Origin of the sequence: Pusillimonas sp. T2, assembly GCF_002236805.1 — a bacterium.
Lineage (GTDB): Bacteria > Pseudomonadota > Gammaproteobacteria > Burkholderiales > Burkholderiaceae_B > Neopusillimonas.
The window spans coordinates 287,804-331,269 of sequence record NZ_NIQA01000004.1; the positions used below are offsets into that span (position 1 = coordinate 287,804).

39 protein-coding genes (1 of these 39 cut by a window edge) are annotated in these 43,466 nt (G+C 56.7%); 26 read left to right on the top strand and 13 right to left on the bottom strand.

All coding sequences use genetic code 11. The features are described from left to right. The 3 genes in view from PuT2_RS09485 to PuT2_RS09495 are tightly spaced (at most 60 nt apart) and all read right to left on the bottom strand, a layout consistent with a single transcriptional unit that may run on beyond the window. Positions 1-543: the 5' portion of a PhoH family protein gene (locus tag PuT2_RS09485; RefSeq protein WP_093970788.1), read on the bottom strand. It extends 1,167 nt beyond the left edge of the window; the window shows 543 of its 1,710 coding nt (coding positions 1-543); the start codon lies at positions 541-543; its stop codon lies beyond the left edge, outside the window. A 60-nt stretch (positions 544-603) separates the two neighbouring features. Next, entirely contained in the window at positions 604-1,074 is a 471-nt protein-coding gene (locus PuT2_RS09490) for a peroxiredoxin (protein WP_093970789.1), read from the bottom strand. Further along, positions 1,071-1,520: an Mth938-like domain-containing protein gene (locus PuT2_RS09495; RefSeq protein WP_093970790.1), complete on the bottom strand. Its 450-nt coding sequence runs from the start codon at positions 1,518-1,520 to the stop codon at positions 1,071-1,073. Before PuT2_RS09495 ends, PuT2_RS09490 begins: the two co-directional genes overlap by 4 nt. Positions 1,521-1,706: 186 nt before the next feature. On the opposite strand from PuT2_RS09495, the gene alaC reads away from it, so the two are divergent. From alaC to crcB, 4 genes are read left to right on the top strand one after another with little or no spacing between them, the layout of a single operon-like run. Beyond that, on the top strand, positions 1,707-2,894 hold the full coding sequence (gene alaC / locus PuT2_RS09500) for an alanine transaminase (protein WP_093970791.1): 1,188 nt from the start codon (positions 1,707-1,709) through the stop codon (positions 2,892-2,894). Beyond that, positions 2,891-4,195: a homoserine dehydrogenase gene (locus tag PuT2_RS09505; protein ID WP_093970792.1), complete on the top strand. Its 1,305-nt coding sequence runs from the start codon at positions 2,891-2,893 to the stop codon at positions 4,193-4,195. The genes alaC and PuT2_RS09505 overlap by 4 nt, the downstream gene beginning before the upstream one ends. After that, on the top strand, positions 4,192-5,601 hold the full coding sequence (gene thrC / locus PuT2_RS09510) for a threonine synthase (protein WP_093970793.1): 1,410 nt from the start codon (positions 4,192-4,194) through the stop codon (positions 5,599-5,601). The genes PuT2_RS09505 and thrC overlap by 4 nt, the downstream gene beginning before the upstream one ends. A gap of 51 nt (positions 5,602-5,652) precedes the next feature. Then, positions 5,653-6,036, top strand: coding sequence for a fluoride efflux transporter CrcB (crcB, locus tag PuT2_RS09515; RefSeq protein ID WP_093970794.1), 384 nt, complete (start codon positions 5,653-5,655; stop codon positions 6,034-6,036). Between the two features lie 28 nt (positions 6,037-6,064). Here crcB and hpnE read toward each other — a convergent pair whose 3' ends face one another. The 3 genes from hpnE to hpnC are packed head-to-tail and all read right to left on the bottom strand — an operon-like array spanning position 6,065 to position 9,121. Next, the gene (gene hpnE, locus PuT2_RS09520; RefSeq protein WP_093970795.1) at positions 6,065-7,369 is read right to left on the bottom strand and encodes a hydroxysqualene dehydroxylase HpnE; all 1,305 of its coding nucleotides are present in this window, start codon (positions 7,367-7,369) and stop codon (positions 6,065-6,067) included. Next, positions 7,366-8,229, bottom strand: a complete 864-nt coding sequence (gene hpnD, locus PuT2_RS09525) for a presqualene diphosphate synthase HpnD (RefSeq protein WP_093970796.1) — start codon at positions 8,227-8,229, stop codon at positions 7,366-7,368. Before hpnD ends, hpnE begins: the two co-directional genes overlap by 4 nt. A 7-nt stretch (positions 8,230-8,236) precedes the next feature. Then, positions 8,237-9,121, bottom strand: coding sequence for a squalene synthase HpnC (hpnC, locus tag PuT2_RS09530; RefSeq protein WP_093970797.1), 885 nt, complete (start codon positions 9,119-9,121; stop codon positions 8,237-8,239). 79 nt (positions 9,122-9,200) lie between these two features. Between hpnC and alr the strand changes: the two genes are divergently transcribed. From alr to phoU, 12 genes are all read left to right on the top strand, one after another. Beyond that, on the top strand, positions 9,201-10,331 hold the full coding sequence (gene alr, locus PuT2_RS09535; protein WP_093970798.1) for an alanine racemase: 1,131 nt from the start codon (positions 9,201-9,203) through the stop codon (positions 10,329-10,331). A 25-nt stretch (positions 10,332-10,356) separates the two neighbouring features. Then, positions 10,357-11,079, top strand: coding sequence for an SDR family oxidoreductase (locus tag PuT2_RS09540; RefSeq protein WP_093970799.1), 723 nt, complete (start codon positions 10,357-10,359; stop codon positions 11,077-11,079). 14 nt (positions 11,080-11,093) lie between these two features. Further along, positions 11,094-12,461: a DNA repair protein RadA gene (gene radA, locus PuT2_RS09545; RefSeq protein ID WP_093970800.1), complete on the top strand. Its 1,368-nt coding sequence runs from the start codon at positions 11,094-11,096 to the stop codon at positions 12,459-12,461. 19 nt (positions 12,462-12,480) lie between these two features. Further along, on the top strand, positions 12,481-14,988 hold the full coding sequence (locus tag PuT2_RS09550) for an ABC transporter permease (RefSeq protein ID WP_093970845.1): 2,508 nt from the start codon (positions 12,481-12,483) through the stop codon (positions 14,986-14,988). A 32-nt stretch (positions 14,989-15,020) separates the two neighbouring features. Beyond that, positions 15,021-15,809 carry a 3-deoxy-D-manno-octulosonic acid kinase gene (locus PuT2_RS09555; RefSeq protein ID WP_254046987.1) on the top strand — a complete coding sequence of 263 codons (789 nt, stop codon included), beginning with the start codon at positions 15,021-15,023 and terminating at the stop codon, positions 15,807-15,809. A 75-nt stretch (positions 15,810-15,884) separates the two neighbouring features. Further along, on the top strand, positions 15,885-16,979 hold the full coding sequence (locus PuT2_RS09560; protein ID WP_093970847.1) for a polyamine ABC transporter substrate-binding protein: 1,095 nt from the start codon (positions 15,885-15,887) through the stop codon (positions 16,977-16,979). A 2-nt stretch (positions 16,980-16,981) separates the two neighbouring features. Further along, positions 16,982-18,148: an ABC transporter ATP-binding protein gene (locus PuT2_RS09565; RefSeq protein ID WP_093970801.1), complete on the top strand. Its 1,167-nt coding sequence runs from the start codon at positions 16,982-16,984 to the stop codon at positions 18,146-18,148. Further along, positions 18,145-19,071, top strand: a complete 927-nt coding sequence (locus PuT2_RS09570; RefSeq protein WP_093970802.1) for an ABC transporter permease subunit — start codon at positions 18,145-18,147, stop codon at positions 19,069-19,071. The genes PuT2_RS09565 and PuT2_RS09570 overlap by 4 nt, the downstream gene beginning before the upstream one ends. Continuing rightward, entirely contained in the window at positions 19,061-19,861 is an 801-nt protein-coding gene (locus tag PuT2_RS09575; protein ID WP_093970803.1) for an ABC transporter permease subunit, read from the top strand. The genes PuT2_RS09570 and PuT2_RS09575 overlap by 11 nt, the downstream gene beginning before the upstream one ends. Beyond that, the gene (locus PuT2_RS09580) at positions 19,858-20,217 is read left to right on the top strand and encodes a Spx/MgsR family RNA polymerase-binding regulatory protein (protein ID WP_093970804.1); all 360 of its coding nucleotides are present in this window, start codon (positions 19,858-19,860) and stop codon (positions 20,215-20,217) included. Before PuT2_RS09575 ends, PuT2_RS09580 begins: the two co-directional genes overlap by 4 nt. Before the next feature lie 3 nt (positions 20,218-20,220). Continuing rightward, the gene (rpiA, locus tag PuT2_RS09585) at positions 20,221-20,904 is read left to right on the top strand and encodes a ribose-5-phosphate isomerase RpiA (protein ID WP_093970805.1); all 684 of its coding nucleotides are present in this window, start codon (positions 20,221-20,223) and stop codon (positions 20,902-20,904) included. A 118-nt stretch (positions 20,905-21,022) separates the two neighbouring features. Then, entirely contained in the window at positions 21,023-21,745 is a 723-nt protein-coding gene (gene phoU, locus PuT2_RS09590) for a phosphate signaling complex protein PhoU (RefSeq protein ID WP_093970806.1), read from the top strand. 100 nt (positions 21,746-21,845) lie between these two features. Here phoU and PuT2_RS09595 read toward each other — a convergent pair whose 3' ends face one another. Then, complete coding sequence (locus tag PuT2_RS09595; RefSeq protein WP_093970807.1) at positions 21,846-22,118, bottom strand: oxidative damage protection protein; 273 nt, start codon at positions 22,116-22,118, stop codon at positions 21,846-21,848. Positions 22,119-22,188: 70 nt separating this feature from the next. Next, positions 22,189-23,544: an amino-acid N-acetyltransferase gene (gene argA, locus PuT2_RS09600; protein ID WP_093970808.1), complete on the bottom strand. Its 1,356-nt coding sequence runs from the start codon at positions 23,542-23,544 to the stop codon at positions 22,189-22,191. Between the two features lie 78 nt (positions 23,545-23,622). Between argA and hrpA the strand changes: the two genes are divergently transcribed. Genes hrpA through PuT2_RS09640 form a run of 8 tightly spaced genes read left to right on the top strand, consistent with a single transcriptional unit; the run spans position 23,623 to position 36,711 of the window. Beyond that, positions 23,623-27,438, top strand: coding sequence for an ATP-dependent RNA helicase HrpA (gene hrpA, locus PuT2_RS09605; RefSeq protein WP_093970809.1), 3,816 nt, complete (start codon positions 23,623-23,625; stop codon positions 27,436-27,438). Between the two features lie 48 nt (positions 27,439-27,486). After that, positions 27,487-30,978 (top strand): DNA polymerase III subunit alpha, encoded by a 3,492-nt coding sequence (gene dnaE, locus PuT2_RS09610; protein ID WP_093970810.1) that lies wholly within the window; start codon positions 27,487-27,489, stop codon positions 30,976-30,978. Continuing rightward, positions 30,975-32,072: a glycosyltransferase family 4 protein gene (locus PuT2_RS09615; protein ID WP_093970811.1), complete on the top strand. Its 1,098-nt coding sequence runs from the start codon at positions 30,975-30,977 to the stop codon at positions 32,070-32,072. Before dnaE ends, PuT2_RS09615 begins: the two co-directional genes overlap by 4 nt. Further along, on the top strand, positions 32,069-32,911 hold the full coding sequence (locus PuT2_RS09620) for a polysaccharide deacetylase family protein (protein ID WP_093970812.1): 843 nt from the start codon (positions 32,069-32,071) through the stop codon (positions 32,909-32,911). Before PuT2_RS09615 ends, PuT2_RS09620 begins: the two co-directional genes overlap by 4 nt. Next, positions 32,908-33,693, top strand: a complete 786-nt coding sequence (locus tag PuT2_RS09625; RefSeq protein WP_093970848.1) for a glycosyltransferase family 2 protein — start codon at positions 32,908-32,910, stop codon at positions 33,691-33,693. The genes PuT2_RS09620 and PuT2_RS09625 overlap by 4 nt, the downstream gene beginning before the upstream one ends. Further along, positions 33,690-34,814, top strand: coding sequence for a glycosyltransferase (locus tag PuT2_RS09630; protein ID WP_093970813.1), 1,125 nt, complete (start codon positions 33,690-33,692; stop codon positions 34,812-34,814). Before PuT2_RS09625 ends, PuT2_RS09630 begins: the two co-directional genes overlap by 4 nt. Positions 34,815-34,832: 18 nt before the next feature. Beyond that, the gene (locus PuT2_RS09635) at positions 34,833-35,555 is read left to right on the top strand and encodes a polysaccharide deacetylase family protein (protein WP_254046988.1); all 723 of its coding nucleotides are present in this window, start codon (positions 34,833-34,835) and stop codon (positions 35,553-35,555) included. 7 nt (positions 35,556-35,562) lie between these two features. After that, complete coding sequence (locus PuT2_RS09640; RefSeq protein ID WP_093970849.1) at positions 35,563-36,711, top strand: glycosyltransferase family 4 protein; 1,149 nt, start codon at positions 35,563-35,565, stop codon at positions 36,709-36,711. Here the strand turns inward: PuT2_RS09640 and PuT2_RS09645 are convergent. From PuT2_RS09645 to PuT2_RS09655, 3 genes are read right to left on the bottom strand one after another with little or no spacing between them, the layout of a single operon-like run. Next, a complete protein-coding gene (locus tag PuT2_RS09645; protein ID WP_093970850.1) occupies positions 36,660-36,938 on the bottom strand; it encodes a YkgJ family cysteine cluster protein in 279 nt (92 codons plus the stop codon). The genes PuT2_RS09640 and PuT2_RS09645 overlap by 52 nt on opposite strands. Positions 36,939-36,943: 5 nt before the next feature. Further along, the gene (locus tag PuT2_RS09650) at positions 36,944-37,708 is read right to left on the bottom strand and encodes a YdcF family protein (RefSeq protein ID WP_093970815.1); all 765 of its coding nucleotides are present in this window, start codon (positions 37,706-37,708) and stop codon (positions 36,944-36,946) included. After that, positions 37,705-38,667 (bottom strand): glycosyltransferase family 9 protein, encoded by a 963-nt coding sequence (locus PuT2_RS09655; RefSeq protein WP_093970816.1) that lies wholly within the window; start codon positions 38,665-38,667, stop codon positions 37,705-37,707. Before PuT2_RS09655 ends, PuT2_RS09650 begins: the two co-directional genes overlap by 4 nt. A 96-nt stretch (positions 38,668-38,763) precedes the next feature. Between PuT2_RS09655 and msbA the strand changes: the two genes are divergently transcribed. Then, positions 38,764-40,542 carry a lipid A export permease/ATP-binding protein MsbA gene (gene msbA, locus PuT2_RS09660; protein ID WP_093970817.1) on the top strand — a complete coding sequence of 593 codons (1,779 nt, stop codon included), beginning with the start codon at positions 38,764-38,766 and terminating at the stop codon, positions 40,540-40,542. An 84-nt stretch (positions 40,543-40,626) separates the two neighbouring features. After that, entirely contained in the window at positions 40,627-41,082 is a 456-nt protein-coding gene (locus PuT2_RS09665) for a hypothetical protein (protein WP_093970818.1), read from the top strand. Between the two features lie 77 nt (positions 41,083-41,159). Here PuT2_RS09665 and PuT2_RS09670 read toward each other — a convergent pair whose 3' ends face one another. Together PuT2_RS09670 and rng are read right to left on the bottom strand one after the other, a co-directional pair. Then, complete coding sequence (locus PuT2_RS09670; protein ID WP_093970819.1) at positions 41,160-41,639, bottom strand: hypothetical protein; 480 nt, start codon at positions 41,637-41,639, stop codon at positions 41,160-41,162. 1 nt (position 41,640) lies between these two features. Then, complete coding sequence (gene rng / locus PuT2_RS09675) at positions 41,641-43,104, bottom strand: ribonuclease G (protein ID WP_093970820.1); 1,464 nt, start codon at positions 43,102-43,104, stop codon at positions 41,641-41,643. Positions 43,105-43,466: the final 362 nt, after the last annotated feature.

The following is a 43,466-nucleotide window of genomic DNA, read 5'->3' on the forward strand; positions in this document are numbered from 1 at the left end:
CAGTGTGTCAAGGACAAGCCCGTTGGCCAGGCTTTTGTTTTCGGCCACCAGTCCGTCAAGGTAGCGGCTTACCTGGCGGGCATTCCGGGCGACTTCAGACATCCCTTTTTTCTGGTGGTCTAGCTCTTCAAGCACCAGCATGGGCAGAAAGATGTCGTGTTCTTCAAACTTGAATAAGGAGTTCGGGTCGTGCAGCAACACGTTGGTGTCAAGCACAAACAGTTTGCGCTTGTCGACCGCCAAACGAGGTTTCTTTTTGCCACGCGCGGGCGCCGTGACGGTGGTGTTGATGTCTGCACCATTGCCGGTGCTACGCACCGCCGCGTCGGGGGCCTTGGGCTTTGCCGGGGTAGGTGTAGCTTCTGGCGCAAGCCCGTGATTGTTGGAACTGCTGGCTTTAACGGCAGGTTTCGTGGCTTGCTTGCGCGCTTTGGGCGTCGCCGGCGTGGCTACGGGGGCTGACTCGGCCGTTTCGAAGGCGTCGAGGTCGTTGGTTATCTTTACCAGGGTGCCCGGACGGGTCGGCAACTTGGGTAGCGGCATAAATTAAGAGCTCCTGGGCAATGGACTAGCGCATAGAAAAAAAGGCGGGGTTGTGTCGCGTCAGCGAGTCGCTTCGGTGACCGCCTGCAGTACCTGGTCGACATGCCCTGGTACGCGCAGGCCGCGCCATTCTTTGACCAACACCCCTTTTGGGTCGATCAGAAACGTGCTTCGCTCAACGCCGCGTACCTGTTTACCGTACATGTTTTTCATTTTCATGACGTCGAACATGGTGCATAGCGTTTCGTCGGGGTCGGAAATAAGAGCGAAGGGCAGTGATTGCTTGCCGGTAAAGTTGTCGTGCGACTTAAGGGAGTCGCGCGATACGCCAATGATCTGGCAGTTGACGGCCTTGAAGTTATCGAGCTGGTCGCGAAAGTTTTGCGCCTGGGTCGTGCAACCCGGCGTGCTGTCTTTGGGATAAAAATACAAAACCGTCCATTGATCCAACAAACTGTTTTCGGTGATTTCGCCTTGGGTGCTTTGTGCGACAAAGGCAGGGACGGGTTGTCCGATGGTGACAGAACTCATTGTGACTCCAGTGGCAAAAGGGCTGCGACAACGCGGCGGCCTTCGGCCATTAAAATGTTGTAGGTGCGGGCGGCGGCTTGCGTGCTCATGGCTTCAACGCCGATACCCAGCTCAAGTAAGGTGCGGGTGACGGCCACAGGCAAAAAGTGCTGGTGTTGGCCCGTGCCCACCAATAAAACCTCGGGGGCGTTGTCGGGGCGCCGTTGCCGGTCTTCGGGTTCGTCGAGAAAATCGAGCGGGTTGGTTGCCGCCGGGGTTAGCCCGGCGATCGCCATAAGCTGGGCGCCGGTAATGTCTTTGACGCCTTGGGCGTCCCAGCGCTTGACCTCGCCTTCCGGCCAGAAAAACACCGCATGGTTGTAGGTCACGGCATTGATTTCGATGTGGTCGTCGCCGTAGGCCGTGATGGTATTTAGCGCCGGATTCGATTCTGCTTGTAGTTGCACAGTAAAAAACTCCCGAATTCAGGCTTGATCATAGCGCAATCGCGCCAGCGTGCAGCAGGGCCACCGGGACATCGTTTTTGTGGTGTCAGGATTACTTCGATGGTTGCTTTTATTGGGGCAGGCTATCGTTTAAACTAGTAGGTTATTCGCTTTTGTCCCCCCTCTTGTAGACCCCAAGGAATTACCATGACGAATTTTCCTCGCATTGAGCGTTTGCCGCCTTATGTTTTCAATATTACGGGCGAGCTCAAGATGGCGGCGCGCCGTCGTGGCGAGGACATCATCGATATGTCGATGGGCAACCCCGACGGTTCAACCCCCAAGCATATCGTCGACAAACTCGTCGAGGTCGTGTCGCGCCCAGATACCCACGGTTATTCCGTGTCCAAAGGCATTCCGCGGCTGCGCAAGGCTATTTCGGGTTGGTACGGGCGCCGATACGGCGTTGATATCAACCCCGACACCGAAGCCATCGTTACGATTGGCTCGAAAGAAGGGCTGGCTCACCTGATGCTGGCCACCCTAGACAGGGGCGATACCGTGCTGGTGCCTAACCCCAGCTACCCCATCCACATTTACGGTGCGGTTATTGCCGGCGCAAATATTCGGTCTGTACCCATGACGCCGGGCCTCGACTTTTTCGAAGAAATCGAGCGCGCTGTCAAAGAGGCGATTCCCAAGCCCAAAATGATGATTCTGGGTTTCCCCAGCAATCCCACTGCGCAGTGTGTCGAACTCTCTTTCTTCGAGCGCATTGTGGCGCTGGCCAAAGAGCACGACATTCTGGTCGTGCACGATCTGGCGTATGCCGACATCTGTTTCGACGGCTATGTGGCGCCCTCCATCATGCAAGTGCCTGGTGCGCGCGATGTGGCTGTCGAGTTCTTCACCATGAGCAAAAGCTACAATATGGCAGGCTGGCGTGTTGGGTTTATGGTGGGCAATTCCGAGTTGGTCAATGCCCTGGCGCGCATTAAAAGCTATCACGACTATGGCACGTTCACGCCTATTCAGGTAGCTGCCATCACAGCCCTCGAAGGGCCGCAAGATTGTGTTGACGAAGTCGTCGAGCAGTATCGCGTGCGTCGCGATGTCCTGGCCAAGGGTCTGCACGAAGCGGGTTGGCCGGTCGATATCCCCAAAGCCTCCATGTATATCTGGGCGCGTATCCCCGAAGCCTACCGCTCCCTGGGTTCACTCGAGTTCTCCAAGAAACTCCTCGAACAAGCCAAGGTAGCCGTGTCGCCGGGCGTCGGGTTCGGCGAGTATGGCGACGATTATGTGCGGTTTGCACTAATCGAAAACGAGCAGCGTATCCGCCAGGCGGTGCGCGGCATCAAAGAAATGTTTCGCAAAGACGGGTTAATTAAATGAGTCCTGTAAAAGTAGGTTTGTTGGGTTTTGGCGTTGTGGGCGGCGGTACGTTTAAGGTACTGACGCAAAATGCCGAAGAGATCGCGCGTCGTGCGGGTCGTAAAATAGAGGTTGTCGCCGTTGGCGCCCTGAATGTCGATACCGTGCGCGAGCTGGTGGGCGACAATGTTATGGTAACCAGCGACGCCTACGAAGTCGTGCGTCACCCAGAGGTCGATATTGTTGTCGAACTCATCGGGGGCGACAAAATCGCGCGTGAACTCGTCAACGAAGCCATCGCCCGTGGCAAGCATGTGGTCACCGCCAATAAAGCGTTGTTGGCCAAACACGGCAACGAAATTTTTGCCGCGGCACACGACAAAGGCCTGATGGTCGCTTTCGAAGCTGCTGTCGCAGGGGGCATCCCTATCGTCAAGGCTATTCGCGAAGGCCTGACCGCCAACCGCATCCAGTGGCTGGCCGGCATCATTAACGGTACAACCAACTACATCCTGTCCGAAATGCGTTTCAAGGGGCTGTCGTTCAACGAAGCCCTGGCCGATGCACAGCGTCTGGGTTACGCCGAAGCCGACCCCACGTTCGATATCGAAGGCGTCGACGCCGCACACAAGCTTAGCTTGCTGGCGTCTTTGGCTTTTGGTATTCCGGTGCAGTTCAGTAAAGTGCACATCGAAGGTATCACCGGCCTGGCCAGAGAAGACATCGCCCATGCCGAACGTCTGGGCTACCGCATCAAATTGCTGGGTATTACCCGTCGTTGCGATCAAGGCATCGAACTGCGTGTTCACCCCACACTGATTCCCGTCGAGCGTCTGCTCTCCAGCGTTGAAGGCGCCATGAACGCCGTTCAGGTTAACGGCGATATGGTTGGCCCAACACTGTATTACGGGCAGGGCGCAGGCGAATTGCCTACGGCTTCGGCCGTGGTGGCCGATCTGGTCGACGTCACGCGCTTGCTGCTGGCCGATCCGGGGCATCGTGTACCTCACCTGGCGTTCCAGCCAGGCGCCATGGCCGACACCCCCATTTTGCCCATGGATGACGTTATTTCGTCGTATTACCTGCGTTTGCGTGTCGATGACCGCCCCGGCGTGCTGGCCGACCTGGCTCGTGTGTTGGCCAATCATCAGATCTCTATCGGGTCTATGTTCCAAGAGCCTCATGGCCCGGCCGATGCCGACATTATTTTCTTGTCGCACGAGGCCCGCGAAGGTAACGTTAACCGCGCGCTCGAAGAAATTCAGGCGTTGCCCTTTGTTAAATCCCACGTTACGCGTCTTCGCGTCGAGTCGCTGCTATGAAATACCGCTCCACTCGTGGCGGCATGGCGCCGCTCGAATTTTCCGATATCCTGCTCGAAGGCTTGGCCCCCGACGGGGGTCTGGCCTTGCCCGAGTCGCTACCCAAAATTTCGCCCGAAACGCTCGAGGCCTGGCGCGGCCTCGATTACGCACAGTTGGCCACCGAAGTCCTGGGCTTGTTCATTACCGACATCCCGCGCGCCGATCTGGCAAAGCTTACTGCCGCCGCCTATAACGGTCAGGTGTTCGACACCCCCAATATCGTGCCGGTCAAGCCGCTCGATAAGGGCTTAAGTCTGCTGGGGCTCTCGCAAGGGCCAACGCTGGCCTTTAAAGATATGGCCATGCAGTTTTTGGGCCAGGTCTTCGAATACGTGCTGACAAAACGCAACAGCACGCTGAATATCCTGGGCGCTACTTCCGGCGATACCGGTTCGGCGGCCGAGTACGCGTTGCGCGGAAAAAAAGGCGTGTCGGTGTTCATGCTGTCGCCGCATGGCCGCATGAGCGACTTCCAGCGTGCGCAAATGTATTCCTTGCAAGATGACAATATTCACAATATTGCTGTCAAAGGGGTATTCGACGAATGTCAGGACATCGTCAAGTCGCTGGCCGGCGATCTCGATTTCAAATCGCGCTATCACCTGGGGGCAGTCAACTCCATTAACTGGGCGCGCATTGCCGCTCAGGTGGTGTATTACTTCTGGGGCTGGCTGCGTGCCACCACCGGCCCGGGCCAACAGGTTTCGTTTGCGGTGCCGTCGGGTAATTTTGGCAATATTCTTTCGGGCCACCTTGCGCGCGAAATGGGCTTGCCGATTCGCCGTCTCGTGCTGGCCACCAACGAAAACAACGTACTCGAAGAGTTTTTCCGCACTGGCCTGTATCGTCCGCGTTCGGCTGCGCAAACGCACGCTACGTCCAGTCCGTCCATGGATATTTCCCGTGCCTCCAACTTCGAGCGCTTTGTTTTCGATCTGGTCGGTCAAGACGCTGCGCGTGTGGCTCAGTTGTGGCAGCAATTATCGCAATCGGGCGAGTTCGACTTGTCCGACCTGAAGCCGCTGTTCGAGGCGCGTTATGGTTTCGTTGCGGGTGTCAGCACCCACGCCGACCGTTTGGCCACCATTCGCAGTGTTTACGAAGCGACGGGTGTCATTATCGACCCGCATACGGCCGACGGCGTCAAGGTGGCGCGTCCCTTCGTCGAGCCCGGCATCCCGATGCTGGTACTCGAAACGGCTTTGCCAGCCAAGTTCAACGACACAATCGTCGAGGCGATTGGCCAACCCGCGCAGCCGCCTGCGCATCTGGGCCATTTGGGTTCGTTGCCGCAAAAAGTCGAGGTCATGGACTGCGACACCGCCCTGGTTCGGCGCTACATCGAGCAGCACGCGAAGGTGTAAGGTCATGCCAAGCCAGCATTGTTGCCTAAGTTCGTTTCCTGTGCTCTGGCAATGATCACCGTTACCCATCTTCTTGCGGTGGGTATCGGTGCCGCGCTGGGTGCGGTTTGCCGTTGGTTACTGGGTTTATGGCTTAACCACGCTGGTGCCTTTGTGCCCTGGGGCACATTGGCTGCCAATTACATTGGCGCTTACGTTATTGGCGTGGCTATTGCCCTTGTCTTGCAAATGCCGTCCGTGCCCGAATGGTTACGGCTGTTTTTGGTCACCGGTTTTCTGGGCGGGCTCACGACGTTCTCCACGTTCTCGGCAGAAACCTTTGGCCTGTTGCAGCGGGGTGATCTCTGGCAGGCGTTTTCGTATATTTTTATCAGTGTGTTGGGCGCGTTGGCCCTGACGGCGTTAGGGGTGTACACCGGCCAGCGGCTGTTTTAGCCTCCGGTCGTTGTCGCGTGTGCACACTTTATCCAATACAGCGGGCTGCCGCTTGCCCGCTCATTACTGCCCCTTCCAACACCGCCGGGTAGCCGGTGTTGGTCCAGTCGCCGGCTAATACCAGGCCCGGCCAGGGGGTGTTGTTATCGGGTCGCGTCAGCCCAGGGGTAGCGGCAAAAGTCGCCCGCTTTTCAATAATCAACAACTGCTGTGCAATGTCTGGCATAGGACCAAACTGACTCGTCTGACGACGAACCTGTTCGATAATCAAACGGCTAGCGGCGTCGCGATCTGTCAGTGCCGACGACAGGCAGTTACTTAACACGATACTGATCAACGGATGACGCTCGCGTGCATTCGAAATCACAGCGTGATTAAAAAGCCATTGTCCCAATTGTCCGGGAGCCGCCTGGTCATCCAGCATCAGCATGGGTTCGGAAAGCGTGGTCCACGGTTCATCGAGCATCAGGTTCAGCGTGGCGATGGCTACAGGGCTGAAGGCTTCCAGGTGCTGCATCAGGCGTTCAGTGCCTGGTCGTGCGGGTAAGTCGGCCAGCAAGCGTCTTGCATTGGGTGGCGGTACGGCAACGACAAGTGCATCGTGCCAATGTTTTTCATTCAGGGTATAGCCGTTGGATGCTGCGTCAATACGCTGGATCGGGCTGTGCCGATGCAATGTGATACCGGCGGGCAAGTGATCGGGCCAAAGGTCAGACAAATCGGTGCGCGGAATCAGGACATCACTGGCGTTACGGCCGGCATCCAGGCTGTCTTTTAATACCCGCGCCATCATCAGGGTGCTGGCTTGCACAAGTGGTGTGTTCAGTGCAGCCAGGCATAGCGGCTCCCAGAAACGTTTGACTACGCCGGCAGGTTGATGCTGTTCGTCCAGCCATTGGGCTAACGGACGGTCAGGCGTAACCTTCCAGCCGCGTAGTCGTAGACGCGCCATGGCCTTGATTAGCGCCGCTTTTTCTGAGGTATGCCACCCCTTGGCCAGGGCGACTGCGGCCACTGCGTGCCATGGCGACGGCAACGCGCGGCAGCGTAGTTCGAAGTCGCCCGACGCTGCTTGCAGCTTCAGGCCAAAGCGCAAAAGCAGGCGATCCGGTTCGCGATGCAGGCGTTGCATCAGTTGCAGGGTATGTTGGTAAGCACCCAGCATAATATGCTGCCCGTTGTCCAGTGCGGCATTGCCAGAGCCTGGCACGCGGCGCGCCCGTCCACCGGCTAAGGGTCCTGCTTCATAGAGGCTGACGTCATGTCCTGCGTCGTGCAGGGCAATGGCGGCGCTCAGACCGGCCCAACCTGCGCCGATGACGCCAACGTTCATTGGGCGAACTGGCGACTCAGGCGTTTTCCGCCGCTGACCCACGTTTTCCAGGCCAGCCAGAATTTGCGTATGGGCGTGAGCGAAATGCGTTGATCCAGCACATGCCACTGATCACGTTCAATTTCGAGCAGAAGTGCATGGTAGATGGCGGCCATGGCCAGGCCCGGCCGTTGATTGCGTCGATCGACCTCGGGCAGGGTAGCCAAAGCTTCGCGATAATAGTTTTTTGCGCGCTCGGTTTGAAAGCGCATGAGCGCAACAAAGCGATCGGAATACTGGCTGTTGAGAATTTCAGAGGCTTTGACGTCGAATTGCTGCAGTTCGTTGACCGGGAGGTAAATACGGCCGCGTCGGGCGTCGTCGCCCACGTCGCGAATGATGTTGGTCAGTTGGAAGGCTAGCCCGAGCTTGTCGGCATATTCGAGCGTGGCGTCGTTCTGGTAACCAAAAATGCCGACGGAAAGCTCGCCCACGACGCCGGCGGCATGCCAGCAGTACTTTTGCAGCCCCGGCCAGTCGAGGTACCGGCTTTGGTCCAGATCCATTTCCATGCCTTCGATAACTGCGTGCATGCGGGCTGCGGTCAGCTTGCATGGCCCAATATGGGGCAGTAAGGCTTTCATTACCGGGTGTTCGGCTTGCCCGCTGAACAGTAGGTCAACCTGCTGGTGCCACCATGCCAGGGTGCGGCGTGCCACTGACGGGTCGTTGCACTCGTCGACCACATCGTCGACCTCGCGGCAAAATGCATATAGCGCGGTGATTGCCAGGCGGCGTTCGGGAGGCAGGAACAAAAAGGCGTAATAAAAGCTCGAACCACTTTTTGTGGCTTTGTTCTGGCAGTATTCGTCGGGGCTCATGCGTGACTTAGTAATTTGGCGCCTTTCGGCGCGCAAGGGCCCGTGCCGAAATGACGAGCCAGTCGCGCATTTTCAGGGTGGGCCGATGATTGAATATGTCGTAGTTTAAATCGTCTAGTCGCTCAAGGATACGTAAACCGCCCTCGATGATCATGCGTAACTCGAGCGCGAGCCGGCCGGGCAGTCGCTCGGGCAGTTTGCGCCCTTGGTTCAACAGGCTGCGCGCCTGGGCGACCTGCTGGCGCATGAGCGCCCGCCAGGCGGCATCGCATTGTCCCTCGGCAATCTGTGTTTCGGTGACACCGAAGGCTTGCAAGTGTGCCTGCGGCAAGTACACCCGGCTTTTTTGCCAGTCGATAGCAACGTCTTGCCAAAAATTGGTCAGCTGCAGGCCGGTGCAGATCGCATCGGAGGCGGACAGGTTCTCGCTTGTTGCCGCATCATACAGGTGCAACATGAGCCGTCCCACTGGGTTGGCCGAGCGCCGGCAGTAGTCGAATAGCGCCTCGTCGTCGGGGTAGCGGGTTACTTGTACGTCTTGTGAAAAGGCGGAAAGCAGGTCGTAGAAGGGTTGCAGCGGCAGGCGATGCCGACGGATGGTGGATCGCAGGGGCACGAACACCGCGTCCAGCCCGCCAGAAAAGCCATGAGCGCCGCCGTTGAGCGTTGGGGTATCGACGGCATGACTTATGGCTATATCTTGCGCGATTCGGTCTAGCGCCGCCCGGTAGTCATCAAGAGCCTGCAAGCGTGTTTGTGGCGTGGCATCGCCTTCATCGGCAATGTCGTCGGCCGATCGGGCGAACCGGTAGATATCGACGACGGCGCCACGCAGATGGCGCGGCATCAGTATTGAAGCTACCGGGAAGTTTTCGTAGTGATCGACCGCCATGAAAATTGTTTTGAATTTTTACAGGACGCCAAGCGAACGCCCGTCAGTTGGATTAGACTTTCGGTATTAGGGGGAAGTTATGCCACGTCCAATTTCGGCAACGATTTCGTTGCCGTTTTTAACTCATAACCTGGCTGTTATACACGACCAGCTCAATCGTATCAGCATCGACCACAATCGTAGTCGCCCAAAAATCTGGGCCGTGATCAAGGCCAACGCGTATGGGCATGGCATCGAAAACGCAGTCAGTGCATTTGCCCAGGCCGATGGCCTGGCCATGCTCGATGTTGACGAAGCTATTGTTTGTCGCGAAAAAGGCTGGACCAAGCCAATCTTGATGCTGGAGGGGTTTTTTAACGCCTCCGATATTAACCTGTTCAGCCAGTACTCGCTCGACGCCACGGTGCATTGCCTTGATCAAATTGACATGCTGGCGGGTGCATCGGTAAAAAACCCTGTTAATGTGTTTCTTAAGTTAAACACCGGTATGAATCGTCTTGGGTTTGCACCGGACGCCTTCACGGCGGCATGGCAGCGTGTGGTCGCCTTGCACAAGCAAGGTGTCGTAGGCACTATGGGCAAAATGACGCACTTCGCACGTGCCGACGAACGTGACAGCCTGACGCAAAAGCAAATCAGTGTGCTGCGGCATGTCACCGATGCGTTGCCGGGTCCGGTCAGTATGTGCAATTCTGCTGCAACGCTCACGCCCGACTACTGGATGTCGTTGCCCGACGCACCCACACAGTGGGTGCGTCCCGGTATTTGTCTTTATGGTTCATCGCCGTTTGCGCATCAGTCCAGCCATAGCCTGGGTTTGCGACCTGGCATGACGCTGCGCTCGCAACTCATCAGCGTACGCAACATACAGGCAGGCGAGGGCGTTGGTTACGGCCATATATTTGTGGCCGATCAGCCCATGCGTGTAGGGGTGGTTGCTTGCGGCTATGCCGATGGCTATCCACGGCACGCCACTACTGGTACGCCGGTCGTTGTCAAAGGGACTCGAACTCGGCTTCTGGGGCGGGTTTCCATGGATATGCTGGCCGTCGACTTAGGTCCGGTGTCTGAACCTTCTGTGGGTGACGAGGTCGTATTGTGGGGAGAAGGCGGCCCCGGTGTTGATGAAGTGGCGGCGGCCGCCGGCACGATCGGCTATGAACTATTATGCGCGGTGGCGCCGCGCGTGCCTAAAGTGGTGATTTCCTGAAACCCAACCCCGACAAGGACAGACCGTGAAAAACAAGTGCGTACTGGTAACTGGTGCAACGCGTGGCATAGGCTGGGCCATCAGCCAACGTCTGGCCGATATGGGCTGTCATGTGGTGGGTTTGGCGCGCAATACTCAAGACATCGATTTTCCGGGGTATTTGTACTCTTGCGACCTAAGCAACGCCGGTGAAACCGAAGACATTTTGCGCATGATCCGCGAAAAGTATCCCGTCGATGCCATCGTCAACAATGTCGGGGTTATTCGGGCCGAGCCCCTTGGCGAGGTTGACCTGGCGTCGCTCTATACCGTGTTTGACCTGAACGTACGGGTTGCGGTGCAGGTTGTTCAGGCGTTCGTAGCGTCAATGAAAACGCGCCACGATGGTCGTATCATCAATATATGTGGGTCTGGCGCTCATGGCGCGGCCAATCAAACCAGTTTTTCGGCGGCTAAAAACGCCTTGATCGGTTGCACCAAAACCTGGGCGCTCGAGCTTGCCGAGTACGGGATCACAGTGAATGCCGTATCACCTGGGCCCATCGAAACTCAAACCTTTCGCGAGCAAAACCCGGTAGGCAGCGACGCCGAAAAGAAAGCTATCGCCTCGGTGCCGCTAAAGCGCCTGGGGCAGCCTGCCGACGTCGCGGCTGCCGTGCTGTTCCTGCTTTCTGCCGAATCTTCTTTCATTACCGGGCAGGTTCTGGGGGTTGACGGGGGAAGTAGCCTGGCCGGGCGGCAGAGCTAGGGTCCGGCATCACTATGGCAAAAGTCAAAACAACATTTGTTTGCAACGAGTGCGGGGGATCCAGTCTCAAATGGGAGGGCAAGTGCCCGCATTGCGGGTCATGGAATTCGCTGGTCGAATCCATCGAAGCGCCGGCTGGTACGAATCGGTTTGCTTCTTTGGCAGGCGCCAGCCCCGTGCAAAACCTCGCCGACATCGAGGCGCGTGAGCTGCCTCGTCAACCATCGGGTATTGCCGAGTTCGATCGTGTTCTGGGGGGTGGGTTGGTGCCTGGGGCTGTCGTGCTCATTGGCGGCGACCCGGGCATCGGTAAATCGACGCTGTTATTGCAGGCGTTGGTGTCGTTGTCACATGCGGTGCCGGTGCTGTATGTCACTGGTGAAGAATCCGCCGAACAAGTGGCTTTGCGTGCCCGCCGCCTGGAGCTGGAAACGGATAAGGTGAGCTTGCTGGCCGAAATTCGTCTTGACGCCATTATGGCGACGCTGACCGATAAAAAGCCGGCCGTGGCCGTCATAGACTCTATCCAGACCCTGTATTCTCCTGATCTGTCGGCGGCGCCTGGGTCGGTATCTCAGGTGCGCGAATGTGCCGCCCAACTGACGCGGTTGGCCAAGCAAACAGGCATCACGATTGTCTTTATCGGGCATGTCACCAAAGAGGGCGCGTTGGCGGGGCCGCGGGTTCTCGAGCACATCGTTGATTCGGTACTTTATTTCGAAGGCGATTCGCACTCCTCGTTTCGGCTGGTACGCGCCATTAAAAATCGCTTCGGCGCAGTCAACGAGCTGGGCGTGTTTGCCATGACCGATCGTGGTCTCAAAGGGGTCAGCAATCCGTCGGCATTGTTTTTATCTCAGCACGATCAAAGTGTTGCCGGTTCTTGTGTCATGGCCACTCAAGAGGGCACCCGCCCGTTACTGGTCGAAATTCAGGCGTTGGTCGATACGGCCCATGCGCCCAATCCCAGACGCTTGAGCGTGGGCCTTGAAGGGACGCGTTTGGCTATGTTGCTCGCGGTGCTGCATCGTCATGCCGGTGTGGTTACTCATGACCAGGATGTCTTCGTCAACGCGGTGGGCGGTGTAAAAATTACCGAGCCTGCTGCCGATTTGCCCGTCTTGCTGGCGATTTTGTCATCGTTACATAACCGTCCCTTGCCTAAGGGCCTGGTGGCCTTTGGCGAAGTAGGTTTGGCCGGAGAGATCCGGCCGGCGCCTCGTGGACAAGAGCGCCTCAAAGAGGCGGCCAAGCTGGGGTTCAGCGTAGCCCTGATTCCTAAAGCCAACGCGCCCAGACAACCGATCGAAGGTCTCGAGGTCTGGCCGGTCGATCGTATCGATGCGGCTATCACGCGTTTACGCGATGCGGCTTTTTCTTGATGTCCAGGGTTTAACAGACATGTCTCAGCGTTCCGGTAAAGCCTCCGCATTCACTCTTGGCCTCTCGGCACTCAAACGCGACTGGCGAGCCGGTGAATTACATGTCTTGCTTATTGCGCTGGTCATTGCGGTTGTCGCAGTCACCAGCGTTGGCTTTCTGGCCGATCGCGTTGGGCAGGCATTAGGCCAAAATTCGGTGCAAATGCTGGGGGGCGACCTGGCCCTCGAAGCCGATGCGCCGATCAATGCCGAAGTCATCCAGCGTGCGCAAGCCGCGGGCCTCGAAACAGCGCAAACGGTTTCTTTCCCATCAATGGTCGGCAACGCGCAGGGCGTTCGCCTGGCTTCAGTTAGGGCTGTGTCCAATACGTACCCGCTTTATCCAGGGTTGCGGGTCGACATCGGCGATCAAAAAAATATACCTGCGCAAAGCGGTCCGGCACCCGGTTCGGTTTGGGTCGACCCTCAGCTTCTCAGTTTGCTTTCCCTTCATCCAGGCGATCGCCTGGATGTCGGCGACTTATCCCTGACGGTTTCGGGGGTTATCGCGTACGAGCCCGATCGCGGCGTGCAGTTTGTCAACGTCGCGCCGCGCGTCATGATCCACCTCGACGATCTCGACGCTACGGGGTTACTGGGGTTGGGCAGTCGCGCCCGCTACGGGCTGCTGGTGGCGGGGCAGGGCAGTGCGCTGGCCGATTACAAGCGTTGGCTCGAGCCCTCACTGGCGCGCGGGCAGCGCCTCAAGACAATAGACGATGCCAGCCCCGAAGTCAGGGGGTCATTGCAGCGCGCCCACCAGTTTCTGATGCTTGTGGCATTGCTTACGGTAATGATTGCGGCCGTGGCTATTGCGTTGGCCACGCGGCGCTACCAACTGCGCCACCACGATGGCGTCGCCATTATGCGGTGTCTGGGGGCGTCACGCCGCCAATTGCAGGGGGCGTTATTGACCGAGTTTCTGGTGTTTGGCGTCTTGGCATCCGGGCTGGGCGTGGTTTTGGGCTATGGCGTCCACCAGGTGTTGGTGACTTTGGTGGGGGTGCTTTTCGACACCCCGCTGCCAGCCGCCTCGCTCAAGCCGGCGGGGCAGGGGTTTATGACCGGCTTGTTGCTGCTGCTTGGTTTTGCGCTGGCCCCTCTGGCCGAGTTAGGGCGTGTCGCGCCTGCGCGCGTATTGCGCCAAGCGTCTGCGGCGCAGCTGCGTTATCGGGCGGCACCCTATTTGCTTGGGCTAGTCGGTTTTTTCCTGTTGGCCATGTGGGTGTCGGGCGACTTTAAATTAAGCCTGGTTATTGTCGGCGGTGTGTTGCTGATGTTAGGGCTCTGCGCAGCGCTTGCCTGGGTAGGCGTCAGTGCATTGGGTTATTTTCGCCGCCAAATGGGTACGCCTTCGGTGTTGCGGTTTGCCCTTGCCGGCCTGGCCAGGCGCAAGTCATTAGTGGTGACGCAGGTATGCGCCTTGTCGGTGGGTTTGCTGATTTTGCTGTTGCTGGCGATTACCCGCACCGATTTGCTGCAAGGCTGGCAAAATGCACTGCCTGTTAATGCACCCAATACCTTTTTAATCAATATTCAGCCCGACCAACGCGATGTCGTACAAGCGGCCCTGACACAGTCTGGTATCGCCGAGGCAAAACTTGCGCCTATGGTCAGGGGACGTCTGGTTGCCATTAACAATAAGCAGGTCGACTCCACGTCATACGACAGCCCGCGCGCGCAACGCATGGTCGATCGTGAGTTCAATCTGTCTTATCGGTCGACCTTGCCCGACAGTAATCGGTTGTTGTCCGGTAAATGGCTCAATCCTCAAGGCAACGAAGTCTCGCTCGAGTCGGGCGTAGCCGATACGCTTGGCGTTGGTTTGGGGGATCGAATCGACTTTGATGTGGCGGGTCAGATTGTGTCCGTCGTCGTGACCAGTCTACGCGAGGTCAAGTGGGACTCCTTCGATGTCAATTTCTTCGCGCTGATGTCGCCGGCTGCATTGGCTGATGCGCCGACGTCGTACATTACTTCTTTCTATTTGTCGTCCCGGCAGGGAGCGTTCGTACAAGACCTGGTGCGCGATTTTCCCAACCTGACGGTCTTCGATGTTGGCGCCATGCTGACCCAACTTAAATTCATTCTGGATCAGGTTGTGCAGGCCGTACAAATATTATTTGTGTTTACTATTGCCGCCGGCGTGTTGGTTCTGGCTGCCGCTTTCTTTTCAACACGAGATGAGCGGATGCGCGAGGTAGCCATCCTCAGAATGTTAGGGGCCAATTCCCGACAGCTTTCGATTGCGATGGCCGTTGAGCTGGTGCTGGTCGGGGGTTTGTCCGGTATGCTGGCCGCCTTTGGTGCCTTATCAATCGGCTGGGCTGTAGCGGTTCACGTTATTGACATCCAGTTCACCTGGCCGCTGTGGCCTTGGGCTGTTGGGCTTTTAGTGGGTATTGCTGCAGCATTGTTCGCCGGGGCACTTGCGTTACGTGGCGTGTTGCGTACCCCCCCGCTATTGTCCTTGCGTGCCATAGCCTAAACCCTAATCTTTGCTTCAGTATTCAAGACATCATGCACAACCCTGGCAACCACTGGTTCGACATGCCGTTTAACGGCGGTGCGATGCGGTTTTCCAAGCACCTCGAGGGTATGTTCAAGCCTGAAGGGTTTGGCGTCTCTGCGTCGGCCGGGCCTGTCGTAAATGTTTCGGGTTTATCGCTCGATCAAACAGCGTCGTGGGTTGGGCTTTTCGACCCGGCCAACCCGGCGCTGCACGCCCAGCCTGTTCAGTCCGGCGGCCGGCAATCGGCTTGGTTTATCGACGGGCCCATGGGGGCTGCGTTGTTGCGTCATTACAGGCGCGGTGGGTTGGTCGCCAAGTTCAGCAAAAATCGTTACCTATGGCAGGGGGCAAGACGGACCCGTGCCTTTGCCGAATTTTGTTTGCTCGACACGATGTTCCGCCAGGGTTTGCCAGTGCCCCAGCCGCTTGCAGCGGCCTACTGGAGGCATGGGCTTACGTATCGTGCCGCCATTGTCGTGGCCCGAATCCCGCACGTTATGCCTTTGGCCGATTGTCTCGCCCAGGCAGACCCCGTTGCCGTTGCGGCTGCCGTTCTAAAAATTCACGATGCAGACGTCTGGCATGCCGATTTAAATGCCTTTAACATCTTGCTCAACGCGGCCGGGCATGTCTGGGTTATTGATTTTGACCGGGGCGAATCCAGGGGTATGTCGCGCGCTCTGCGTAACGCAAACTTGCAGCGGCTGCGTCGTTCGTTGGTCAAAGTGGCCGCACAGCAGGGCGAGCGGTTCTGGCAGGCCGTCAACGTGGCCTATTGGCAACTCGCGACCGCTTGAATACCGCATTTTTCAAATAAAAAGGCGCTATCATCACGCCTTTTGTTCAATTTTGTCGTCGGGGTTTTGTCGCTAATGGGTTTTAACTCGGTTGCAAAAGTTGTCTTGTCGCTGGCATTGGCGTGTTGCTCACCGGCCGTTGTCGGCCAGGTGCTGAACATTTATAACTGGGCAGAATACACCGCGCCCGATACGATTCCGGGTTTCGAGCGCGAGACCGGCATTCGTGTCAGGTACGACGTCTACGACAGTAACGACACCCTGCAGGCCAAGTTGCTGACCGGCAAGTCGGGGTACGACATTGTTGTGCCCTCTACCCACTATGCAGCGCGCCAGTTGCAGGCGGGCTTGTTTCAAAAGCTCGACAAGTCGAAACTGCCCAACCTCAAGCATCTTGACCCCGACATCATGGCGCTTGTTGCTGCGGTCGATCCGGGTAACGAGTATTTAATTCCCTGGGGCTACGGCACTAATGGCCTGGGTCTTAACGTGACCAAAATACGCGAAATTCTGGGGCCGGATGTCCCTCTCGACAGCTGGGACCTTCTTTTCAAGCCCGAGTACGCTCAGAAGCTGCGCGGATGCGGCATTTCGGTGCTCGATGAAGCGGCGCAGGTGTTTCCAGCCGTTCTGAACTATTTAGGAAAAGACCCCAACAGTCATAGTACCGACGACTACGAGGCCGCTATGACGGTTTTGCAGGGTATTCGTCCCTACATTCGCCAATTCAGCTCGTCTGGCTATATCGATGAGCTGGCGTCGGGCGACCTGTGCCTCGTTTACGGGTATTCGGGCGATGTCATGATTGCGCGTCAGCGTGCCAAAGAGGCCGGCAAGCCGTTCGAAATTGATTATGTCATTCCGCAGGGTGGGGCACCGGCATGGTTTGACACCATGGCTATTCCCGCCGATGCCCGCAATGTCGACGAAGCGCATGCCTTCATCAATTACATTGAAACGCCCGAAGTGCATGCGGCCATAACCAACGAAATGTTTTATCCGAATGCCAATAAGTCGGCGCGCGCATTTGTGGTCGACGAAGTGGCCAGTAATCCCATGATTTACCCGCCGCCTGAAGTGGCGCGCACTTTATTTGTGATCAAATCCCAGCCCCTAGTTGCCAAGCGCATCCAGACCCGGATGTGGGCAGCCTTGAAATCAGGCCGTTAACCATGACAGATAATCGCAGTGCAGGCACCACCTGGTCGGCAGACACCGATGAGTTCGTTCGCGTCGAGGACGTGGTCAAAATTTTTGGCGACACGGTGGCTGTTCAGTCAGTCAACCTCTCGGTAAAGCGCGGCGAAATATTCGCGCTGCTGGGCAGCTCGGGTTGCGGCAAGTCTACTTTACTACGCATGCTGGCCGGTTTCGAGCAACCGACTTCTGGCCGCATTTATCTCGATAACGAAGATATCACTGCGCTGCCGCCGTATCGCCGTCCGGTCAATATGATGTTCCAGTCGTATGCCTTGTTTCCGCACATGAGCATTGAAGCCAATGTGGCGTTCGGGCTGAAACAGGAAGGGGTGCCGCGCAACGAAATACATGAGCGGGTTTTCGAGGCCCTTGACCTAGTGCAGATGGCGGCGTATTCACGCCGCAAGCCGCATCAGCTTTCGGGCGGGCAACAGCAACGGGTTGCGTTGGCGCGCAGCCTCGTCAAGCGGCCCAAGTTGTTGCTGCTCGACGAGCCCATGTCGGCACTCGACAAGCAAATCCGTCAGAAAACTCAGGNGGCACTCGACAAGCAAATCCGTCAGAAAACTCAGGTCGAACTGGTCAAGATTCTTGAGCAGGTCGGCGTGACCTGCATCATGGTCACGCACGATCAGGAAGAGGCCATGACCATGGCGGGTCGTTTGGCGGTCATGACCGAAGGCCAGATTATTCAGTGCGGCACGCCGCAAGACGTGTATGCGTTCCCCAACTCAAAGTTCGTTGCTGGTTTTATCGGGTCTACCAACCTGTTCGACGGTCGTATTACCGTCGATGAACCCGACCATATCGTCATCGAAAGCGATCAGCTCAGTCGCCCTTTGTTTGTATCGCACGGAGTCAGTGAGCCTTTGGGCATGGACGTGCATATTTCGATCCGTCCCGAGAACATTCGGGTGTCGGTCGAGCAACCATTGGGCGAGGGCAACTGGGCCCATGGCCACGTCAGTCACGTTGCCTGGATGGGCAGTTATGTGCGTTATCAAATCCGTCTCGATTCGGGTTTCATCCTCGAAGCTAACGTACCTGGTGTTGTGCTTGAGCAATCGCAGGCGCCTGCCGTTGATGAAGAGGTGTACGTCAGTTGGTCGGGTGACAGCGCTACGGTGTTGCCATCATGAAGTCGCTGCCCGCCTGGCCTCGCCAGTTGCTGACAAGGCGGCTGGCCATCCTGCCCCCGTTCCTCTGGATGGCACTGTTTCTGCTGGTGCCGTTCCTGCTGGTGTTCAAGATCAGTTTTGCCGACCTGCGTTTCGGGATTCCGCCCTACACGCCGTTAGCCGAACTCGAAGACTTTACGCTACGGTTGGGGCTGCACCTTAACGCTTACTACCTGCTGTTCACCGACAGCCTGTACATTGCCACTTACCTTAATTCTATTAAGGTCGCGGCCATCACAACGATGTGTTGCGTACTGATCGGCTACCCGATGGCGTATTACATTGCGCAATCCAGCCCGCGTGTGCGCAATCTGTTGTTGCTGGCGGTTGTCTTGCCGTTCTGGACGTCGCTTTTATTGCGGGTGTACGCCTGGGTGGGCATTTTGCGCAACGATGGCTTGTTGAACAACTTTCTATTGTGGTTGGGCGTGATTGACGCGCCCCTTGAAATTTATCGCACGGATCTGGCGGTATATATCGGACTGGTCTATGCATACTTGCCTTTCTTCATCTTGCCCCTTTACGCCAACTTGGTAAAGCTTGATCGTCGTTTGCTCGAAGCGGCCTATGACCTGGGCGCGAAGCCCTGGACAGCGTTTTTTAAAGTGACCTTGCCCTTGTCATTGCCGGGGGTGATTGCCGGCGGGATGCTGGTGTTTATTCCCACTGTTGGCGAATACGTCATCCCTGAAATGCTGGGGGGAGCCGATACCCTGATGATGGGGCGCGTCATGTGGACAGAGTTTTTCAACAATACAGATTGGCCGATGGCTGCAGCGGTGACGGTTGTCATGGTGGCTATCTTGCTGGTGCCGTTGGTCATTTTCCAACGCAATCAGCTCCAGCAGATGAACGTTGGCAACGGGGGTAAAGATGCAGCCTAACCGAACCTTACGCGCTATTTCGCTCACTGTCGGATACGCTTTCCTTTATGTGCCCATTGCCTGCTTGATGGTGTTCTCTTTCAACGATTCGGCGCTCATGACTTCGTGGTCCGGGTTTTCGTTTCGTTGGTATGTCGAGCTTTTCAACGACCGCGCGTTGTTGGGCGCCGCGTTTTTATCACTCAAGATTGCAGCGCTAACCGCAACCGCCGCCGTCATCATCGGCACATGGGCGGGTTATGTTCTGGCGCGTATGGGGCGCTTTCGCGGGTTTACGCTTTACATCGGCATGCTTAGCGCTCCTCTGGTCATCCCCGAAGTCGTGTTGGGGATATCGTTGCTGCTGCTGTTTGTCGAAATGGGGCAACTATTTGGTTGGCCGGCCGAAAACGGCATGTTTACCATCTGGGTCGGGCACGTTACCCTGTGCGTGGCGTATGTGGCCATCGTGATTCAGTCCCGTATTCGCGACCTCGATCGCTCGCTCGAAGAGGCGGCGCTCGACCTGGGGGCTACGCCAGTGCGGGTTTTTTTCTTGATAACGGTGCCGCTGATTGCACCGGCATTGTTGGCAGCCTGGCTACTGGCCTTTACCCTGTCGCTTGACGACGTGGTGATTGCCTCGTTTTTGTCGGGGCCGGGCTACACCACCTTGCCCCTCGAGGTGTTCTCGCGAGTACGCCTGGGGCTTAAACCCGAAATCAACGCACTGGCGACGCTGTTCATCCTGGTCGTCGGCATTTTCGTCATTGTGGCTAATCGCTTGCAATGGCGCGGAGAAGCAAAATGACAACCCCCGTGACGATCTATGGACTGAAGCGGTGCAGTACCTGCGTCAAAGCTACAAAATGGCTCGAAGCCAATGGCGTGGCTTATACGTTTGTCGACTATCGTGATAACCCGGTGCCGTCGGCTACCCTGGTCGAATGGGCTCAGGCGGCCGGCGGATGGGAAAAGCTCATCAACCGGGCATCGACCACCTGGCGCAATTTGTCTGACACGGACAAGGCCGCCAACACACCCGAAGCCTTCCTGGCGCTGATCGCCCAAGCGCCTACGTTGGTGAAGCGGCCGGTGCTGGTTCCCGCCACCGGGCCCGTCATGTTCGGGTTCTCAGAGAAAAAATATTCAGAAGCTTTGGGGTAATTCATGCTTACACAACAAGAACTTAAACAAAACGTCGCGCAAGCGGCTGTTGATTACGTTTTGCCGATGCTTGGCCCCGACGTCATCGTGGGCATCGGGTCTGGCTCGACCGCCGACCTTTTCATCGACGCGCTGGCACAGCACAAAGATCGTTTTTTGGGTACGGTCTCCAGCTCCGAACGTAGTACTGCCCGCCTGCAAGGGCACGGCGTCAAAGTGTTCGATCTGAACGATGTCTCTAAAGTGCCTGTTTATGTCGATGGCGCCGATGAAATCGATCATGGCCTGCACATGCTCAAGGGTGGGGGCGGGGCGCTGACACGCGAAAAAATTGTGGCCTCTGTCGCAGATCAGTTCGTTTGTATTGTCGACGAGTCCAAGTTGGTCGAATGCATGGGTGCATTTGCGCTGCCTGTCGAGGTCATCCCGATGGCGCGTGAAGTGGTCGCGCGTCGCTTGCATGCACTTGGCGGCGAGCCGCGCTTGCGCGAAGGCTTCGTGACGGACAACGGATGCATCATTCTTGATGTTGCAGGTTTGCGCATTACCGACCCGGCAGCATTAGAGGCCCAGGTGAACAATATCCCGGGCGTGGTCACGTGTGGTTTGTTTGCTATTTCTCCGGCAACTGTCGCATTAATGTCAACGCAATCGGGCGTCGTTCAGCTTAAGCCCAAGGGTTTATGACAAGGTCATAAAACTGTCGCAATTTGGGTGTACCCTTGATACGTATCCGGTAGTTTTTGCCAATCCAGACAACGCGGGCCAAGCGGCACGCGTTGTCGAGTTCCGTTAGAAGGTCGATATGTCCGAGCACACCAATAAACAGTTCTCCTCAGAACTCGAGCTGACCCGTTCCTCGTTTCTGCAAATGGGGGGGCTTGTCGAAGCGATGATTCAAGAGGCAATGGAAACCTTGGTGACGGGTGAGCTCAGTCTGGTCGACAAGGTCCGCGAGCGAGAGCGCGATGTCAATCGTCTTGAAGTCGAAATCGACGAACGTATTGGTTTGCTGATTGCCCGCAATCAGCCTGCCGCGGTCGATTTACGCCTCTTGTTGTCGGTTTCAAAAATGTTGACCGACATGGAGCGCTGCGGCGACGAAGCTGAAAAAATCGCCAAAATGGCCCGTCGCCTGCACGAGGCCGAGTCGCGTTATATGCCAGCCGTCGAGTTGCGTCACATTTCCAACCATGTGGTGGCCATGATCCGTGATGTGTTAGACGCATTCGCACGTGATGACGCTGTTCATGCCGCTACGGTGGTTCGCAGCGACAAAGAGGTCGATAAAGAATGGAAGGCAGCCTTGCGTCACCTCATCACCTACATGATGGAAGATCCACGCACCATTTCGCGTTCGATCGACCTGATTTTTATTGCGCGTTCGCTTGAGCGCATCGGCGATCATGCTAAAAACATGGCCGAGCGCGTCATTTACATGGTGCACGGAGACGATGTTCGTCATACCGGCGTCAAGGCAACCGAGCGTATTGCGCGTGGCGAATCTTTAGACGACGCCGACGCCTGAGGGTAACCCGGCCTGCTCGGGTTTGAAGTGCGCCCGAACGTGCCAATAAAAAACGCCCGGTTGGCTTACCAACCGGGCGTTTTTTTGACGGCTTGCCGCGTTACTGTGGAGGCGGAACGTAACCTTGGGCCTCAACGTTGCCGTCTTCGAACAAGAACGTTTCCATTTGCTGGGCCAGATATTTGCGTGCACGGGCGTCAGCAAGGTTCAGACGGTTTTCATTGACCAGGCGAGTCTGGGTTTGAATCCACATTTCCCAGGCCTCTTTCGAGATGCTTTGCCAGATGCGTACGCCCATTTCGCCGGGGTATGGCGGTGCGGCTAGCCCTTCGGCTTCACGTTTCAGTTTTACACAGTTCACCATGCGTGTCATACGTCGAACCTACCTTTAAATACAGTTAGCAATTGGGGCCATTGTACCTATAGCGGCGTGGCCTCGCACCTTACAGTTTCTTGATGAAAACCAGACTATTGCGCGACCGGTTGTAGTGCGCCTGACGCTCTTTGGGCAGGTCGGAAACACCGCCCTGGGTGAAACCTCGTTTCATGAACCAGTGTGAAGTTCGGGTGGTGAGCACGAACAGGCGACGGGCGCCCATGGCCCGGGCGCGCGATTCGGTGTGGCGTAGCAAGATTTCGCCTTCGCCTTCGCCCTGCCATTCGGGATGCACGATCAGGCAGGCCATTTCGGCCATGCGTTCTTCGGGGTATGGAATGAGTGCCACGCAGCCATAAATAACCCCGTCGTGCTCAAGAACCGTAAATTGCTCAACGTCGCGCTCGATAACGGCGCGTCCGCGTGGTACCAGTGTGCCGTCGGCTTCAAGCGGATCGATCAGCCGAACAATAGCGCCGACGTCGTCTATGGTAGCCGGGCGCAGGTCGTCGAGTGTGTCTTCGACCACCATGGTGCCTACGCCGTCGTGGGTAAAAATTTCGAGCAATACACTGCCGTCGAGGGTGTAAGGCAACAGGTGAGCCCGCGCTACGCCCCTTTTGACGGCCCGCGATGCATGGCTAAGAAAAGCGGCGGTATCTTCGTCAAGCGTGCCGCCGGCCAGCAGGGCGTCGGCGTCCTCGCGGGCCAGTTCGGTATCGACAGAGCCGTCCGGGTTCAGTACCGTGCGGTTTTGTGTCAGAAAAATCAGCTTTTCGGCGCGCAAGGCAATGGCAACGCTGGTGGCCAGGTCTTCCATGGCCAGGTTAAATGCTTCGCCTGTGGGCGAAAAACCCAAGGGCGAGAGCAGGACGATGGCGCCCTGAAACAGTACGGCTTTCAGGGCGTCGGTATCGAGTTTGCGAACCGTACCGGTGTGTTGGTAGTCGATACCGTCGACCACACCCACCGGGCGCGCCGTCACAAAATTGCCCGAAATGACCCGGATTTGCGCATGGGACATGGGCGTGTTGGGCAGGCCCTGGCTGAAGGCTGCTTCGATATCCAGGCGTATTTCGCCCGCCGCTTCCTTGGCGCACTCGAGTGCGGGTGCGTCGGTAGGTTGCATGCCTCGGCCAAACCGGGTGGCAAACCCTTTAAGCTTGAGCTGTTCGTTGACCTGGGGGCGCGACCCATGCACCAGCACCAGGCGTACACCCAGCGCTGATAATAGGGACAAATCCTGGATCAGATTGTTAAGCGCACCATCGTTGACCAGCTCCCCGCCGAAGGCGACGACAAACGTCTTTCCGCGAAAGTTGTGAACATAAGGCGCCACTTCGCGAAACCAGCGCACAAACTGCGCCGGTGCAAAATGAGTTGCATCTTGAGCGGAAAGGGGTTCTGCTTCGTTATCAGCCATAAGGGGTGGTGTTGAGTCCCGGTTGTTTTGGTTCAGGTCAAAATTATAATGATCGACTGACCTTTTATAAGAATTTTCATGCAACACACCCCAGATTTGTCGGTAAACAAAGACAAACCGCAGGCTACGCCACGGCCATTGCCGCCTATTCATTACCCCGAAGACCTGCCTGTCAGCAGCCGAAGGGCCGATATCGCGCGGGCGATCGGCGATCATCAAGTGGTGATTGTTTGCGGCGAGACAGGTTCGGGAAAAACAACGCAATTGCCTAAAATTTGCCTTGAGCTTGGGCGGGGGCAGGGCAAAATGATTGGCCATACCCAGCCCCGACGCCTGGCGGCCACCTCGGTGGCCAAGCGGGTTGCACAAGAGCTGGGCACAGGGCTGGGCGACTGGGTCGGGTATCAAATCCGTTTCAGCGATCGCACGGGGCCCAACGCAGCCATCAAGCTGATGACCGACGGTATTTTGCTGGCAGAATCGCAGCGCGACCCGTTACTGCGTCGCTACGACACCATTATCATTGACGAGGCCCACGAGCGCAGTCTGAACATTGATTTCCTGCTTGGGTTTTTACGTCAGCTGTTGCCCAAGCGCCCCGATTTAAAGCTCATCATCACATCGGCCACCATCGATGCTGAGCGGTTTGCCCAGCATTTTGCGCATAAAGGCAAGCCCGCGCCCGTCATTGAAGTATCGGGTCGTTTGTATCCCGTCGATATTCTGTACCGGCCCGTCCAAAATGATCGCGATGATGTCAACGACGATAACAAGGCGCGTTCGGCTCAAGACGAAGAGCGCGATCTGATTGACGCCGTTGTAGAAGGCGTGGCCGAATGCGCGCGGCATGGCATGGGCGATGTTTTGGTCTTTTTGCCGGGCGAGCGTGAGATTCGCGAAAGCGCCGAGGCCTTACGCAAAAATCATCCAGGGCCTGTCGAGGTCTTGCCTTTGTTTGCTCGTTTGTCGCAGGCCGAGCAAGAGCAAATTTTCAAGCCAACGGGTAATGTGCGACGGGTGGTGCTGGCGACCAACGTAGCCGAAACCTCGTTGACGGTGCCGGGTATACGCTACGTGGTCGATTCGGGCTTGGCGCGTGTCAAGCGATATTCGTGGCGTAACAAAGTTGAACAGCTCCATATCGAGCCCATCAGTCAGGCATCGGCCAACCAACGCGCTGGGCGATGCGGCCGTATCGGGCCTGGCGTGTGTATTCGTTTGTACGACGAACAAGACTTCAAACGTCGGGCGCCATTTTCCGACCCAGAAATCCTGCGATCGTCTTTGGCCGCCGTCATTTTGCGTATGAAGGCGCTCAAGCTTGACGACATCGAGACCTTTCCTTTTGTAGAGGCGCCCTCCGGGCGAGCCGTGGCCGATGGCTATCACTTGTTGCAAGAGCTGGGGGCGCTCGATGAACGCAATCAACTGACTGCGGTGGGGCGTGAGCTTGCCCGCATGCCCGTCGATCCACGTATCGCCCGCATGATTCTCGCGGCGCGCGATGAGCAGTGTCTGGCAGAAATGCTGATCATTGCGTCGGCGCTGTCGGTGCAGGACCCCCGCGATCGGCCAATGGCCGAGCGTGAAGCCTCTGAGGCGGCCCATGCGCGTTTTCGCGACGATAAGTCGGAGTTCGTTTCGTATCTGAAACTATGGCGCTGGTACGAAGAGCAGGTGGCGCACAAGGCATCGCAACGCAAGCTGGTGGCCACATTGCGTCAAACCTATCTGTCGCCCATACGCCTGCGTGAATGGCACGACGTCCATAGCCAATTAGCTGCGATCGTGGGTGAGCAAGGCTGGCGCGTCAATCAAACCGAGGCGACCTACGAACAGTTGCATAAGGCGCTGTTGTCGGGGCTGCTGGGTAACCTGGGGTTAAAAAGCGAAGAGACCACGACTTATCAGGGCGCTCGCGATATCCGGTTCACGATTCACCCGTCGTCGCCGTTGGCGCGTAAAGCCGGGCGCTGGATTATGGCGGCCGAGCTTGTCGAAACCTCGCGCTTGTTCGCCCGCTGTGTCGCCCGCGTGGATCCGGTCTGGGTAGAAAAGGTCGGTGAACACTTGCTTAGGCGTAGCTGGTCTGACCCTCGGTGGGAAAAGAAAGCCGGTCAAGTGGTGGCCAACGAACGCGCTACGCTTTACGGGCTGCCCATTTATCATGGTCGGCGCGTGCACTTCGGCAAAATCGACCCGGTTCAAGCACGTGAGATTTTTATTCGTGATGCCCTGGTGACCGGTGATATCGAGACGAACGCCGCGTTTGTTCGCGAGAACCGCGCGCTGATTCAAAAAATCGAAAAGCTTGAACATCAGTCGCGTCGTCCGGATATTCTGGTTGATGACGGCCTTATTTATGCGTTTTACGACCAGCATATTCCCAAGCATGTGTTTCAGACCGCGACTCTGGAAAAATGGGTCCGGGGGCTCGATGCCGGGCAGGCCAAGGCGTTGCTGCTGACGCGCGATGCGTTAATGCAGCACGATGCAGCAGGGGTCACCACCGATGTTTTTCCCAAGTCAGTGCAATGGGACGGCGTCGAGATGGCGCTCGACTATCACTTTGAGCCCGGCTCGGTCCGCGACGGCGTTACGCTCACGGTGCCTTTGTTTGCGTTGAACAAGGTCGACCCGCAGCGCTGCGAGTGGTTGGTGCCCGGCATGCTCAAAGAAAAAGTACATTTGTTGCTTAAGTCGCTGCCGCAAAAATTACGTCGTCATTGTGTGCCGTTGCCCGATTACGCCGCTGCATTTTGCGACCGCTGGTTCGAGCACGAACCCGACGGGCGAGCGAGTTTGCTCGACGCTATCGCGGCCGACATGTGGGCGCAGGTCAAAGTCAGGCCGGGGCGGGCCGACTTCAAGCTCGAAACCTTGCCGGCTCATATGTTCATGAACTTCAAGGTGGTTGATGAGCATGGCCGGATGCTCTCGGGGGGGCGCAATCTCGATCAGCTTAAGGCCGAGCATGGCAAAGAGGCGCAGGCGTCGTTCCAGAAAGTGGCGGCTCGAGATCAGGGTGTGGCTCAGGCCCTGGCCCAGGATCAACTGGTTGATTGGACATTCGGGCCGTTGCCCGAAATCATGGAAATCCGTCGCAAAGGTCAGTCGGTGATTGGCTACCCCGCGCTGGTCGATCGGCAAACGCACTGCGATCTCGATGTTTTCGATGATCCGGCCGAAGCGCGCGCCCACCATCGTATGGGCTTGCTGCGCCTGTTCCGGCTAGGGCTTAAAGAGCAGGTCAAGTTTCTGGAAAAGAATCTGAATGACCTGACCCGGATGAGCATGCTGTTCATCAGCCTGGGGACTCAAGAAGAACTTAGAGACCAGATTATCGATTGCGCACTTGAGCAGGCTTGTCTGGCCGAGCCGTGGCCCGATGATCAAGCTGCATTTAACCAGCGCAAGGCAGAGGGCAAAAACAGGTTGGGTTTGCTGGCTCAGGAAATTGCGCGGTTGGCAGGGCAGATTCTGGCCGAATGGGCAGCCGTGCAGAAAAAACTGCCTCAAGCCAAGGCACATGCCGACACTTACGCCGATATCCAGTCGCAACTGTCTCAGTTAATGTGCAAACACTTTGTTCGGGCTACGCCTTATGGGCAGTTAGCGCATTTTCCGCGCTATCTCAAGGCAGTGCAGGCGCGTATCGACAAACTGCGTGCCGACCCCTCGCGCGATCGTCGGCTGATGAGCGAGATGGCGCCTTTGTTGGTGCAGTATCAGCGGGCCGTGACGGCACTTAAAGGGCAACCCGATGCGCAACTTGCGGATTTTCGTTGGATGCTTGAAGAGCTGCGAGTTGCGTTGTTTGCCCAAGAGCTGCGTACACCGATGCCGGTGTCCGTCAAGCGCTTGCAAAAGGCCTGGGCGGCGATGCAGCGCTAATGCCCGATTCGGGCCAAATAAAGCGGTTTCTCTGGGTACAATCTGAGCATGAATGAATCTGCCCCTATTACGCCATTTGTGCATCTGCGCGTTCACTCCGAATTTTCGGTGGTGGACGGCATTGTGCAAATTCCCGAGCTGATCAAGCAGGTGGCCGGCTATGGCCAACCTGCAGTCGCGCTGACTGATTTGTCGAACATTTTTGGTTTGATCAAGTTCTACAAGACGGCGCGGGGCAAAGGGGTCAAACCCATTGCTGGTTGCGATATCTGGGTGCAAAACGAGGCAGATCGCGACAAGCCGTATCGTGTGTTATTGCTGGTTCGTAATAATGCCGGTTATTTGCAGTTATGCGAAATCCTGACGCGCTCGTGGCTCGAAAACCAGTATGCGGGTCGTGCCGAAGTCCGGCGCGAATGGCTGGAAGGTGCTGACGGCCTGATTGTCTTGTCGGGCGCCCGGATGGGCGATGTTGGGCAGGCGCTCGAGGCCGGTCGCGATGCCGAGGCCCGGGTGTTGGCGCAGCAATGGGCTGCGCGCTTTCCGGGGGCTTATTACATCGAGCTGCAGCGGGCCGATGCCGAAGGCGACGAAGCTTATGTGCAGGCCGCCATGCGGTTGGCCGCCGACCTGGGCTTGCCGGTTGTGGCCACGCACCCCGTACAGTTCGTTCGGCCCGAGCAGTTTCGGGCGCACGAGGCGCGCGTGTGTATTGCCGAAGGCGAGCAACTGGCTAACCCCAAGCGTCAACGGCGCTTTACCGAGTCGCAGTATCTGTTGTCCACCGAAGAAATGGCCGCGCGCTTTGCCGATGTGCCTTCGGCACTTGAAAACAGCGTTGAAATTGCGCGCCGGTGCAACCTGACTTTGGTGTTGGGCAAACCCCGGTTACCCGATTTCCCAACGCCTGACGGCATGACCCTCAACGATTATCTGGTCAAGCTGTCTGAAGAGGGGCTGGCGTCGCGGATGGCGTTCTTATATCCCGATGACGCTGAGCGCGAAGCGCAGTACCCCAAGTATCTCGAACGATTGCGCTGGGAATGCCAGACCATCATCCAGATGGGCTTTCCCGGGTACTTCCTGATTGTGGCCGACTTCATCAACTGGGGTAAACATAATGGCGTGCCGGTTGGACCGGGCCGGGGCTCCGGTGCCGGGTCACTTGTGGCTTACTCTCTGGGGATTACCGACCTCGACCCGATCCGATACGACTTGCTGTTCGAGCGCTTTCTAAACCCCGAGCGGGTGTCCATGCCCGACTTCGATATTGACTTCTGTCAAGATAATCGTGAACGGGTGATTGATTACGTCAAGCAAAAGTACGGCAAAGAAGCGGTCAGCCAGATTGCAACCTTTGGTACCTTGGGTGCCAAGGCAGTGGTACGCGACGTCGGCCGGGTACTCGAAATGCCGTACAGCTTGTGCGACGGCCTGTCCAAGCTCATCCCTTTCAGCCCCGCCGATCCCTGGACACTCGAACGGGCCCTGGCCGACGAACCGGCCTTCAAAGAACGTTACGACCAGGACGAAGAGGTTCGTGCATTGATCGACTTGGCGCGCCCGCTTGAAGGCCTGACGCGTAACGTTGGCATGCACGCCGGCGGGGTTTTGATTGCCCCTGGCAAGCTCACCGATTTTTGTCCGTTGTATTCGCAGCCTGGCCCTGACAGCAATGCGGTATCGCAGTTCGACAAAGACGACGTCGAGGCTGCAGGCCTGGTCAAGTTTGACTTCCTTGGTTTGCGCAACCTGACCATCCTCGATTGGGCGGTCAGGTATGTGCAGCAGTTCAATGCCGACAAGCGCGACTTCGATGTCATGGCCTTGCCGCTCGACGACCAGCCTACTTACCAGTTGCTGAGCGAAGGCAACACGACCGCTGTGTTCCAGCTTGAATCGCGCGGCATGAAAGAGCTGCTGCGCAGTTTGCGGCCCAATACCTTCGAAGATGTCATCGCTATGCTGGCCTTGTACCGGCCTGGGCCGCTCGAGTCAGGCATGGTGGTGGACTTCGTCAATCGTAAGCATGGTCGGGCCGAGGTTGATTATTTTCATCCCGATCTTGAGCCGGTGCTTAAAAGCACATACGGGGTCATTGTTTACCAAGAGCAGGTGATGCTTATCTCCCAGATCATCGGGGGTTACACGCTGGGCGGCGCCGACATGCTGCGCCGGGCCATGGGCAAGAAAAAGCCCGAAGAAATGGCCAAGCATCGCGAGATTTTCGAGAAGGGCGCGGTTGAAAAGGGTTACGACGCCGACCTGGCCGTCAAGCTGTTCGACCTGATGGAGAAGTTTGCCGGGTATGGCTTCAATAAAAGTCACTCGGCCGCCTACGCGCTTATTGCTTACCAAACGGCGTGGCTCAAGCGGTATCACCCGGCCGAATTCATTGCCGCTACGCTGTCGTCCGATATGGACGACACCGACAAAGTCCAGATTTTCTGGAAAGATGCACTCGACAATCAGGTCAAGGTGCTGCCGCCCGATGTCAACGCGTCCAACTATCGTTTCGAGCCCGTAGAAGACGAGTTCAGTGCTCAGGGTAAGCCGCCGCGAACCATACGATACGGCATGGGCGCTGTTAAGGGGACGGGGCAGTCTGCTGTCGAAGCTATTATCAAGGCGCGCCAGGAAGGTGGGCCGTTTGCCAGTCTTTTTGATTTTTGCCGGCGTATCGACCGTCATGCTGTTAACCGTCGTACCATCGAAGCCCTGATTCGTGCGGGAGCGTTCGACACGATCGACGATAATCGTGCAGCGTTGTTGGCGACCGTAGGTAACGCCATCGAGGCGGCCGAACAGGTCGAGCGCAGCGCTAATCAGGTGTCGTTGTTCGACGATAACAGTGATGAAATTGTTGAGGGCGAATTGGCCAAGGTCGCTCCTTGGGATTTGCAAACTCGCCTTACCCAAGAAAAAGCAGCGCTAGGCTTTTTCTTCAGTGCGCATCTTTTCGATGCCTGGCGCGACGAGGTACGACGCTTTGCGCCAACGCCTTTGGCACGTCTAGAGCCCGCCCGCGGTTTGCAATGGTTTGCCGGTGTGCTGTCGGCCTTGCGTCCCAAAATGACCCGACGCGGCAAAATGCTGTATGCCGCCATCGATGACGGCTCTGCGCAGATCGAAATCGCCATTTTTAACGAGCTTTACGAGCAGCACCGTCATCGCCTCAAAGAAGATCAGCTCGTCATTATTCAAGGGAAAGTCAGCAACGATGATTACTCGGGCGGCTTGAGGGTGTCTGCAGAGTCCATTTTCGATCTGCAACTGGCGCGCGAGTCGCGAGCCCGGGCGTTGCGTATTACCTTGGCTGAACCCTTTGATCCTCAGCAATTGCGTCAGGTTCTTAATCCGTTCCGTGCCGAACCCGAAAACGGCGTGCCCGGCGTGCCTGTCGAGCTTCAGTTGTTCAAGCCGCCTTTCTGCTGCAGTGTCCGCCTGGGTGACGATTGGCGAGTTCGCATGGCCGACACGCTTATCGAGCAGCTTGGCGATTGGGTATCTCCCGAGCACGTGGAGATCAGTTACTCATGAAGCCTTTGCGCATTGTGTTTTCTGAAGCAGCCACCAGTTATGGTGGTCAAGAGCAATACATTCACAAGCTCATGAAAGGCTTGCGCGATCACGGCCATCATCTCGAGGCGATTTGTCAGCCGCATGCTGTACTGACCGAGAAACTTCGCGAAGATGGTTTCAAGGTGCACACTTTATACACCGATGGCCCAGCCAATTTTTTCAAGGGCGTGGTCAAATTGCGCAAGGTGCTGCGTGACGGCCGGTTTGACGTCGTCAATACCAACAGTCGCCGCGACACGATTCTGGTGGGGGTTGCTGCACGCTTGGCGCGCGTACCGCTCATCGTACGCTCTCGCCATTTGGCTAAAAAAGTCGGCTCATTATTTTCGTATACCGTTGTGCCGCATGCGGTCATCGCGTGTAGCGAATTTGTTCGTAGTCATTTGCTCGAGCGCGGTGTAAAGCCCAACCAGGTGCGTGTTGTCTACCCCAGTGTTCCGGTCGAACATTGGCCAAGCGGGTCTACCTTAAGGTCCGAGCTCAAACTGGCGGATAACGACATCGTTGTCGTATGTGTGGCCGTGATGCGCGCCCAAAAGGGGCACGAAACATTATTGAAGGCCGTCGCGCCGCTCATAAAGTCCCGGCCCAATATTCATCTTGTTCTGGCGGGTGCCGGGGCCATGCTCGAAACGCTTCAAAGTTCGGTGCAAGCGCAAGGGTTGGAAACCCGAGTGCATTTTCTGGGGATGCGTGCCGATATCCCCAATGTGTTGAACGGGTCAGACATTTTTGCGCTGGCGACAGAGTTCGAAGCGGCGGGAATGGTTTACGTCGAGGCCCAGGCGGCCGGTCTGCCCGTTGTCGGCACACGTGTCGGTGGCGTACCAGAAATGATGATTGAGTCCGAGACGGGCTTTTTAGTGCCACCTAACGACCCCGAGGCATTGCGTACGGCCATCAGCCGCCTTATTGACGATGCGGCATTGCGCAAAACCATGGGAAGCGTTGGACGTCAATTCGTCGCCCGTGGCGATAAATTCTCTCTGAATGCCATGGTGTCGGGTACTGAATCGGCCTATCGCTTCTGGCTCGAACGAGGCAAGTCATGAGTACGCAATCTATTGTGCCGGTTCTGATGTATCACCACGTCAGCCCCTCGCCGGGCGCCATTACGGCGTCACCCGAAAATTTCGAAGATCAGCTCCGCTGGCTCTCTCGCAATGCTTATACGTCACTGACGGCGTCAGAGTTTGCGGAACATCTGGCCGGTGCCCAAGTGCCGAAGCGGTCTGTGTTAATTACCTTTGATGACGGGTATTTGGATAATTGGGTCTACGCGTATCCCTTACTGAAAAAGTATGGCTTCAAGGCTGTGGTTTTTCTGGTGACATCCTGGATCCACGATGGCCCGGTGCGTCCGCACCTGGGGCAGGCAGATGTCTTGCCCGAAACACCCGAACATAAAGAGTGCGAGCGCCGTATCGATGCCGGCCGCAGCGATGAGGTAATTTTGCGCTGGAGTGAAATCCGGGCAATGCAGGCCGAGGGCGTTGTCGAATTCCACAGTCACACCCATACGCACACACGATGGGACCTCGTCGACGCAGTCAACAAGAACCGCCACATCCAGGAAGAACTAGAGGCATCGCGCCGGTCGCTCGAGACCCACTTGGGGTCAGTCCAGCCGCACTTTTGCTGGCCGCAAGGCTATTTCGATCCTGAGTACGTGGCCTTGGCCAAAGCGCAAGGGTTCAAATATTTGTACACCACGCATGCGTTTGGCCAAAACGTTCCGGGTACCGATCCAGCCCATATTTATCGTTTTGCCGTACGCAACACAACGGGCGTATCGGTTGGCCGACGCATCAAGATTGCCGCGCATCCGCTCATTGGGCCTTTGTTTAATCGTTGGAAACTATGGAAGCGGGCGCGTCGAAGCAAAAAATGACTCTGTCAGTGATCATCATCACCAAAAACGAAGCCAGGCATATTGCTGCCTGCCTCGATTCGGTCAGTTTTGCTGACGAAATCATCGTGCTCGACTCTGGCAGTACCGACGCGACATGCGACATTGCGCGCGCCAAAGGCGCAAAGGTATCGGTAACACCCGACTGGCCAGGGTTTGGCCCGCAAAAAAACCGCGCCCTCGATCTGGCAACCGGAGACTGGGTGCTATCGATTGACGCCGATGAACGTGTGCCGCCAGCCTTGGCTGAGTCAATCAGACAGGTTATTGCGCAGTCTGAGAACGATGCCTACCTTGTGGCGCGTCTGTCGAGTTTTGGTGGCCGCTGGATTCGACACAGCGGATGGTGGCCCGACCATGTGTTGCGTTTATTCCGCCGTGGGGCGGCTCGCTTCACCGATGCTGCCGTTCATGAAAAAGTCGTGGCGCAAACCAAGCCTGCGGTATTGTCGGGCCATTTGGTTCATTATCCTTATGCCGACATGGAGGCGATGGTCACCAAGGTCAATCGTTATTCCACCGATGCTGCTTGCATGATGCATGCCCGAGGAAAAAAGACTTCGGTGGCGGGTATTGTCGGACATGCGTTCTGGACATTTATTCGCATTTATTTCATTCGACGTGGTTTTCTTGACGGGAAAGAAGGGCTGATCCTGGCGTTGACGGCCGCCTCGGGCAGTTTTTTTCGTTACAGCAAGCTTTACTTTCTGGGTCGCCATCCACAGGGTCGCTGGCCCGATGACACGTCCCATCCGTCCAAATGAAAATTCTTTATACCAATACGCACTACGGCAATGGCGGCGGTCACGTCACTTATATTGTCAACCTGTTGAACACCTTGGGCGAAAAGCACGATGTTTGGGTAGGGACGCCGGGCGTCAGTCGTCTTTATCGCTATGTCAACAATATGCCTCATGTGCATCTGGTCGACCTGTGCTTTACGACTCGATTCTTCACGATGCTGAGCGAAGTTCGCAGTTTGCGGGCGTTTCTGAAAGCCCAGCAGTTTGATATTGTGCATGTGAATGCATCAGCCGATCACCGGCACTTTATGCTGGCATGCATGGGGCTGAAAAAGCCACCCAAAATCATCTGGACCCGCCACAACGATCGTGGGGTGCGCAGTATCGGACATCGCCTGCGCGCCCGGTTGGGTACGACTCGGGTGATTGCGGTAAGCGATTATGTCGGGAGCAGTCTGGCCGATTCACCCTATCGACACGTGCCGGTCGACATCATTCGCCATGGCATCGACGTTGAACATCTTAAGCCTGTTGGAAAGACGCTAAAGTCACAATTGCGCCGTCAATGGTTCGGCGATCTGGCCGATGATGTGCTGGTGTTTGGCAGTGTCGGCGGAACCGATTATGAAAAAGGCTGGCTTGACCTCGTGGCTGGCGCGGCGTTGTTGCCCGCTGAATTGCGCAAGCGGATTCGCATTGTTGTAGCGGGCGACCCGCCCGATGCTTTCCGGCTCGACAAGCTTTCTGCCAGTGGCATCGCTGACCAGGTTGTCTTCCCCGGTCTTGTTGACGACATCCGTGATGTTCTAGGCGCATGCGACGTAGGTTTCGTTCTGTCGCATCAGGAAGCCTTGTCCTTTGCCTGCCGGGAGACGATGGCGATGGGCCTGCCCGTGCTGATTTCAAATGCGGGTGGGTTGCCCGAAAATTTGGGTTCCCCCGACGAAGGCTGGGTCGTTCCTGTGCAAAGCCCTTCGGCAGTGGCGCATACGCTCGAAGAGATTTTTGCGTTGCCTTCGGACCGTCTGGCTCAGATGGGTGAGGCGGCCCGGCGTCGCAGTGAAACAGATTTTGGATTGCAGTTGTTTGCCGACCGTACCTTGCATTCATATCGGCAGGCGTTGCGTCAAACGCTGTATTGAAATCTATATAATCTTTGCATGATCCCCATTCTCATGTATCACCAAATTGGTGAGCCGGCGCCTAAAGGCACGCCGTACCGCGGCCTGACGGTGCATCCTAAAGACTTTACCCGGCAAATGGCCTGGATGAGCCGTTTGGGCTATCGCGGGCTTTCCATGCGCGACTTGTTGCCTTACCTGAAGGGCGAGGCCAAGGGCAAGGTTTTCGGCATCACCTTCGATGACGGTTATCGCAACGTACTTCAAAATGCGTTACCTGTACTATCGCGCTATGGTTTTACGTCGACCAATTATTTTGTTGTGCATCAGCTCGACGGCGGTAACGTGTGGGACTACGCCATAGGTGTTCCGCATTCCGGGCTGATGTCTCTGGACGAGATCAGGCAATGGGCCCAGGCAGGGCAGGAGGTCGGGTCGCATACGCTCGACCATGTTCATTTGCCCGCGCTTTCCCCCGATGCCGCCTATCATCAAATTGCACATTCAAAAACCGAGCTCGAACGTCTGTTGGGCTTTGAGGTCAGCGCGTTTTGTTATCCGTATGGCGACGAGACCGCTGACATTCGGGCCATGGCCCAGAAAGCCGGGTATAGCAATGCGACAACGACGGTTCGGGGGCTAGCCCGCCCTGACGACACGCTGTTCGGCTTGCCTCGCGTAACGGTGGCTCGGTCCACCAACATTGTGCGCTTTCTGCAAAAGTGTCTCACACGTCTCGAGGACAAGCGCCGCCGTGACTGACCGCCCGTTGAAAATAGCCTTTGTTGTTGATCGTTTCGGGGGCCGTTTCGGGGGAGCCGAAGCCTATGGCGTCGAGCTCATGCGCGAACTGTCGCGCAAGCACGATGTCACCGTATTTGCCCGTCAGTACGATCCGGCTTGTGATCTGCACTTGCCTTATGTACCCATCAATATCCGACGTGGCTTGTCCAGCTGGATGCGGGTGCTGCTGTTTGCCATCCGCGCGCGCCGCCTGACGAAGCAGGGGTTTGACATCGTTCATTCACATATGAACGGCTGGTGTGGCGATATCGAGGTGGTGCACGTTACGCCGGTACGCTATAACTGGCGGGTCAAGCCTATGGCTGCCGTTAAACGGGCCATGTCCTTCATCAGCCCTCGTGTTCAAACGTACTTGCAGCTCGAAGCCCGGCGCGTCGAGCCTCGCGCGGGTCACAGGGTGGTTGCTGTATCGGGCCTTATTGCCGATCAGTTGCGCCAGGCCTACGGCGGCCAACATGATTTTCCCGTGATTCCACCGGGTGTCAGCCTTGCTGGGCCGGTCGATGACGCCGCAGCGTTTGCGCTGCGTCAGTCATTGGGCTGGTCAGATACCGATCTTGTCTGCCTGCTGGTGGCGCGCAACCCGATGCGCAAGGGGTTGCTTACTGTGCTCAAGGCTTTGGATCGCTTGCCCGATCGCGTTAAGTTGCTGGTTGTCGGTGGCAACGCGCCGGCGCGCGATTTTGTTCGTCAGCAGGCGGCCCAGTTGGGGGAGCGAGTCCAGGTTATCGACGAAACTTCCGATGTTGGGCCGTATTACGCCTGCGCCGATATTTACGTACATCCCACATTAAACGACAGCTTCGGGATGGCGCCGCTCGAAGCCATGTCTTATGGACTGCCTGTTATTCTAAGTCCCGCGCCTTGGTGTGGTTTCGCGCAGTATGTTCAACCGGAAACCGAGGCCCTGCTGCTCGACCATCCTGAAAACGCCGATGCTTTGGCGACGTACATCAATCGCATCGATACTGACGCCGATTGCCGACGTCGTCTGGCGCATGGAGCCGCTGCTGTTGTGGCTCGCCATAGCTGGGCCGAAGTGGCCGCAAACTATGAGGCCCTTTATTTCCAGGTGCTTGACGAGCGCGACGGTCGGGTTTCTTCTTCGACGTAACCCAGCCAACGCAGCGCCTGAGTCCGGTTTTCTCCGCACATTTCCTCCGACGCCTGGAGGGAGCCGCACACGTCGGGACGATCAGGGTGATCGAAAATCAGGCAGCGATAGTCGGCATCCAGATGCATGCAGGCGACGCCTGCTGGCTTGCCGTCAGGCATACCCGGAATTGGGCTTGATATTGACGGCGCAATACAGCAGGCGCCGCAACTCGGCCGGCACGACATTGCCATTACACCCAACCTCGTAGCCAATACACCAAAATACCGGCATATTCTTTAATGATCGAGCGGGCCGCCTCGAACGTACGTTGATCCGGCAACCAAAAGTCGAAATCAGACTCTTCTGGTACGACAATCTGCGGCCGCGAGGGCGCGGCAATCACATCGATGCCCAGCTCGCGGAAAACCCCCATTGACCGAGGCATGTGAAGGGCAGAGGTCACCAGTAGCGCCTTTTTAAACCCCAGCGTTTGCATGATGTCGCGCGTAAACACGCCGTTCTCGCGGGTTGTCAGACTGCGCTCTTCGGCAATAATGGCGCTTTCAGGTACACCGTCTTGCTGCAAGTTGGCTGCCATGACTTTGGCTTCGGGGATGCCGCCGTCAAGCGCTGCGCCCGAAACAATGACAAACGGTGCGCGGCCTGCCAGATACAGCTGCGCCGCTGTATCCGACCGGGTAATGGCCGTTTCTTTGGTGTAAGGGCCAAACCAGTTCGGGCGCCCGCCGGCGGTATGGCCGCCAAGCACAATAATGACATCGACTTCGGGGTAGGCCTCTGGGGGTTGGTAGGCGTAGTACTGTTCAAGACGGCCGCCTGCCCAAAGCGAAGAAGCGGGCAGCGACCAGAAAACACCCCAGAACCCCGCAAAAACAACTACGGCTACGGCCGTTTTACGTAGCCGAAAGATATATAGAAAGCCGCCAGCAACGATAAGCGCTATGCACAGGTTGAGCGGGATAATAAGATTGGCGAGCAGATTGGATATATTCATTTGCTGGCCAACGATATCGCTTTTTCTGTCACGTTGTCCAGTTCGGGCCATTGCCCCATTTGTCCCAGGCAATGTGCTTTGGGCGACCACGGGCCAGTGCGTTCGTGATCGGTAACGCCAAACAGCGTCAGTTGCAGGGCATTACCCGCAGCAGATAAATGAGAAACGCCCGAATCGTTGCAGATCACCAGTCGCGCCTTCTGGGTCAGGGCCACAAAGGCGTCCAGGGGCAGGGGGTCAAGGCATAACGCCGCAGGCGCATTGCGCAGGGCGTCGTCGCGTTCGCCTGGTGGTGGGCACATAACGACGGTGTAGCCCTGCTGTTGTAAACGCAATGTCAGCGCGTTGAAATGCGGCCAGACCTTGACTTGCCCTTTATGCAAGCCCGTTGCCGTGGGGGCGATCAAAATAAAAGGCGTGTCGGTCAGCCCGGCCTCAGACAAGCTCGCCGAGGCCTGTGCGTTGGCCGATACCGGCAACTTAAGGCCCAGTGTGTCTGAGGGCCTGCCGATGGGGCAGGGGAGCTTCCAGGTGGTCAAGGCTGTTTGCGTCAGCCCATACCAGGATTCAACCGCGTGAGGCCGCGGCTTTGGTTTTCGGATAGGCCACTTTAGCAACAGGCTGCGGCCGTCATCGCGGTAGCCCGCGCATTGCAACCCAGCCAGCCGAAAAGCCATTGCGCTTGATAGTGAGTCGGGCAGCAGTAACCCGACTGTTGCGCCTTTGCCGGCATATTGTCTGCGCGATTGGGCAACAGCCCGCCGGTTTCGCGTCCATGAGCCGGTCATTTCGATGAACCCGGCCAGCGGGTAACCCGACAGCAATGCTTTTGCCCAGGGGCGAGCGCAGACAATAACCGGCTTTCCGGTGTCGAGCAGGGCATGAAGGGAGGGCAAGGCCATGCACACGTCGCCTATCCAGTTGGGCAAGCGAACATAAATTGCAGAAATGTCGGTCATTGAGAAGCGTTAATAGGGCGTTGGTACGAGGCCTTCGCCGGGTTTGGGTTGCGACGTTACAATGCTTTTTTCATTAGTATAAAAGCGAGTGTCGTCTTGAGCTCAGTTTTACCATCAGCGCCCGCCCACGCCGAGCCGGTGAAGTTTTATTTGTGGCGACGAATATACAGTCGCCTGGGTGTCTACTGGAAAGCCGTCGTGGTGGCCATGATCCTGATTTCGATCAGTGCCGCGACACAGCCCACCCTGGCCGTCATCATGAAGCCCTTGCTCGACGAAGGCTTTACCGGCGACAAGCCGTCGTATATGTGGTCAATACCGCTGGCGGTCATTGGTCTCATGTTTGTGCGTGGGGTGTCTACTTTTTCCAGCAGCTATATGTTTGCCTGGATCGCCAACAATATGTTGCTGGGCATACGCAAAGAGATGTTCCAGCGCTTGCTGCATTTGCCAGACAGCGAGTTCAGGCGCGGTGACACCGGCCGTTTGCTGAACCGCTTCACCATCGACGCAGGCAACGTAACAGGCCTGGCAACCGAAGTTATTACCGTGCTGGTGCGCGAAACGCTTATTGTTGTTTCGTTGCTTGCCGTGCTTTTGTACATGTCTTGGCAGCTCACACTTATTGTATTGCTGGTCTTGCCGCTGTCGGTTTATGTGTCGCGCATTTTCATCAAGCGCCTGCGCAGAATCAATCGAGACACGATCAACATGAATGCCGAGCTTACCCGGGTGGTGGGCGAGGCTATCGACGGTCAGCGCGTTGTCAAAATGTTCGAGGGTTACGAGCACGAAGATTCTCGCTTTCATTACATCAATAGTCGTCTGCGTCGGTTCTACATGCGCGCCGCAAGCTCCGACGCTGCCATGTCGCCCATCACTCAGTTTTTTGTTGGGGTGTCGGTTGCGGCAGTTATTGCGGTTGCGCTTTATCAGGCCAATAACGAGGGCCTTACTGTTGGTAGTTTCGCCTCGTTCATGGCGGCGCTTGGGCAAATTTTCGACCCGATCAAACGGCTGACGAATATCGCCGGCGCCATGCAGCGCATGCTGGTGTCGGCCGAAAGTGTTTTTGGCTTGATTGACCAGAAGCCTGAAATCGACAAAGGCACGTTCGTGTTCGAAGGGCAGGTCAAAGGTAAGGTCGAGTTCGAGCATATCAGCCATCGTTTCCCTGATGCCCAGCGCGATACTCTGGCCGATGTTTCGTTTGTGGCCGAACCGGGTCAAACCATCGCGCTGGTCGGGCGCTCTGGCAGCGGCAAGACAACGCTGGTTAATATGTTGCCTCGCTTTATCGAGCCTACATCGGGGCGGGTGTTAATCGATGGGCAACCTGTCGAAAATTGCCAACTGCGCAGTCTGCGTGCCCAATTGTCCCTGGTCAGCCAGGATGTCGTGTTGTTCGATGGCACCATCGGCGAAAACGTCGGTTATGGTGCTTTGCACGACGCCAGTCAAGACGACATCTGGAAGGCACTCGAGGCGGCCAATTTGCATGACTTTGTGCGTGGTTTACCCGAAGGTCTCGAGACCTGGGTTGGCGAAAATGCTAACCAACTGTCGGGAGGGCAGCGTCAGCGTTTGGCTATTGCCCGGGCGCTTATCAAGAATGCGCCTATCCTGATCCTCGACGAGGCAACGTCGGCGCTCGATAACGAATCTGAGCGTCAAGTGCAGGCGTCGCTCGAGCGATTGATGGTCGGGCGGACCACCCTCGTGATTGCGCATCGCTTGTCTACTGTACAGAAGGCGGACACAATCCTCGTGCTCGACCAGGGCAAAATCGTAGAGTCCGGACGGCACGAAGAGCTCCTGGCTCAAAAAGGTTTGTATGCCGCGCTATACGAAATGCAGTTCAAAGAAGCGCTTTGATATTGAATTCGCACGGGTCTACGTACGCTGTAATCTATAACTTACGGGCGATATGCCGCCCGTAGGTTTACACAGGAAATGATCATGAAAAAAGGGATAGTTGTTGCAATGGCTGCCATACTGGCCGGTTGCGCTTCTTCAAATAATGCCGGTATTGGTTTGTCGGTGCTTGAGCGTGAGCCTTATTTAAGGGCCGATCGTTTGTTTACAAAAGATTTTGTTCAGGTGCAAAAGGCGGTATTCAAGCATCAGGCTATTTGCAACCCTGACGTTAAGTTCTCGATAGACGAGCTTAATCCTAATTTCGCCAGGGTCACCAAGCCATACACGCCAGGCGCGACGGACTTTAACAATACGGTGGTTTTACACCTTACGCTGAATAAAGAGCGTAATAGCCAGGGGCGCGTCTACAGTTATTACGCCACGACCGATAACCAGGTGCAAGATATGTTCGCCATCATTCAGCGCCCTGAGTACTGTCCTGAAAAGCCTGAGCTCAATGCGCCCGAATCCGAGCAAAGCGCCGCATCAGCATCGTAAGCGGGGCGACTACCGCGCAAGCCGAATTGCGCCGAGCCTGTGATGGCGCCAACCCGGGGGGCGGGGTAGTTTGCCCCTTATAGCCATTTCAAGGCGGTAATCCCGACATAGGCGCAGCCCAACAAGCCGTGCATGCCGATAAAGAAACGTACCGAAGTGGGACGTTTGACGGGGAGTGTCATAAATTCGCGGGGTAGCAGGGGGCCGGCCTTGTCAATTGCATCGAACCTGTTTGGGTCAAAGCAGCCCAGCAAGTTTTCCAGCCGTAACATCCGCTGGATGCATACGGCATACAGGTTAAACAATGTATTGGTCAGGGTAATGCCGATAATAGTCATGACAAACGGGATGATCATCAGCGCAGATGCTTGTAGCGCGGTTACCTTGTCACCAAAAGCCAGGCCCACAAAGATCAGGCAAGCCGAAACAATCAACACGTTGCCGTTGACGATCAGTTGCTCGTAGTGGCGTGTCCAGTTTTGGGCTTCGCCGTACATTTGCCTCACGGTGGCCAAGTCGTGATCGTCCAGCGGCGGGCGGGAAGTTATCGGCTCCATCTTAAATCAGCACAATATCGTATTGCTCTTGAGGGTAGCCATTCTCGACTTCGAGCGTAATAGGTTTGCCAATGAAGTCGCCCAGCATGGCCAGGTGGGCGCTTTCCTCTTCAAGAAACAGGTCGACAACCGCCTGTGAAGCCAGCACGCGAAACTCTTTCGGGTTGAATTGTCGTGATTCGCGCAAAATTTCACGCAATATCTCGTAGCACAATGTGCGCGGCGTGCGCACATGCCCGCGCGACTGGCAAGTGGGGCATGGCTCGCAGAGTTGGTGTGCCAGCGAGTCGCGGGTTCTTTTGCGCGTCATCTCGACCAACCCCAATTGGCTGAACCCGCTTACGGTCATTCGGGTTCGGTCTTTCGACAGGGCCTTGTTCAGCTCGGCCAACACGGCCGTGCGGTGCCCCGCATCATCCATATCGATAAAATCCAGGATGATGATGCCGCCAAGGTTTCGCAAGCGAAGCTGCCGCGCTATGGCGACGGCAGCTTCGAGGTTGGTTTTGAATATTGTGTCATCAAAATTTCGGCCGCCGACAAAACCGCCGGTGTTGACGTCAACCGTCGTCAGGGCTTCGGTCTGATCGATAATCAGGTAGCCGCCCGATTTAAGGTCGACCCTGCGCGATAGGGCGCGTGCAATCTCTTCATCGACATTGGCGGTGTCGAATAGCGGGCGCTCACCGCTGTAATGCGAGATCCGGTCTTTGACTGAAGGGGTGAATGTTTCGGCCCATTCGATAAGGCGCTGTGTAGTGGCTCGCGAGTCGACCAGAATGGCGCCAGTATCGGGGCTGACCATATCGCGCAATACGCGTTGCTCGAGGGTTAGGTCGGTGTACAGCATCGATGGGGCGGGTTGCGACTTTGCTTTAGTCTGGATGCGGCCCCAGAGGATGCGCAGGTACGACAAGTCGGCGGCCAGCTCTTCATCGCTAGCCCCTTCGGCCTGCGTGCGCACAATAAACCCGCCAGCTTCGCCTTCGGGCATTAGTTTTGTCACGCGTTCCCGCAGGGCATTGCGTTCTTCCTCGGATTCGATCTTTTGCGAAATGCCGACATGGGGCTCGTGGGGTAGGTACACCAGCATCCGCCCGGCAATGCTGACTTGGGTGGATAGTCGTGCGCCTTTGGTGCCCAATGGGTCTTTGATGACCTGCACCATTAAAGACTGCCCTTCAAACAGCAGCTTTTCAATCGGGGTCAAGGTACCGCCGGTTGTGCGCTCGGCACGGTTCTGGCGCAAGTCGGCAACGTGTATGAATGCCGCGCGCTCAAGGCCGATATCTACAAAAGCGCTTTGCATCCCGGGCAATACACGCACTACCTTACCCAAATAAAGGTTGCCGACATGGCCGCGCTGTATGCTGCGTTCCATGTGCAACTCTTGTACTGCGCCTTGCTCGACAATTGCCACACGCGTTTCAAAGGGCGTTACGTTAATCAGAATATCTTCTGCCATGTGTCTCTTTTATAGAATGGTCTATGTTTATTATGTGGCACAGGCGTATTGCTTTGTTGGGAGCACAAGTGCAAGGTGTAAAGCACGTCATGCAGCCACGCCTGTAGTTGTCCTAAAGTATGCCACGTCAGCTAAAAATTGCCTGGGCAACTTTACATACAAGCGCGAAGGCGCAGGTTCTTGATGCCAGCACCTTATAAAAAAGCGGCGTGCGCGACGTGCAGGTTGCTGACCAATACGAATTGATTCGTGGTTATCGTAAGCGTGGGTTCAATTTGTTGCTAGCTTCGAGCAGCGCTGCCGTAAGGTAAACGGTAATGCTGACAGATAACGGCACAGCGCCAATTAAGCGCCACTGCCAT

Bases quoted from the DNA above. Each gene is read 5' to 3' on its own strand.
- PuT2_RS09490 (WP_093970789.1), bottom strand. From the start codon at position 1,074: ATGAGTTCTGTCACCATCGGACAACCCGTCCCTGCCTTTGTCGCACAA.
- alaC (WP_093970791.1), top strand. From the start codon at position 1,707: ATGACGAATTTTCCTCGCATTGAGCGTTTGCCGCCTTATGTTTTCAAT.
- PuT2_RS09505 (WP_093970792.1), top strand. From the start codon at position 2,891: ATGAGTCCTGTAAAAGTAGGTTTGTTGGGTTTTGGCGTTGTGGGCGGC.
- thrC (WP_093970793.1), top strand. From the start codon at position 4,192: ATGAAATACCGCTCCACTCGTGGCGGCATGGCGCCGCTCGAATTTTCC.
- crcB (WP_093970794.1), top strand. From the start codon at position 5,653: ATGATCACCGTTACCCATCTTCTTGCGGTGGGTATCGGTGCCGCGCTG.
- hpnE (WP_093970795.1), bottom strand. From the start codon at position 7,369: ATGAACGTTGGCGTCATCGGCGCAGGTTGGGCCGGTCTGAGCGCCGCC.
- hpnD (WP_093970796.1), bottom strand. From the start codon at position 8,229: ATGAGCCCCGACGAATACTGCCAGAACAAAGCCACAAAAAGTGGTTCG.
- hpnC (WP_093970797.1), bottom strand. From the start codon at position 9,121: ATGGCGGTCGATCACTACGAAAACTTCCCGGTAGCTTCAATACTGATG.
- alr (WP_093970798.1), top strand. From the start codon at position 9,201: ATGCCACGTCCAATTTCGGCAACGATTTCGTTGCCGTTTTTAACTCAT.
- radA (WP_093970800.1), top strand. From the start codon at position 11,094: ATGGCAAAAGTCAAAACAACATTTGTTTGCAACGAGTGCGGGGGATCC.
- PuT2_RS09550 (WP_093970845.1), top strand. From the start codon at position 12,481: ATGTCTCAGCGTTCCGGTAAAGCCTCCGCATTCACTCTTGGCCTCTCG.
- PuT2_RS09555 (WP_254046987.1), top strand. From the start codon at position 15,021: ATGCACAACCCTGGCAACCACTGGTTCGACATGCCGTTTAACGGCGGT.
- PuT2_RS09560 (WP_093970847.1), top strand. From the start codon at position 15,885: ATGGGTTTTAACTCGGTTGCAAAAGTTGTCTTGTCGCTGGCATTGGCG.
- PuT2_RS09570 (WP_093970802.1), top strand. From the start codon at position 18,145: ATGAAGTCGCTGCCCGCCTGGCCTCGCCAGTTGCTGACAAGGCGGCTG.
- PuT2_RS09575 (WP_093970803.1), top strand. From the start codon at position 19,061: ATGCAGCCTAACCGAACCTTACGCGCTATTTCGCTCACTGTCGGATAC.
- PuT2_RS09580 (WP_093970804.1), top strand. From the start codon at position 19,858: ATGACAACCCCCGTGACGATCTATGGACTGAAGCGGTGCAGTACCTGC.
- rpiA (WP_093970805.1), top strand. From the start codon at position 20,221: ATGCTTACACAACAAGAACTTAAACAAAACGTCGCGCAAGCGGCTGTT.
- phoU (WP_093970806.1), top strand. From the start codon at position 21,023: ATGTCCGAGCACACCAATAAACAGTTCTCCTCAGAACTCGAGCTGACC.
- PuT2_RS09595 (WP_093970807.1), bottom strand. From the start codon at position 22,118: ATGACACGCATGGTGAACTGTGTAAAACTGAAACGTGAAGCCGAAGGG.
- argA (WP_093970808.1), bottom strand. From the start codon at position 23,544: ATGGCTGATAACGAAGCAGAACCCCTTTCCGCTCAAGATGCAACTCAT.
- hrpA (WP_093970809.1), top strand. From the start codon at position 23,623: ATGCAACACACCCCAGATTTGTCGGTAAACAAAGACAAACCGCAGGCT.
- dnaE (WP_093970810.1), top strand. From the start codon at position 27,487: ATGAATGAATCTGCCCCTATTACGCCATTTGTGCATCTGCGCGTTCAC.
- PuT2_RS09615 (WP_093970811.1), top strand. From the start codon at position 30,975: ATGAAGCCTTTGCGCATTGTGTTTTCTGAAGCAGCCACCAGTTATGGT.
- PuT2_RS09620 (WP_093970812.1), top strand. From the start codon at position 32,069: ATGAGTACGCAATCTATTGTGCCGGTTCTGATGTATCACCACGTCAGC.
- PuT2_RS09625 (WP_093970848.1), top strand. From the start codon at position 32,908: ATGACTCTGTCAGTGATCATCATCACCAAAAACGAAGCCAGGCATATT.
- PuT2_RS09630 (WP_093970813.1), top strand. From the start codon at position 33,690: ATGAAAATTCTTTATACCAATACGCACTACGGCAATGGCGGCGGTCAC.
- PuT2_RS09635 (WP_254046988.1), top strand. From the start codon at position 34,833: ATGATCCCCATTCTCATGTATCACCAAATTGGTGAGCCGGCGCCTAAA.
- PuT2_RS09645 (WP_093970850.1), bottom strand. From the start codon at position 36,938: ATGTCGTGCCGGCCGAGTTGCGGCGCCTGCTGTATTGCGCCGTCAATA.
- PuT2_RS09650 (WP_093970815.1), bottom strand. From the start codon at position 37,708: ATGAATATATCCAATCTGCTCGCCAATCTTATTATCCCGCTCAACCTG.
- PuT2_RS09655 (WP_093970816.1), bottom strand. From the start codon at position 38,667: ATGACCGACATTTCTGCAATTTATGTTCGCTTGCCCAACTGGATAGGC.
- PuT2_RS09665 (WP_093970818.1), top strand. From the start codon at position 40,627: ATGAAAAAAGGGATAGTTGTTGCAATGGCTGCCATACTGGCCGGTTGC.
- PuT2_RS09670 (WP_093970819.1), bottom strand. From the start codon at position 41,639: ATGGAGCCGATAACTTCCCGCCCGCCGCTGGACGATCACGACTTGGCC.
- rng (WP_093970820.1), bottom strand. From the start codon at position 43,104: ATGGCAGAAGATATTCTGATTAACGTAACGCCCTTTGAAACGCGTGTG.